Origin of the sequence: Erythrobacter sp., from assembly GCF_011765465.1 — a bacterium.
GTDB lineage: Bacteria > Pseudomonadota > Alphaproteobacteria > Sphingomonadales > Sphingomonadaceae > Erythrobacter.
Genome location: NZ_CP050265.1, coordinates 1,690,994 through 1,744,369 on the forward strand (window position 1 = coordinate 1,690,994; position 53,376 = coordinate 1,744,369).

The 53,376-nt window shown below is 68.1% G+C and carries 63 protein-coding genes and 1 pseudogene (2 of these 64 only partly in view); 32 read left to right on the plus strand and 32 right to left on the minus strand.

Annotation, left to right across the window (positions count from 1 at the left end; all coding sequences use genetic code 11):
* Nucleotides 1–541, minus strand: the 5' portion of a protein-coding gene (locus G9473_RS08045) for an SOS response-associated peptidase (protein ID WP_291132208.1). It extends 89 nt beyond the left edge of the window; only the first 541 of its 630 coding nucleotides appear in the window; it begins with the start codon at nt 539–541; its stop codon lies beyond the left edge, outside the window.
* A gap of 12 nt (nt 542–553) precedes the next feature.
* Entirely contained in the window at nt 554–1,468 is a 915-nt protein-coding gene (gene ubiA, locus G9473_RS08050) for a 4-hydroxybenzoate octaprenyltransferase (protein ID WP_291132211.1), read from the minus strand.
* Between the two features lie 262 nt (nt 1,469–1,730).
* On the opposite strand from ubiA, the gene G9473_RS08055 reads away from it, so the two are divergent.
* The 3 genes from G9473_RS08055 (at nt 1,731) to G9473_RS08065 (ending at nt 4,273) form a co-directional block, all read left to right on the plus strand.
* On the plus strand, nt 1,731–2,516 hold the full coding sequence (locus G9473_RS08055) for a 16S rRNA (uracil(1498)-N(3))-methyltransferase (RefSeq protein WP_291132213.1): 786 nt from the start codon (nt 1,731–1,733) through the stop codon (nt 2,514–2,516).
* Nucleotides 2,517–2,580: 64 nt separating this feature from the next.
* The gene (locus G9473_RS08060; protein ID WP_291132215.1) at nt 2,581–3,954 is read left to right on the plus strand and encodes a glutamate--cysteine ligase; all 1,374 of its coding nucleotides are present in this window, start codon (nt 2,581–2,583) and stop codon (nt 3,952–3,954) included.
* A 16-nt stretch (nt 3,955–3,970) separates the two neighbouring features.
* On the plus strand, nt 3,971–4,273 hold the full coding sequence (locus G9473_RS08065; RefSeq protein WP_291132218.1) for a putative quinol monooxygenase: 303 nt from the start codon (nt 3,971–3,973) through the stop codon (nt 4,271–4,273).
* A gap of 1 nt (nt 4,274) precedes the next feature.
* Here the strand turns inward: G9473_RS08065 and G9473_RS08070 are convergent, their stop codons facing one another.
* From G9473_RS08070 to G9473_RS08090, 5 genes are all read right to left on the minus strand, one after another.
* A complete protein-coding gene (locus G9473_RS08070) occupies nt 4,275–5,675 on the minus strand; it encodes a DUF1295 domain-containing protein (protein WP_291132220.1) in 1,401 nt (466 codons plus the stop codon).
* Between the two features lie 68 nt (nt 5,676–5,743).
* Complete coding sequence (locus G9473_RS08075) at nt 5,744–7,090, minus strand: PQQ-binding-like beta-propeller repeat protein (protein WP_291132223.1); 1,347 nt, start codon at nt 7,088–7,090, stop codon at nt 5,744–5,746.
* Nucleotides 7,091–7,191: 101 nt separating this feature from the next.
* On the minus strand, nt 7,192–8,004 hold the full coding sequence (locus G9473_RS08080; protein ID WP_291132226.1) for a tetratricopeptide repeat protein: 813 nt from the start codon (nt 8,002–8,004) through the stop codon (nt 7,192–7,194).
* Nucleotides 8,005–8,150: 146 nt separating this feature from the next.
* Entirely contained in the window at nt 8,151–9,302 is a 1,152-nt protein-coding gene (locus G9473_RS08085; protein WP_291132229.1) for a glycosyltransferase, read from the minus strand.
* The gene (locus tag G9473_RS08090) at nt 9,299–10,177 is read right to left on the minus strand and encodes an alpha/beta hydrolase (protein WP_291132232.1); all 879 of its coding nucleotides are present in this window, start codon (nt 10,175–10,177) and stop codon (nt 9,299–9,301) included. Before G9473_RS08090 ends, G9473_RS08085 begins: the two co-directional genes overlap by 4 nt.
* Nucleotides 10,178–10,287: 110 nt before the next feature.
* Between G9473_RS08090 and G9473_RS08095 the strand changes: the two genes are divergently transcribed.
* Nucleotides 10,288–11,724 (plus strand): protein adenylyltransferase SelO family protein, encoded by a 1,437-nt coding sequence (locus tag G9473_RS08095; RefSeq protein WP_291132234.1) that lies wholly within the window; start codon nt 10,288–10,290, stop codon nt 11,722–11,724.
* A gap of 97 nt (nt 11,725–11,821) precedes the next feature.
* Nucleotides 11,822–13,252, plus strand: a complete 1,431-nt coding sequence (gene astD, locus G9473_RS08100; protein WP_291132237.1) for a succinylglutamate-semialdehyde dehydrogenase — start codon at nt 11,822–11,824, stop codon at nt 13,250–13,252.
* A gap of 15 nt (nt 13,253–13,267) precedes the next feature.
* Here astD and G9473_RS08105 read toward each other — a convergent pair whose 3' ends face one another.
* Entirely contained in the window at nt 13,268–13,999 is a 732-nt protein-coding gene (locus G9473_RS08105; protein WP_291132240.1) for a hypothetical protein, read from the minus strand.
* 327 nt (nt 14,000–14,326) lie between these two features.
* Here G9473_RS08105 and rarD point away from each other — a divergent pair, with 327 nt between their 5' ends.
* The gene (rarD, locus tag G9473_RS08110; RefSeq protein ID WP_291132242.1) at nt 14,327–15,256 is read left to right on the plus strand and encodes an EamA family transporter RarD; all 930 of its coding nucleotides are present in this window, start codon (nt 14,327–14,329) and stop codon (nt 15,254–15,256) included.
* Here the strand turns inward: rarD and pyrC are convergent.
* On the minus strand, nt 15,253–16,290 hold the full coding sequence (gene pyrC / locus G9473_RS08115) for a dihydroorotase (RefSeq protein ID WP_291132245.1): 1,038 nt from the start codon (nt 16,288–16,290) through the stop codon (nt 15,253–15,255). The two genes, rarD and pyrC, sit on opposite strands and share 4 nt — an antisense overlap.
* Nucleotides 16,291–16,357: 67 nt before the next feature.
* Between pyrC and G9473_RS08120 the strand changes: the two genes are divergently transcribed.
* The gene (locus tag G9473_RS08120) at nt 16,358–17,263 is read left to right on the plus strand and encodes a hypothetical protein (RefSeq protein ID WP_291132247.1); all 906 of its coding nucleotides are present in this window, start codon (nt 16,358–16,360) and stop codon (nt 17,261–17,263) included.
* Nucleotides 17,260–18,003 (plus strand): folate-binding protein, encoded by a 744-nt coding sequence (locus tag G9473_RS08125; RefSeq protein ID WP_291132250.1) that lies wholly within the window; start codon nt 17,260–17,262, stop codon nt 18,001–18,003. Before G9473_RS08120 ends, G9473_RS08125 begins: the two co-directional genes overlap by 4 nt.
* Nucleotides 18,004–18,010: 7 nt before the next feature.
* Here the strand turns inward: G9473_RS08125 and G9473_RS08130 are convergent, their stop codons facing one another.
* The gene (locus G9473_RS08130) at nt 18,011–18,610 is read right to left on the minus strand and encodes a TetR/AcrR family transcriptional regulator (RefSeq protein ID WP_291132253.1); all 600 of its coding nucleotides are present in this window, start codon (nt 18,608–18,610) and stop codon (nt 18,011–18,013) included.
* A 54-nt stretch (nt 18,611–18,664) separates the two neighbouring features.
* Here G9473_RS08130 and G9473_RS08135 point away from each other — a divergent pair, with 54 nt between their 5' ends.
* Nucleotides 18,665–19,549: a metal-dependent hydrolase gene (locus tag G9473_RS08135; RefSeq protein WP_291132255.1), complete on the plus strand. Its 885-nt coding sequence runs from the start codon at nt 18,665–18,667 to the stop codon at nt 19,547–19,549.
* Nucleotides 19,550–19,553: 4 nt separating this feature from the next.
* Here G9473_RS08135 and G9473_RS08140 read toward each other — a convergent pair whose 3' ends face one another.
* The 3 genes and pseudogenes from G9473_RS08140 to rplU form a co-directional block, all read right to left on the minus strand.
* The gene (locus G9473_RS08140; RefSeq protein WP_291132258.1) at nt 19,554–20,111 is read right to left on the minus strand and encodes a GNAT family N-acetyltransferase; all 558 of its coding nucleotides are present in this window, start codon (nt 20,109–20,111) and stop codon (nt 19,554–19,556) included.
* A 219-nt stretch (nt 20,112–20,330) separates the two neighbouring features.
* Nucleotides 20,331–20,600 carry a 50S ribosomal protein L27 gene (rpmA, locus tag G9473_RS08145; RefSeq protein WP_291132261.1) on the minus strand — a complete coding sequence of 90 codons (270 nt, stop codon included), beginning with the start codon at nt 20,598–20,600 and terminating at the stop codon, nt 20,331–20,333.
* 285 nt (nt 20,601–20,885) lie between these two features.
* A pseudogene (gene rplU, locus G9473_RS08150) lies at nt 20,886–21,278 on the minus strand (50S ribosomal protein L21); the annotation flags it as partial.
* 234 nt (nt 21,279–21,512) lie between these two features.
* Between rplU and G9473_RS08155 the strand changes: the two are divergent.
* Nucleotides 21,513–22,037, plus strand: a complete 525-nt coding sequence (locus G9473_RS08155; protein ID WP_291132263.1) for a hypothetical protein — start codon at nt 21,513–21,515, stop codon at nt 22,035–22,037.
* The gene (locus G9473_RS08160; protein WP_291132266.1) at nt 22,034–22,723 is read left to right on the plus strand and encodes a Crp/Fnr family transcriptional regulator; all 690 of its coding nucleotides are present in this window, start codon (nt 22,034–22,036) and stop codon (nt 22,721–22,723) included. Before G9473_RS08155 ends, G9473_RS08160 begins: the two co-directional genes overlap by 4 nt.
* A gap of 53 nt (nt 22,724–22,776) precedes the next feature.
* On the opposite strand, the gene G9473_RS08165 is transcribed toward G9473_RS08160, so the two are convergent.
* The 16 genes from G9473_RS08165 to coxB all read right to left on the minus strand — a co-directional run bounded on the left by G9473_RS08165 (nt 22,777) and on the right by coxB (nt 34,595).
* Nucleotides 22,777–23,202, minus strand: coding sequence for a hypothetical protein (locus G9473_RS08165; RefSeq protein WP_291132268.1), 426 nt, complete (start codon nt 23,200–23,202; stop codon nt 22,777–22,779).
* An 80-nt stretch (nt 23,203–23,282) separates the two neighbouring features.
* Nucleotides 23,283–23,723 carry a molybdenum cofactor biosynthesis protein MoaE gene (locus G9473_RS08170; RefSeq protein ID WP_291132271.1) on the minus strand — a complete coding sequence of 147 codons (441 nt, stop codon included), beginning with the start codon at nt 23,721–23,723 and terminating at the stop codon, nt 23,283–23,285.
* Between the two features lie 3 nt (nt 23,724–23,726).
* Complete coding sequence (locus G9473_RS08175; protein WP_291132274.1) at nt 23,727–24,011, minus strand: MoaD/ThiS family protein; 285 nt, start codon at nt 24,009–24,011, stop codon at nt 23,727–23,729.
* A gap of 1 nt (nt 24,012) precedes the next feature.
* On the minus strand, nt 24,013–25,083 hold the full coding sequence (gene moaA, locus G9473_RS08180) for a GTP 3',8-cyclase MoaA (RefSeq protein WP_291132276.1): 1,071 nt from the start codon (nt 25,081–25,083) through the stop codon (nt 24,013–24,015).
* Nucleotides 25,080–25,394: a Rossmann fold domain-containing protein gene (locus G9473_RS08185; protein ID WP_291132279.1), complete on the minus strand. Its 315-nt coding sequence runs from the start codon at nt 25,392–25,394 to the stop codon at nt 25,080–25,082. Before G9473_RS08185 ends, moaA begins: the two co-directional genes overlap by 4 nt.
* A 5-nt stretch (nt 25,395–25,399) precedes the next feature.
* Nucleotides 25,400–25,783, minus strand: coding sequence for a dihydroneopterin aldolase (locus tag G9473_RS08190; RefSeq protein ID WP_291132282.1), 384 nt, complete (start codon nt 25,781–25,783; stop codon nt 25,400–25,402).
* 17 nt (nt 25,784–25,800) lie between these two features.
* A complete protein-coding gene (locus G9473_RS08195) occupies nt 25,801–26,715 on the minus strand; it encodes a class I SAM-dependent methyltransferase (protein WP_291132285.1) in 915 nt (304 codons plus the stop codon).
* The gene (thrC, locus tag G9473_RS08200; protein WP_291132289.1) at nt 26,715–28,139 is read right to left on the minus strand and encodes a threonine synthase; all 1,425 of its coding nucleotides are present in this window, start codon (nt 28,137–28,139) and stop codon (nt 26,715–26,717) included. Before thrC ends, G9473_RS08195 begins: the two co-directional genes overlap by 1 nt.
* 49 nt (nt 28,140–28,188) lie before the next feature.
* Complete coding sequence (locus tag G9473_RS08205) at nt 28,189–28,767, minus strand: SURF1 family cytochrome oxidase biogenesis protein (protein ID WP_291132292.1); 579 nt, start codon at nt 28,765–28,767, stop codon at nt 28,189–28,191.
* Nucleotides 28,764–29,138 (minus strand): DUF983 domain-containing protein, encoded by a 375-nt coding sequence (locus G9473_RS08210; protein ID WP_291132295.1) that lies wholly within the window; start codon nt 29,136–29,138, stop codon nt 28,764–28,766. Before G9473_RS08210 ends, G9473_RS08205 begins: the two co-directional genes overlap by 4 nt.
* Complete coding sequence (locus G9473_RS08215) at nt 29,138–29,968, minus strand: cytochrome c oxidase subunit 3 (protein WP_291132298.1); 831 nt, start codon at nt 29,966–29,968, stop codon at nt 29,138–29,140. The genes G9473_RS08210 and G9473_RS08215 overlap by 1 nt, the downstream gene beginning before the upstream one ends.
* A 40-nt stretch (nt 29,969–30,008) precedes the next feature.
* A complete protein-coding gene (locus G9473_RS08220; protein WP_291132299.1) occupies nt 30,009–30,599 on the minus strand; it encodes a cytochrome c oxidase assembly protein in 591 nt (196 codons plus the stop codon).
* Nucleotide 30,600: 1 nt separating this feature from the next.
* Nucleotides 30,601–30,726 carry a hypothetical protein gene (locus G9473_RS08225; protein ID WP_255361268.1) on the minus strand — a complete coding sequence of 42 codons (126 nt, stop codon included), beginning with the start codon at nt 30,724–30,726 and terminating at the stop codon, nt 30,601–30,603.
* Nucleotides 30,723–31,667, minus strand: a complete 945-nt coding sequence (locus tag G9473_RS08230) for a heme o synthase (protein WP_291132306.1) — start codon at nt 31,665–31,667, stop codon at nt 30,723–30,725. The genes G9473_RS08225 and G9473_RS08230 overlap by 4 nt, the downstream gene beginning before the upstream one ends.
* A 93-nt stretch (nt 31,668–31,760) precedes the next feature.
* On the minus strand, nt 31,761–33,479 hold the full coding sequence (ctaD, locus tag G9473_RS08235; protein WP_291132309.1) for a cytochrome c oxidase subunit I: 1,719 nt from the start codon (nt 33,477–33,479) through the stop codon (nt 31,761–31,763).
* Nucleotides 33,480–33,530: 51 nt separating this feature from the next.
* The gene (gene coxB / locus G9473_RS08240; RefSeq protein WP_291132312.1) at nt 33,531–34,595 is read right to left on the minus strand and encodes a cytochrome c oxidase subunit II; all 1,065 of its coding nucleotides are present in this window, start codon (nt 34,593–34,595) and stop codon (nt 33,531–33,533) included.
* Nucleotides 34,596–34,877: 282 nt separating this feature from the next.
* Here coxB and pyrE point away from each other — a divergent pair, with 282 nt between their 5' ends.
* The 9 genes from pyrE to G9473_RS08285 all read left to right on the plus strand — a co-directional run bounded on the left by pyrE (nt 34,878) and on the right by G9473_RS08285 (nt 40,678).
* Nucleotides 34,878–35,456: an orotate phosphoribosyltransferase gene (pyrE, locus tag G9473_RS08245; protein ID WP_291138337.1), complete on the plus strand. Its 579-nt coding sequence runs from the start codon at nt 34,878–34,880 to the stop codon at nt 35,454–35,456.
* Nucleotides 35,457–35,481: 25 nt separating this feature from the next.
* Entirely contained in the window at nt 35,482–36,237 is a 756-nt protein-coding gene (locus G9473_RS08250; RefSeq protein ID WP_291132314.1) for a pyridoxine 5'-phosphate synthase, read from the plus strand.
* Nucleotides 36,237–36,524, plus strand: a complete 288-nt coding sequence (locus G9473_RS08255) for a pyridoxal phosphate biosynthetic protein (protein ID WP_291132317.1) — start codon at nt 36,237–36,239, stop codon at nt 36,522–36,524. Before G9473_RS08250 ends, G9473_RS08255 begins: the two co-directional genes overlap by 1 nt.
* Before the next feature lie 70 nt (nt 36,525–36,594).
* Nucleotides 36,595–37,011 (plus strand): holo-ACP synthase, encoded by a 417-nt coding sequence (gene acpS / locus G9473_RS08260; RefSeq protein WP_291132319.1) that lies wholly within the window; start codon nt 36,595–36,597, stop codon nt 37,009–37,011.
* A 22-nt stretch (nt 37,012–37,033) separates the two neighbouring features.
* Nucleotides 37,034–38,047: a signal peptidase I gene (gene lepB, locus G9473_RS08265; RefSeq protein WP_291132322.1), complete on the plus strand. Its 1,014-nt coding sequence runs from the start codon at nt 37,034–37,036 to the stop codon at nt 38,045–38,047.
* A gap of 23 nt (nt 38,048–38,070) precedes the next feature.
* Nucleotides 38,071–39,273 carry a DUF3089 domain-containing protein gene (locus G9473_RS08270; protein ID WP_291132325.1) on the plus strand — a complete coding sequence of 401 codons (1,203 nt, stop codon included), beginning with the start codon at nt 38,071–38,073 and terminating at the stop codon, nt 39,271–39,273.
* Entirely contained in the window at nt 39,270–39,740 is a 471-nt protein-coding gene (ruvX, locus tag G9473_RS08275; RefSeq protein WP_291138340.1) for a Holliday junction resolvase RuvX, read from the plus strand. Before G9473_RS08270 ends, ruvX begins: the two co-directional genes overlap by 4 nt.
* Before the next feature lie 55 nt (nt 39,741–39,795).
* The gene (locus G9473_RS08280; protein WP_291132328.1) at nt 39,796–40,290 is read left to right on the plus strand and encodes a PaaI family thioesterase; all 495 of its coding nucleotides are present in this window, start codon (nt 39,796–39,798) and stop codon (nt 40,288–40,290) included.
* On the plus strand, nt 40,280–40,678 hold the full coding sequence (locus G9473_RS08285; RefSeq protein ID WP_367159092.1) for a PaaI family thioesterase: 399 nt from the start codon (nt 40,280–40,282) through the stop codon (nt 40,676–40,678). Before G9473_RS08280 ends, G9473_RS08285 begins: the two co-directional genes overlap by 11 nt.
* Before the next feature lie 50 nt (nt 40,679–40,728).
* On the opposite strand, the gene G9473_RS08290 is transcribed toward G9473_RS08285, so the two are convergent.
* Both G9473_RS08290 and cobS read right to left on the minus strand, forming a co-directional pair.
* Entirely contained in the window at nt 40,729–42,921 is a 2,193-nt protein-coding gene (locus tag G9473_RS08290; protein ID WP_291132330.1) for a transglycosylase domain-containing protein, read from the minus strand.
* A 58-nt stretch (nt 42,922–42,979) separates the two neighbouring features.
* Complete coding sequence (gene cobS, locus G9473_RS08295; RefSeq protein ID WP_291132333.1) at nt 42,980–43,984, minus strand: cobaltochelatase subunit CobS; 1,005 nt, start codon at nt 43,982–43,984, stop codon at nt 42,980–42,982.
* A gap of 126 nt (nt 43,985–44,110) precedes the next feature.
* Here cobS and G9473_RS08300 point away from each other — a divergent pair, with 126 nt between their 5' ends.
* From G9473_RS08300 to G9473_RS08310, 3 genes are read left to right on the plus strand one after another with little or no spacing between them, the layout of a single operon-like run.
* Entirely contained in the window at nt 44,111–44,944 is an 834-nt protein-coding gene (locus G9473_RS08300) for an oxygenase MpaB family protein (RefSeq protein WP_291132336.1), read from the plus strand.
* A 49-nt stretch (nt 44,945–44,993) separates the two neighbouring features.
* A complete protein-coding gene (locus tag G9473_RS08305) occupies nt 44,994–45,374 on the plus strand; it encodes a DUF1428 domain-containing protein (RefSeq protein WP_291132339.1) in 381 nt (126 codons plus the stop codon).
* 3 nt (nt 45,375–45,377) lie between these two features.
* Nucleotides 45,378–46,004, plus strand: coding sequence for a glutathione S-transferase family protein (locus G9473_RS08310; RefSeq protein WP_291132341.1), 627 nt, complete (start codon nt 45,378–45,380; stop codon nt 46,002–46,004).
* Here G9473_RS08310 and G9473_RS08315 read toward each other — a convergent pair.
* Nucleotides 46,001–46,594, minus strand: coding sequence for a J domain-containing protein (locus G9473_RS08315; protein WP_291132344.1), 594 nt, complete (start codon nt 46,592–46,594; stop codon nt 46,001–46,003). The two genes, G9473_RS08310 and G9473_RS08315, sit on opposite strands and share 4 nt — an antisense overlap.
* A gap of 66 nt (nt 46,595–46,660) precedes the next feature.
* On the opposite strand from G9473_RS08315, the gene G9473_RS08320 reads away from it, so the two are divergent.
* From G9473_RS08320 to thiL, 9 genes are all read left to right on the plus strand, one after another.
* Complete coding sequence (locus G9473_RS08320; RefSeq protein WP_291132347.1) at nt 46,661–46,933, plus strand: BolA family transcriptional regulator; 273 nt, start codon at nt 46,661–46,663, stop codon at nt 46,931–46,933.
* An 8-nt stretch (nt 46,934–46,941) separates the two neighbouring features.
* Entirely contained in the window at nt 46,942–47,403 is a 462-nt protein-coding gene (locus G9473_RS08325) for an NUDIX domain-containing protein (RefSeq protein ID WP_291132350.1), read from the plus strand.
* A complete protein-coding gene (locus tag G9473_RS08330) occupies nt 47,400–48,281 on the plus strand; it encodes a pirin family protein (protein ID WP_291132353.1) in 882 nt (293 codons plus the stop codon). The genes G9473_RS08325 and G9473_RS08330 overlap by 4 nt, the downstream gene beginning before the upstream one ends.
* 24 nt (nt 48,282–48,305) lie before the next feature.
* Nucleotides 48,306–49,118 carry an SDR family NAD(P)-dependent oxidoreductase gene (locus tag G9473_RS08335; RefSeq protein ID WP_291132356.1) on the plus strand — a complete coding sequence of 271 codons (813 nt, stop codon included), beginning with the start codon at nt 48,306–48,308 and terminating at the stop codon, nt 49,116–49,118.
* A gap of 1 nt (nt 49,119) precedes the next feature.
* Nucleotides 49,120–50,007: an alpha/beta hydrolase gene (locus G9473_RS08340; RefSeq protein ID WP_291132359.1), complete on the plus strand. Its 888-nt coding sequence runs from the start codon at nt 49,120–49,122 to the stop codon at nt 50,005–50,007.
* A gap of 74 nt (nt 50,008–50,081) precedes the next feature.
* On the plus strand, nt 50,082–50,762 hold the full coding sequence (gene hisG, locus G9473_RS08345; RefSeq protein WP_291138347.1) for an ATP phosphoribosyltransferase: 681 nt from the start codon (nt 50,082–50,084) through the stop codon (nt 50,760–50,762).
* Nucleotides 50,762–52,054, plus strand: coding sequence for a histidinol dehydrogenase (hisD, locus tag G9473_RS08350; protein WP_291132362.1), 1,293 nt, complete (start codon nt 50,762–50,764; stop codon nt 52,052–52,054). The genes hisG and hisD overlap by 1 nt, the downstream gene beginning before the upstream one ends.
* Entirely contained in the window at nt 52,051–52,521 is a 471-nt protein-coding gene (gene nusB / locus G9473_RS08355) for a transcription antitermination factor NusB (protein ID WP_291132365.1), read from the plus strand. Before hisD ends, nusB begins: the two co-directional genes overlap by 4 nt.
* Nucleotides 52,522–52,738: 217 nt before the next feature.
* Nucleotides 52,739–53,376, plus strand: the 5' portion of a protein-coding gene (thiL, locus tag G9473_RS08360; RefSeq protein ID WP_291132368.1) for a thiamine-phosphate kinase. It continues 223 nt past the right edge of the window; only the first 638 of its 861 coding nucleotides appear in the window; its start codon is at nt 52,739–52,741; its stop codon lies beyond the right edge, outside the window.

Here is a 53,376-nt window from a genome sequence, read left to right on the forward strand (position 1 = left end):
GCGCCTTCGCTTCTTCGGGAGACCCCTGCACCCATCCCGCGTAGTCCTCGGGCGCGAGGAGGACCGGCATCCGGGTGTGGACGTCCTCCGCCGCGCTCCCCGCGCTGTCCGTCATGACCATAGAATAGCACGCGCCCCATTCCTCGCTCTGCCGCCACACGCCGGCCGCGGCGAAGAGCGGCGCATCGGGCGGGGCCAGCCACGTGCGGGTCTTCGCCCCCTTAGGCCCCTCCGCCTCGGCCCAGCCGGTCAGCGGGATGAGGCAGCGGCGCTCCTCGAAGGAATGGCGCCAGAAGAAGCTATCGAGCTTGTCGGTGCGGCAATTGTTGACCGGCTTGGGCTTAAGCGGCTGGCCGCTCTTGCCCTTCATCACCAGCGGAAAGCCCCAGGTCATTGCCCGCACCTGACCTTCGGCGACGACGAGGCCGGGATAGCCGGGATAGACCTCCTCGCCATAGTTCGCCCCTCCGGCGGCATTGACCGCGTCGAACCACGCCGCGACCTCGTCGGGGTTCTTCGTCATGCGATAGAGGTTGCACATCAGGCCCGAACCTCAGGCAAAGCCCACCACGAAACACGCCGCCGCCATCAGCGCGCCCGCCAGCCGGTTCGAGCGGAAGCGGTCGAGCGGGTTCGCCGGGTCGTCGGCGTCGAGCGTCGCCACCTGCCACACAAGGTGCCCGGCCACCGGCAGCAGCGCGGCGAGCGCCAGCGGATCGGGCCGCAGCAGCCAGAACCCCAAGGCCCAGAGCGCAATGGTCGCCGCATAGAAGCCCGCGATCCCCGCATGGACCCGCGCGCCCATGGCGAGCGCCGATGAGCGGATGCCCACCAGCGCATCGTCCTCGCGGTCCTGCAGGGCGTAGATCGTGTCGTATCCGATCACCCAGCAGATGCACCCGGCATAGATCGCCGCCAGCGCGTCCCAGTTATCGAGCCGAAGCTGCGTCCAGCCGACCAGCAGGCCCCAGTTGAACACCATCCCGAGCCAAGCCTGCGGCCACCACGTGATCCGCTTCATGAAGGGATAGGCCGCGACCAGCGCCAGGCTGGCGAGCGCGACCGCCTGCGCCTGCCAGCGCAATTGCAGCAGCACGCCGAGCCCGACGAGGCACAGCGCGACGAGCCATATCCACGCCGTGCGCTTCGACACTCGCCCGCTCGCCACGGGCCGCGCGGCGGTGCGCGCGACGCTCGCATCGAGCTTCGCATCGACGATGTCGTTGTAGACGCAGCCCGCCCCGCGCATCGCGATGGCGCCGACGAGGTAGAGGCCGAGCAGAACCCCCAGCGCCTCCCACGGCACGCCGTATCCGGCGAGGAAGGTGCCGAAGGCGCAGGGCCAGAACAAAAGCCACCACCCGATAGGCCGGTCGAAGCGCGCAAGCTGCGCAAGGTCGCGCGGCAATTGCGGCAGGCGCTCGACCAGCCCGCGGTGCTGGGAATCGGGAACGACGGTCTCGCTCATGCCCCCTTCCTACACATTCGCCCCGCTCAGGCGAAGGCGCGAATGGGTCCGGCGGATGCGCCAAAGTTCGCGCCGGTCATACGGGGGAGACCAAAACGGTTTTTCGCGCGTTGGACCGGCCCGCGGCGACTCCAACTCCCTCGCCCCCGCCTGTTGGAGTCGCCCCCGCCCCCTTCACGCCCCCGTTCCACCGCCAACGTGTAGGAAAGCCCTTTCCCAGCGCGGGGATGACGCGGGGCCGCGCGCGGGCTAAGGGCGCGCCATGCCCGCGCCCCCCGCCCCCCGTGTTCCCGCCCCCCGCACCCCGGCATGGCCCCCGAAAAGCGCCCCGCGCCTGTTCGTCGAACCCGCGCTTGCCGCGGGCGAGCGCCGGGTGATCGAGGGAAACCCCGCGCATTACCTCGCCCGCGTCATGCGCGTCGCGCCCGGCGATGCGGTCATCCTGTGCGACGATGAAACCGGCGAATGGGCCGCGCGGGTCGCCGACGTGGACAAGCGCAGCGTGACGCTCGAAATCGCGGAGCGCCTGCGGGAGCGCGAGGACGTGCCCGACCTGTGGCTCTGCCCGGCGCTGCTCAAGAAGGACCGCTTCGACCTCGTGCTCGAAAAAGCGACCGAACTGGGCGCCGCGTGCATCCGGCCGGTCCTCACCCGCCGCTGCGTCGCGGACAAGCTGAACCCCGAACGCGCCCGCACGATCATCACCGAGGCGGCCGAGCAATGCGCGCGCACCGCCCTGCCCGAGCTTGCCGAGCCGGTGAAGCTCGACGCGCTGCTGGCGGACTGGACCGAGGACCGCGCGCTGTTCTTCGCCGACGAGGAAGGCGGCGAGAGCGCCGCCGACGCCTTCTGCTACCACGACGGGCCAGCCGCGATCCTGATCGGCCCCGAGGGCGGCTTCGACGAGGCCGAGCGCGCCGCCATCCGCGCCCACCCCGCCGCGCGCCCCATATCGCTAGGCCCCCGCATATTGCGCGGCGAAACCGCCGCCATCGCCGCGCTCGCGGTGTGGATGGCGGAAGCGGGCGACTGGCTGGACGAAGACTGACCCTGCACAAATAGGGCTTTCCACGAGCAATTCCGTTTTCTAGGGCAACGCATCGGGAGAGCCCATGAGCACACGCGAAACGTCCAGCGCCGACGAACCTGTCATCGAGGGGATGGACGATCTCGTCGCGCCCATGCTGCGCGGGGAAAAGCCCGCCGCCGACTGGCGCATCGGGACCGAGCACGAAAAGCTCGTCTACAAGCGCGACGATTTCCGCGCGCCGTCCTATGACGAGCCCTGCGGCATCCGCGACCTGCTCATGAACCTCACCGAATTCGGCTGGGAGCCGGTCGAGGAAGGCGGAAACGTCATCGCGATGAAGGGCGAAGACGGGACGGTGAGCCTCGAACCTGCCGGACAGCTCGAACTCTCGGGCGCGCCGCTTGAAAACCTCCACCAGACCTGCGCGGAAACCGGGCGACATCTCGAGCAGGTCAAGAAAGTGGGCGAGCGCTGCGGGGTGGGCTATCTCGGGCTCGGGATGTGGCCCGACAAGACGCGCGAGGAACTGCCCGTCATGCCCAAGGGGCGCTATGGCATCATGATGCGGCATATGCCGCGGGTCGGCAATCTCGGCCTCGACATGATGCTGCGAACCTGCACGATCCAGGTCAATCTCGACTACTCGAGCGAGGCGGACATGGTGAAAAAGTTCCGCGTCGGCCTCGCGCTGCAACCGCTGGCGACCGCGCTCTTCGCCAATTCGCCTTTCACCGAAGGCAAGCCCAACGGCTACCTATCCTATCGCAGCCACATCTGGTCCGACACCGACCCGCACCGCACCGGGATGCTGCCCTTCGTGTTCGAGGACGGCTTCGGCTACGAACGCTGGGCGGAATATATGCTCGACGTGCCGATGTATTTCGTCTTCCGCGACGGGAAATATATCGATGCGGCGGGCCTGTCCTTCCGCGATTTCCTCGAAGGCAAGCTGTCGGTCCTGCCCGGCGAGCGCCCGACGGCGAGCGACTGGTGGGACCACCTTTCGACCGCTTTTCCCGAAGTGCGGCTGAAAAGCTTTCTCGAAATGCGCGGCGCGGACGGGGGCCCGTGGAGCCGGATCTGTGCCCTGCCCGCGCTGTGGGTCGGCCTGCTCTACGACCAAGGCGCGCTCGATGCGGCGTGGGATCTGGTCAAGGACTGGTCGATGGAGGAGCGCGAGCGGTTGCGCAGCGAAGTGCCGCGCCTTGCGCTCGACACGAAGCTGCCCGGCGGCACGGGCACGATGCAGGACCTGGGCCGCGAGGTGCTGAAAATCGCGCATGGCGGCCTTGCGGCGCGCGCGCGGCTCAATTCTTCCGGGGACAACGAGACGGGCTATCTCGAGACACTGGACGAGATCGTGGCGACCGGGAAAGTGCCCGCGCAGCGCCTGCTCGACGCTTTTCACGGCGAATGGAACGGGGACGTTTCGCGGGTCTACAAATATTCGTTCTGAAGGAGGGGGAGAGGCCATGCTGATCGTGCTGGCGAAAGCCAAGGTGGGCGAAGGCGCGCTGGAGGCCGCGCGCGCGGCGATCGCGGCGATGGTCGAGGCATCGCGGGCGGAGGAAGGCTGCATCGAATACAGCTTCACCACCGACGTGCTCGATCCGGCTTCGATGCACATCGTCGAGAAGTGGAAGGACGCAGACGCGCTCGCCGCGCATTTCGCAACGCCCCACATGGCCGCTTTCGGCAAGGCTATCGCCGGGCTCGATGTCGAGATCGTGGAAGCGATCCGCTACGAAACGGACGACGGCGCGCCGGTGATGTGACTTATTCGGCGGGTTCTGCCACAGCGCCCCGCCCGCCGCTTCCTCCCCGCCCGAAGGCGCGCGCCAGCCTTGCGAGCGGCGCGGTGACGAGGCCGCGCTGCTCCATCCACGCGTGATAGTCGCGGTATTTCGCGTCCTCGGCCAGCAGGTGCGCTTCCTCGGTCTTCGCGCGCCAGTAATAGATCGCGTTCACCACCAGCAGGAACACCGTGTTGCGGATCGCATCGGCGGCGGAATTGCTGGTGACGAGGAAGGGCATGACGGTGAACCACCAGAACAGGTTCTTCGACAGGTAGGCCGGGTGACGGGTGAAGCGATACGGCCCGTTCGTCAGCACGCCGCGATAGGTGAGATTGGAAAAGCGGATGCCGAAAGCGACCGTCGCCCAGGCATAGACCAGCGTGAGCGCGACGATGATCCCCGCCCACAGCCACAACAGCGCGGGCTGGCCTTCGAGCCAGTAGCCCCAGCCCGCGACATTGCGTTCATAGGAGAGGATCTGGTTGGAATTGCCGATGATCCCCCACACGAAGGGCGGGTAGCACAAAAGCGCGGCGATCCACCCGCCGAGGAAGGGATTGCCCGAACGGATATGCGCATCGAGCGGGCGCAGGGTGAACAGATAGCCCACGGTCCCGATCTGCACGTCGACGACGAACAGCAGCGCGACGAGGAACATCGCCAGATCGACCGGATTGCCGAGCATTGCGCCCGGCTGCGCCTCGACCACCTGCGCGAAGCCTCCGGGCAGGATCGAGATCATGAAGGCGCCGAAAAAGCCCTTGATGATCCACGCGCGCCAGTGCTTGGCGAGCTGCGCGCGCTCCCACCCGGCGCGCCCGGCGATCATCGCGCCGAAATGCCAGGTCGAATCCCTCGGCTCCACCATGAAACGGTCGAGCCACAGGACATAGGGGACCGAAAGGACCATCAGCGGGACGAGCGCGGCGGCGAGGACTTCCATCGCGAAGAGGTAGGAGCCCTCCCAGTACCAGCGGCACAGCGCATAAAGCGCGGCGAGCCCTGCGAAGGTCGCCCACAGCCCCACGAGCTTGACGACACTCACCGGCCATGTCTCGGCGAGCGGGCGCTTCAGCGACCAGTCGATGCCGGTCGAGGGGCGCAGGTGAACCTTGTCGACCAGCACGGACCACGCCGCCATCGGCCCTGCGGTGAAAAGCATCGCGGCGAGCGCGGCATAGGGACCGGACAGGACCCCGCGCGCGCCCGACAATTCGCCCGACAGGCCGAGCGTGTCGGCGATCAACGGATAGGAACGGCAGAAGAGAATCCAGCACGCAAGGCCGATAAGGCCGGCAAGGCCCACGCCGGGCGACACGTCGCTTTGCGGCAGGCGCGCCGGTGCTTCACCGGGCGCGGTGGGGGAGGATTCGCTGCTCATCGCAGCGCAGAGCCTTAGCGCGAAGTGGTTAACGACCCGCTCAGACCCTCACGCTGCCGGTGCGCGCCTCATTTCCAGGCGTGAATCGTCCCGCTGTCGTCGAGCACGTAGAGGAACCCGTCGGCGACGATCGGCGGCAGGCTCACCGGCTCGTCGATGTCGGCGAACATCTGCGCCGAGCCTTCGCCCACCGAAATCCGCCAGATCTCCCCGCGGCTGCTCGCCACCCACAGGTTGTTCCCGGCAAGCACCGGGCCGGTCCAGAAGATCGGGTCCTTCTTCTTCTCCTCGTTGCGATAGGCGGCAAGCTGGGTGATCCAGCGCACCCGCCCTGAAGAGCGCGCGATGGCGAGCAGGCGCGCATCGTCGGTGAGAGTGAAGATCCACTCGCCCGCGATCGCCGGGGTGGAGATCCCCGCGAGCGTCAGTTCCCAGATGCGCTGGCCGGTGACCAGTTCATAGGCCGCCATGCGCCCGCCCTGCCCGAGTGCATAGACCCGGCCCGAATCGATGATCGGGTCGGCGTCGATGTCGGTCAGCGAGGAGACCTGCGTCGAGATATTGGTCCGCGCGAGCGCATCGGCCCACAGCGGCCGCCCGTTCTCGTAGCGATAGGCCGACAGTTCGCCGGAGGAATAGCCCGCGATCACCGTGCCCTGCCCGGCCGCCGGCGCCGCAACGCCGAACACGCCCGACTGCGTCGCCGAACCCGATTCGTCCCACAGCAGTTCGCCATTGCGGGCATCGAGAGCGAGGATCTGGTTGTCCTGCGTCATCACGTAGACCTGCCCGAAAGCGATGGTCGGAGAGCCGCGCAGCGGCCCCGCGGGCTTGACCTTCCAGATGCGCTCGCCGGTCGCCGCGTCCTTGGCCTTGACCTCGCCCACGCCATTGGTCGCGTAGAGCACGCCGTTGTCGTAGCTCACCCCGCCGCCGAAGGCCGAATTGCGCAGGTTCTCGGCCAGTTCGTCCTCTTCCTTCGTCCACACGGTGCTGCCCGTCTCGTGATCGAAGGCGTGGATCACGCCCTCGGTGTCCTCGACGAACAGCAGCCCGCCGCCCACCACCGGAGCGGCGGCGAGGCGGCGGCGTTCGTTCGCGCCGGCGATCTGCGCGGTCCAGCGCTTGGTCGGGTTGTCGGCGAGCGCGAGGTGGCCGTAGCTCTTGCTGGCCGAGCCGCCGACCTGCGGCCAGTCCTCATTGGCGCGCGCGGGCGGCAGCACGACGCTGATCCCGGCGAGGTCGGGGTCGACCTTGGTCCCGCGCTCGATCCGCGACAGGATCGGCGTGCGTTCGCCGATGGTGGGCGTGGTCTTCTTGTCGCCGCCGCCGAACAGGCCGCCGCTGCAGCCCGTCAGAACCGCCGCCAGCGCGCCGACCAGCAGCGCGCCCCTGATTGCCGTTTTTCTCATCATCCGTCCGTTCATTCCTTGCGCGGGCAGGCTTTCGCCTTCGCCGTCCTTGCCGTGGGGCCGCGCGGCCAATCCCCCGCCGCGCGTGCCACGACCGTGTAACCCTATTCAGCCGCCTCGCCATCCTCGGCGGGCAGCGCGCCCTGTTCGCGCAGCAGCGCCTCGACATCCTCGATCGCATCGACGCCGAGAATCCCGGCAAGCTGCTGGGCGCGGCGAGTGAGCGTTTCGGGCAGGTCCTCGTCCCTGGCGATGGTGGCGAAGATCTCGCCCGCCTTCTCCCGCTCGCCCATTTCGAGATAGGCGATCGCGGTCAGTTCGGACGCGCTGCCGTAAAAGGTGCTGCCCGGCTGGGCGAGCGGTTCGAGCGCGGCGATGGCCTCGGCCGGGTCGCGCTCGTCGAAATTGCTCGCCACCGCGCGCAGGGTGGCAAGGTCGCGGAAAGGCTGCGGGACCGCCTCGTCGGCGGCGATCGAGGTGAACAGGTCGACCGCGCGCGCGGTGTCGCCCTGTTCGAGCGCGGAGCCCGCCTGCACGAACAGCGCCGCGGTGCGCGCACCGGGCGACCCGTCGGCGATCAGCGGCGCGACCTGCTCTTCGGCGGCGGCGAAATCGCCCGCCTCGACCGCGTCCAGCGCGGTGATGATCGTCTCGGACTGCGCCTCGAGCTCGCTCTCCTGCAGGTTCTGCCAGTAGAGCCACCCGCCGAAGGCCGCGAGCAACAGCACGATCACCCCCGCGAGCGTGGGGCCGTATTTCTTCATGAAGACGGCGGCATCGTCCTGCCGCACGGCCTCGTCGATCTCGCGGATCAGAACCTCGTCCTCGGCCGAAGGGGTCGGCGCGCCGGGGTCTTCCGGTTTCGTCTTGTCCGTCCTGGAGGGAGTAAGCGCCACTTCGTCGTTGTTCCTCGTCACCGCGTGCCGGGCCGTCCCGGCTGGGCGGCGGCCACGACCTGTGTTTCGCAATCCTGCGGGTCTTTAGGGGCGCGCGCCGCCTTCCGCAATCCCGCCTGCCGGAGCCTCGCGCCCTTTCGCTCACGGCGCTTGAACCGGCGATGAAGCTAGATTTCGCGGCCCATCGCCTCGCCGTAGAGGCTGCGGTAACGCGCGATCATGTCCGCCTCGTCGTAATGTTCGCGCGCGCGCGCCCGATTGGCGGCGCCGATTTCGGCGGCAAGCTCGGGCTCGGCGGCGAGGTCGGCGAGCATCTGGCCCAGCGCCTGCCAGTCGTTCGGGACCGCGATGAAGGGCCGGTTGGGCTTGGCCACCATCGCGCGGATGTCGCCGACATCGGGCGCGGCAACGGGAAGCCCGGCGGCCATCGCCTCGACCAGCGAGAGCGGGAACTGCTCCGACCGGCTCGACAGGGCGAAGATGTCGATAAGGCCGATCACCTGCGCGGGGTCGGGGTGGCTGCCGGGCAGGTGGACGCGGTGGCTGATGTCGCATTCCTCGGCGACGGCGCGGATATGGTCGCGCTCCGGCCCCTCGCCGATCACGACGAGATGCCATTCCTCGCCCAGCGTGGTCATCGCGCGCACGAGATGATCCAGCTGCTTGACCGGGCGCAGCCCCGCGAGCGTGCCGACCCAGCGCTCGCCCTCGCGCTTGACGACGCGGAACGGACCCGGCTCGGGCGGGCGGGCGAAGCGGGCGGTGTCGATGCCGTTGGGAATGCGCGACAGGCGTTCGCCCGGCACTTTCCACGTGGCCTGCGCGATGCGTTCGAGCCGCTCGCTCGGCACGACGATCCGCCCGGTGCGGGTGAAGGCGATCCGGCGATACCAGTTGCGCCGGGTTTTCAGCGCCTCGACCTCGTCCTCGTTGAAGCCGTCCTCGTGGTGGATGAGCGGCGGCAGGTCCAGCGCGCGGGCGAAGACGGTATGCGCCATGACCGCGTCCATCGCGCCCCAGTTGTAGGTGAGGACGAGATCGTAGCCTTTCATCGCCTCGGCAATCGCGACCAGCCGCCCGGGCGAGGGGAAGCCGGTGAGCGCGGGGAAATCGGTCGGGAAAGCGACTTTCACGCCGCGCTCGAGATGCGCCTTGGCCCCCGTCTCGCCCGGCTCGGCGGAAACGATGGCGTGTTCGAGCGCGCCTGCAAAGGCGTTCATCAGCTTCACGCTGCGCAGTTCCTTGCCCCCGGCCGCGAAGGTCGAGTGGCAGTGGAGGACGCGCGGGCGGCCCGCGCCGTTGCCGGCGGCGCGGCTCACGTGACGCGGGCGAGCAGCGCGTCGATGGCGGCGCGCGCCTCGGGCTCGTCGAGGGTCGGGGCATGGCCGACGCGCGGGACGGTGACGGTCTCGAGCTGCGGATTGAGCTCCTTCATCCGCGCCGCGGTGGCGGGCGAAATGAGGTCCGAGAGCTCCCCCATCACAAGCAGCATGGGCACGCCCGCCAACGCCTCGAACGCGCTCCACAGGTCGGCAGGCGCAGCACCGCCGGGCTTCGCAAAGGGTTCGGCGATCGCCATGTCGTAATCATAGCTGATCCGCCCGTTCTGGCTCACCACCATGATCCGCTTGGCCATTTCGAGCCATTGTTCGAGGTCGTAGTCGGGGAACGCCTCGCCGTGCACCTCGCACAGCGAGCGCGCGGCGTGGATCCACGTGGGGTAGGAGCGCCCCTGCCCGACATAGCCCGAAATCCGCTCCAGCCCTGCAGGCTCGATCTGCGGGCCGATGTCGTTCAGCACCGCGCCCGCGATGCGGCTCCGGCCCTCGTCCGCGTCCTTGTGGGCGAGCAGCATGGTCATCAGCCCGCCCATCGACGTGCCGATCGACACGAACCGATCGACCCCCTGTTCGGTGAGCAGCTTGTCCACGTCCGCGACATAGGTGAGCGGGTTGTAGGTGTCCGAATCGGGTGCGTAATCGCTCATCCCCCGCCCGCGCATATCGGGCACGATAACCCGGCGGGTTTCGGCGATATGCTCGGCAAGCTCGGCGAAATCGCGCGCGTTGCGGGTGAGCCCGTGGAGGCACAGGACCGGGGTTGCCTTCCCGCCTTCGGGGCCGGGGTAGTCGCGGTAATGGAGGGTAAGCCCGTCGGGGCTGGTCCAGCTGCCATCTTCGTAAGGTGCGGCCATGGGGGCGATTTCGTCCTTCGTGTCTCGTGCGCCTTCGCGTCGCGTTTCCCCGCGCATAGGCCCGCCAGCCGTGCTTGCAAGGGGCGAGACGCATCGCCACTATCGCGCGGATGGACGAGAACAGGCAAGCAGCGCGCTATCGCCCGGACCCGGCGATCGGGGAAATCGCGGACTTCATCGCCGACCCGGTGGCGGCGGCGGACTTTCCCAAGGCCGAGGTGCGCTTCCGCAACGACCGCGCGGCGGGAGAGGTTGGCCTCGCGGGGCTGTCGGACGAGGAATGGGCGGCGCATTTCGGGCGGTTCGAGCCGCTCGACCGCAACCTGCCGCAGCCGCTCGCGCTCAAATATCACGGCCACCAGTTCCGGGTGTACAATCCCGAACTGGGCGACGGGCGGGGGTTTCTCTTCGCCCAGATGAGAGGAGAGGACGAGCGCCTGCTCGACCTCGGCACCAAGGGATCCGGGACCACGCCTTACAGCCGCGCGGGCGACGGTCGGCTGACGTTGAAAGGCGCGGTGCGCGAAATCCTTGCGACCGAAATGCTCGAGGCGCTGGGCGTGAACACCTCGCGCACCTTTTCGGTTGTAGAGACGGGCGAGCAGCTCTGGCGCAACGACGAGCCCTCGCCCACCCGCTCGGCGGTGATGGTGCGGCTGTCCCATTCGCATATCCGCATCGGTAGCTTCCAGCGCCTGCTCGCGCATGAACAGGCGGACGAGATGGAGCGGCTGGTCGAATACTGCCTCACGCACTTCCCCGGCCCGCCCCCGCCCGAGGATGCCCCCGCGCGCGGCGAGCCCGCGATCCGGCTGATGCACATGGTCGTCGAGCGCATGGCCGACCTTGCGGCAAGCTACATGGTCGCCGGATTCGTCCACGGCGTGCTCAACACCGACAACATGAACGTCACCGGCGAAAGCTTCGACTACGGCCCGTGGCGCTGGCTGCCGCGCTGGGATCCCGAATTCACCGCGGCCTATTTCGACCATGCCGGGCTCTACGCCTTCGGCCGCCAGCCCGAGGCGATCCACTGGAACTGCGGCCAGTTCGCGGTCGCGCTGCGCCTGCTCGCCGACAGCGACCCGCTGGTCGCCGCGCTGAACCGGTATCCCGACCTCTACATGGCGGCGGTCGCGCGGCGCTGGTGCTGGCGGCTGGGTGTCGCACAACGCGGCGCCGAGGCCGACGGCGCGCTCGTCGCGGCGTGCGAAAAGGCGATGCGCGAAAGCGGCGAAGGGCCGGATGCCTTCTTCTTCCGGGTGCGCACCGCGCTCGCGCAGGGAGAGCCGCCCGCGGACCTCGCCGACGCGCTCGAAGGTTACGCCGCGACCCCGAGCGACCACCCCTACTGGTCCGACCCCGCGCCCCAGTCGATGCTGATCGAGGAAGTCGAGGACATCTGGTCCGCGATCGACGAGCGCGACGACTGGCAGCCGCTGATGGACAAGGTCGCGGCCTTGCGGCGCATGGGCGAGGCGCACGGCCCCGCACCTGTCCCGGCCGGGCACACCCCTCCATCCGGCGAGGCCCCCGACCCCGCCTGAGCCCTAGCTTTTCGCGCGGCCACGGGCTAATTGCGCCGCGCAGGACATTGGGGGCAAGACCACTCGCGATGAGGGCGGCCCGAAGGCAGCGAGGGGCATGAGCGAAACGGCGATCCTGGTCTCCACCGCACCGGCGACGGGCGAGGAAGTGTGGCGCGGCGAACACTCCGACGTCGATGCCGCGGTCGGCCGCGCGCGGCGCGCATGGTCCGAATGGGCCGCGCGCCCGCTCGCCGACCGGATCGACGCGCTGCGCCGCTTCGCCAACGCGGTGCGCGACCGCGCGGATGAATTCGCAGAACTGATCGCGCGCGAGGCGGGCAAGCCGCTGTGGGAAGCGCGCACCGAAATCGACGCCGTGATGGGCAAGGTCGACATCTCGGTCCAGGCCTATGCCGAACGCACCGGCAAGAAGAAATTCGACAGCGGCATCCAGGGCACGGCGGCGGTTCGGCACAAGCCGCATGGCGTGCTCGCCGTGCTCGGCCCCTATAATTTCCCGGCCCACCTGCCCAACGGCCACATCGTGCCTGCGCTGATCGCGGGCAATGCCGTGCTGTTCAAGCCGTCCGAAAAGACCCCGGCCTGCGGGGAAATGCTGGTCAAATGCTTTCACGAGGCGGGCGTGCCCGAAACCGTCGTCCAGCTCGTCATCGGCGGGCCGGAGGAAGGCAAGGCGCTGGTCGCTCATCCGGGGATCGACGGGGTGCTGTTCACCGGCTCGGCGCAGGCGGGCATCGCGATCAACCGCAAGCTTGCCGCGAACCCCGCGAAGATCGTCGCGCTGGAGATGGGCGGCAACAACCCGCTGGTCGTGATCGACACGCCCAAGCTCGCCGATGCCGCCGCCCTGATCGTGCAGAGCGCCTTCACCAGCGCCGGCCAGCGCTGCACCGCCGCGCGGCGGCTGGTGGTCAAGGACAGCGTCTACGACAGCCTCATGGCCGAACTCCTGCCGCTCACGAAGAGGCTGGTGGTAGGCGACCCGCTGGGCGATCCGCAGCCCTTCATGGGGCCGGTCATCGACAACGAAACCGCCGAAAGGCTCACCGAAAGCTTCGTCGCGCTGATGACGGCGGGGGGCAAGGTGCTCGCCCATATGCGCCGCACCATTCCCGACCGGCCTTTCCTCACCCCCGGCATCATCGACGTGACCGACATTCCCGACCGGCCCGACATCGAACTGTTCGGGCCGCTGTTGCAGGTCATCCGCGTGCCCGATCTCGATGCCGGGATCGCCGAGGCGAACAACACCCGTTTCGGCCTGTCGGCATCGCTGATCGGCGGGGGGCCCGAGGATTACGGGCGGTTCTGGGCGAACGTGCGGGCCGGGATCATCAACTGGAACCGCCCGACCAACGGGGCATCCTCGAAAGCGCCCTTCGGCGGGATCGGCCTGTCGGGCAACCACCGCCCGGCCGCCTATTACGCTGCCGATTACTGCGCCTATCCGGTCGCGAGCACCGAGATGGACCAGCCGCGCGCCAATATCGGGGTGGGCCTGAAAGCCGACGACCTGAAGCCCTAGAAGCTCACTCCCCCTTCACCGGCGCCACCAGACCAGATCGACCGCGCTCATCCCGCCCGGTCCGGGGCGCACGGCGACGATCAGGTTGCCCTCGACTCCATCTTCGCCCTCCCCGTCCGCCGCGGCGAGCGAGCGTTCGGGCTCCTCGAAGAGCTTGGGCGACAGGCCCGCGCGGGCGGCGCGGGTGACATGGTATTGCAGCGCGTCCTCGGCGGCTGCGGGGGTGAGATAGCGGATGACGCGCGCCTCGCATCCCGCCCCGCCGCCCGCGGCCTGCTGCACCATGCCGTGCGGCATGATCCGCGCCGCATCCGGCAGGTCGGCGGCGAAGGCGAATCCTTCGTCGAGCCGCTCGGCGCAAGCGGCGGGCGCGCCCGCAGCCTCCAGCATGGCGGGGGCGGTGCGCGCGTCGGCAAGGCCCGAGGGGCCGGGATGGGCCGCCGGGCTCGGCAGGTCGGGCACGGAGCCCTCCTCGAGCAGTTCGAGCCGCGCCGCCTCGCGCGCGGCGAGCGCGGCCTCGTCGCTCCGCGTGAGGGGCGGGAGCGCGTGGCTTGCGGGGATGGTGACAGCGGCATTGGCCTCGTTTCGCCACGACAGGTCGGGATCGACCATCAACGGATCGTTGAGCGCCGCGGCGAGCAGCGGGTCGGCGGTGAGCGGGTCGCGCGCCGGTGCCTCGTCCTGCGAACCGCAGGCGGCGAGCGCGAACAGGGGCGCAAGGGCAAGCGGGGCGAAGCGCCGGATCATGCGAGGCGCTTGGCACGAGTCCGGTTAACATCCCGCCAACCACGGGGGGCTCGTTGAAGGGGGCGCGCGCGCGAAAACGCCCCCGCCTCCCCGAAGGAAGACGAGGGCGCCTTCTCACGGCCGGTGGAAGCCGCGCCCGGACCATTGGTGGGATGGCCCAAGGACCTGGCAGGATGCCCGTTCGCGGGTGCCTGCAATCTCGTCCTGTTCAGGTTTAGAAGGTCTTGGCTGAACGAAGCTGCATCGCCTGCGACAGGCGCGGTTCATTTTGCGCTCCAAGCAATCCGCTTGCGCGAGGGCGCGGCGCGGCCTACCTGCCGCGGCTCCATGAATGCGTCTTCTCCCGATACCGCCAGCAGCACACCGTCCGGCCTTCCCGCCGCGCTCGGCGCCTATACGATCTGGGGCTTCCTGCCGCTCTACCTGCTGCTGGTGCGCCACATCCCGCCGTTCGAATTCGTCGGCTGGCGGATCATCTGGACGCTGCCGCTGTGCCTGCTGATCGTCGCGCTGCGCCGCCAGTTTCCCGCGCTGCGCGAGGCGGTGAGCAATCCGCGCACCATGCTCGCCCTGCTGGCGAGCGCGACGCTGATCGGGGTCAACTGGTTCGTCTATATCTGGGCGATCACCCGCAACGAGGTCTATGCCGCGAGCCTCGGCTATTATCTCAACCCGCTGTTGAACGTCCTGCTCGGCACGCTGGTGCTGGGCGAGCGATTGAGCCGCCTGCAATGGCTGGCGGTCGCGGTGGCGGCGGTGGCGGTCGCGATCCTTGCGGCGGGCGCGATCACGACGCTGTGGATCAGCCTTGCGCTCGCCATGAGCTTCTGCCTCTACGGGCTCGTGCGCAAGCAGGTCGCGGTCGCCTCGCTGCCGGGCCTCACGATCGAAAGCGCGCTGCTGCTGCTGCCCGCCGCCGGCATCGCCGCGTGGTATGCGCAGACGCCCGCGGGCTCCGCCTTCGGCACGGATCTCGGCCAGAGCCTGCTGATCGTCTTTTCGGGCGTGGTGACGGCGGTGCCGCTGCTGCTCTTCGCGATCGCGGCGCGGCGGATGGAGTATTCGACGCTCGGCTTCATCCAGTATCTGGCGCCGACCATCGTCTTCCTTCTGGGCCTCACCGTGTTCGGGCAGGAACTGCGCCCGGTGCAGCTGTTCAGCTTCCTCCTTATCTGGAGCGCGGTGGCGATCTTCACCGCCGACCTGCTGGCGAAAAGCCGCCGGGCGAAAGCCGCGCGCAGCGTGGCCGCGCGCTAGGAGGCGACCCGCCAGCCGAGCGTCTGCCCGCCGTGGAAGGGCACGATTTCGGCCCCGGCCAGCGCCAGTTCCTCCGCCACGCGCGTTTCGGCGCGTTCGAGCGTCACCGTCTCCTCGTTCACCGGCAGCTTGTAGAAGGCAGGGCCGTGGAGCGAGGCGAAGCCCTCGAACCTGCCCAGCGCATCCTCCTCGTCGAACACCGCGAGATAGCTTTCGAGCGCGTGCGGCGCGCCGAAGATACCCGCGCAGCCGCAAGCGCTTTCCTTGTCGTGGCGGAAATGCGGGGCGCTGTCGGTGCCGAGGAAGAATTTCGGGCTGCCCGAAGTCGCCGCCGCGCGCAGGGCGATGCGGTGCGTCTCGCGCTTGGCCACGGGCAGGCAGTAATTGTGCGGCTGGATGCCGCCCACCAGCATGGCGTTCCGGTTGATGTGAAGATGCTGCGGGGTGATGGTCGCGGCGACATTCGGCCCGCAGCCGGTGACGAAAGCGACCGCGTCGGCGGTGGTGATGTGCTCGAACACGACGCGAAGCTTCGGAAAATTCGCGACGATGTCCTTGAGATGCCGCTCGATGAATTCGGCCTCGCGGTCGAACACGTCGATGTCGTGATCGGTCACCTCGCCGTGGATGCACAGCACGATGTCCTCCGCCTCCATCCTCTCGAGCACGGGGTAGATGCGCCGCACGTCGGTCACCCCGGAGGCGGAGTTCGTGGTGGCATTGGCCGGATAGAGCTTGGCCGCGGTGAACACGCCCTCGCCCGCGCCGCGCGCAAGGTCGTCGGCATCGGTCGTGTCGGTGAGATAGCAGGTCATCAGCGGCTCGAACGCGATCCCTTCCGGCACGGCGGCGCGGATGCGGTCGCGATAGGCGGCGGCCATCTCGGTGGTCGTGATCGGCGGAGTGAGGTTCGGCATCACGATCGCGCGGGCGAACTGTCGCGCGGTGTAGGGAACGACGGCGCGCATCACCTCGCCGTCGCGGAAATGGAGGTGCCAGTCGTCCGGGCGGCGGATGGTCAGCGTGTCGGTCATGGGCGACGCCTTACGCCCGCGCGCGGGGTCTTTCCAGTGGCTTGAAGCGCGCCTAGAGCGGCGTTCGATGACCACGATCGGCTTCCTCGCCTGCGAAACCACCCTCCCCGGCTCCGGCGCGCGCCGCCGCGCCGATGCGTTCGAGCACGACCTCATGGTTGCCGCGCTCGAGCCCGCGCTCGCCGCCCGCGGGCTCGCGATGCGGGTGATCGACTGGGAAGCGCCGCTCGAAGCCTTTGCCGGGCTGGACGCGGTGCTGCTGGGGACCGCGTGGAACTACCAGGACAGGGCCGCGGTTTTTGTCGCCAAGCTCGAGGCGCTGGAAGCGCGCGGCATCGCGGTCCACAACCCGCCCGGCCTTGTGCGCTGGAACATGACCAAGACCTACCTGCGCGAACTGGAAGAGGCAGGCGCGGCGACCATCCCGACCCTGTGGCTGGACGAGGTGACGGGCGAGGACATCCGCGCCGCCTTCGCGCAGTTCGGCTGCGAGAAACTGGTGGTCAAACGCCAGGTCGGCGCGGGCGCGGAAGGGCAGGTGCTGCTCACCGCCGACGAACCGCCCGGCCCCGACTGGCGCTTTGGCCGCCCGGCCATGGTCCAGCCCTTCCTCCCCGCCATAGAAACGCAGGGCGAGGTCAGCTTCGTCTTCGTCGCGGGCGAATTCTCGCACGCCCTAACCAAGCGCGCGGCCAGCGGAGACTACCGCATCCAGTCGATCTACGGCGGGACCGAAAGCCGCCATTACCCGGCCGAAGACGAAGTCGAGGCCGCCCGCTCGGTCCTCGCGGCGATCCCCTTTGCCGCGCCGCTCTATGCCCGGATCGACATGGTGCGCACAGAGGACGGCCTCCTCCTCATGGAAGCCGAACTGATCGAGCCCTATCTCTACCCCGAACAGGGCGAGCGGCTGGGCGAACATATCGCCCGCGCGCTCGCCCGCATGACAGAGCCGGAAGGGAGCCGAGCATGACCGCAACCCGCCTTGAAAGCCGCGCCGTCGTCCGCGTGTCGCCGCGCGACGAGAGCGAAGACGTCCCCGCCTTCCTGCAGGGCCTCCTCACCAACGACGTGAGCGCGGAAAGGCTCGCGCAAGGCCCGGTCTATGCCGCGCTGCTGACCGCGCAGGGCAAGGCGATGTTCGATTTCCTCGTCTGGGCGGATGGGCGGGAGGTGCTGATCGACTGCGAGGAAGCGGTCGCGGACGAACTGGCGAAGCGCCTCGGCCTCTACCGCCTGCGCCGCGCGATCGACATTGCCCGCGACGACACGCTCGCCGTGCACTGGAGCGCGGAGCCGCGCGAAGGCGCCGCCGCCGACCCGCGCCTCGCTGACCTTGGCTGGCGCTGGCTCGCTCCCGCCAATGCGGGCGAGGACAGCGCCGACGAGGCGTGGCTCGCCCACCGCCTGTCGCTCGGCGTGCCCGAGGGTCGCGAGGAAATAGGCGACATCCTGTGGCTCGAAACCAATGCGGTCGAGCTTCACGGGGTGAGCTTCGACAAGGGCTGCTATGTCGGGCAGGAGAACACCGCGCGGATGAACTGGCGGCAGAAGGTCAATCGGCGGCTGGTCGTGGTGGACCTTGCCGCTTCGCAGGAAAAGCGGCGCAAGGCGGCCTATCCCGCGCTCGGCAAGGCGGTCGATCACCTGCGGGTGGACGATCTCGACCCGGCGGCGCTGCCCGACTGGCAGGCGGCAGGAGTGGCCGCCTAGCCGCGCCTCACTCGGTCCGGGCGTAGCGGGCGAGCGAGGCTTCGAGCTGCTCCGCCGCCCGCACCCGCGCCGCATCGCGCGGCAGGCCCAGCGACTTCGCCAGCGCCGCCCCGATCAGCGCATCGCCCATGGCGAGCAGGACAAGGCTAAGCGTCTCGCGGTGGACCTGCATCGCATCGCCCGTATCGCCCGCCTCGTCCGGCGCGATTTCGTCGACGAGATCGTGGATCGTGCTGATGATCGGGTCCAATGCGTCCTCGTTCCCGGTCAGCAGCATCCAGCTTGCGAGCGCCCCCGCCCCTTCGCGGTCGAAGGCATCGAAGGCAAGGTCGACCACTTCGCGCGCATGGCCGAGCCCGGCCCGGCTGGCATGGACCGCTTCGATGATCGTCTCGCACACGGTCCGCGCGAGATGTTCGGCGAGCGCCTTCTGCAGCCCCGCCGCCGAGCCGAAATGATGCAGCAGGTTGGCATGGGTCCGCCCGATCCGCGCGGCGACCGCTTTCAGCGTCACCGCCTGCGGCCCCGCTTCGATCAGCAGCGCGCGCGCCGCCTCGAGCGCGGAACCGCGCGACTCTTCCGGAGTTAACCGTTTGCGGGCGCTCATGCTTTCGGGTTATGCTGCGTCATGGCCTCCTGGGGATTAACGGGGTTTGCGGACATGAACAAGCATACGACCATCGCGCCGGAGAGCGCCGCGGAAACGGGCGTGACGCCCGACGACCACGAACTCACGATCCGCAACGAACGTTTCGACCGCACCGCGCTGGTCCCGCGCCACTGGCATTCGGGCGATCCGGTCGCGACCGCGTGGTACAATTCCGTTTCCGCCAGCCTGCCGCGCGGAGAGGCTTTCTTCATCGACACCCTGCGCGAGTTCCGGGATCAGGTCCCGCCGAAACTCGCGGGCGAGATCAAGGCGTTCTGCGCGCAGGAGATCAACCACACCCGCGAACACGTCGCTTTCAACCGGCTCGTGTCGGACCACGGCTATAACGTCGAATCGATCGACCAGGGCATCCAGGTCATGCTCGCGCTGACCGAGGGCCGCCCGATCGAGTTCAACCTCGCGATCACCATCGCGCTCGAACATTTCGCCGCGATCATCTCGCGCCACCTGCTCGCCTATCCCGAATATCTCGAAGGGGCGGACCCGGTCGCCGCGGAAATCTGGCGCTGGCACGCGACCGAGGAGGTCGAGCACAAGGGGCTGACCTACGACGTCTGGCTCCACGCGACGAAGGACTGGTCGGACTGGAAACGCTGGCGGGTGAAGACGCTGCTCGCGATCCTCATCACGCGCAAATATTTCAAGAACCGCGTGCGCGATGCGCTCGGCCTGTTGGAGCAGGACGGCATCCCGCGCTGGAAGGGGCGGCTGAAGCTCGCGTGGTTCCTGTGGGGGAAGCCCGGCATGATGCGGCGGATGTTTGTCGAATGGGCCGCGATCCTCAAACCCGGCTTTCACCCGTGGCAGCACGACGACCGCGCGCTCATCGCCAAGTGGCAGAGCCCCTATGCCGACGCGGTGATGCCCGCCGAATAGGCGCTCAGGCCGCGCGCTGGGTCTCGCCGCCCGCCGCCCCGTTCAGCAGCAGGCGATATTCCGCCGCCTCGACCTCGTGCCCACGCGCGCAGGAATGGCGCTTGACGACCTGCCCGGTCGGCTCGAAGCCGAGCTTGCGCAGGACCGCGCCCGAGGCCGGGTTGTCGAGGAAGTGCGAGCCGTGGATTTCGCGGACGCCCAGCACGCGCGCGATGGCGAGCACCGCGCGGCCCGCTTCGGTGGCGAAGCCCTGCCCCCAGAACGGGCGCGCGATCCAGTAGCCGAGTTCGACCGGCCCCGTGCGGGAGGTGTCCGACCCTTCGAGCGGACCGAAGCCCGTGCAACCGATCACCGCGCCGTCCGCCGCGCGGGTGACGAGGAAAGTGGGCTCACAGGGATCGAACGGTCGGCTGGCGAATTCGCGCGCCTCCGCCTCGCCATAGGGCCACGGCGCGCGCGCGAGGTTTCGCACCACGCCTTCGTCCGCGATGCCGCCCAACACGCCCTGCCAGTCCTCGGGCCAGATCGGCCGCAGGAGCAGTCTTTCGCTGCGATGAAACACGAGTTCTCCCTTCCTCGCCCCGCGCCGCTGCCGATAGGCCGGGCGCGTGACATTTTGATGGCCGTGAAATCCTGCGATTCCAACGGCTTTGCGGCAGAGGGAGAAATTGCTGCGTGAAAACGAAAAGGGGGAGACGGGTCGGCCCCATCTCCCTCCTGATCGCCGGATATTACCGGCTGGGACCGTCCCGCTGGACGATCCCCTTATTGAATCGCCCGATTATTCGGCCGCTTCGGCCATCGCGTCGACCGACACGTATTTGCGGCCGAGCTTGCCCTTGTGGAATCGCACCACGCCTGCTTCGAGCGCGAAGAGGGTGTGATCCTTACCCATGCCGACGTTCGAGCCGGGATAGAACTTGGTGCCGCGCTGGCGCACGATGATGTTGCCGCCGATCACGTCCTGACCGCCGAACTTCTTGACGCCAAGGCGCCGGCCTTCCGAATCGCGCCCGTTGCGCGACGAGCCGCCTGCTTTCTTGTGTGCCATGAGCCTGTAACCCTTACCTTACTTGTCCTTGCCCGACGCGGCTTCGGCCTGGTCGACCTTGGCGCGCGGCGGCTTGCCGTCGAGGAGTTCCTGCGCCTGAACGGCCCATTCGTCCTTGATCGGGCGATTGCCGAGCTTGAGCTCGTCGTTCCACTTGTTCGCGGTCGCTTCGTCCCAGCCGGCGATGTCTTCCCAGCTGTTGATGCCCGCCGCGCGCAGCTTCTTCTCGATGGTCGGGCCGATGCCCGAAATCAGCGAGAGGTTGCCGGTGTCGAGATCGGACTTGGCCGCAGCCTTGGTTTCCGCCTTGGGAGCGGCGTCCTTCTTGGCCTCGGCCTTGGGCGCGGTGTCCTTCTTCGCAGCGGCCTTCTTGGCCCCGCCGGTGCCGACATCGGTGATCCGCAGCAGGGTCATCTGCTGGCGGTGACCGTTCTTGCGGCGGTAGTTGTGGCGGCGACGCTTCTTGAAGACGACCACCTTTTCGCTCTTCGCCTGGGCGATGATTTCGGCCGAGACGGTCACCTTGGAAGCGTCGGCGAGCGAATCGCCTTCACCGGCCAGCAGGACGTCGCCCAGCGTGATCGTGTCGCCGGCTTCGCCCGCGAGCTTTTCAACGGCAATCTTGTCTCCGGCGGCAACCCGATATTGCTTGCCGCCCGTGCGCACTATCGCGAACATGGCTTTATACTCTCAATCTCGTGCTGTGCCCGATATCGGCGGAAATCCCGGTGGGAAAGCCCCGCGCCAATCAAGCGGCAGTGGGCGCTGCGACGATGCAGCGCCGGAAAGAAGCGTGCCGTTAGGCGAAAGGGCGTGCCAAGTCAACGCCGCTGCCTGCATAAAATGCGCGTGTAGTTGCACGCCTTGCGGCTTTGCGCGCGCGAGGTGTCATGATAACGAGACACGCAGAATATGACACTTTCCCCCCGCCTCCTCGCCGCGCCTTTCGCGGCGCTCATGCTGTCCGCCTGCGCCGGGGGGAGCGGGGACTATCCCTCCCTCGCGATCCGCGATGTCGAACGGCAATACGGGCGCTTCCTGATTACCGAAGGGACGGCCCCGGCTCCGGCCCCCGCGCCAGCCCCGGTCGCACCGGTGGCGGGGCAAGCGGCGATCGCCGCGCTGGTCAGCGACGCGCGCGCCTCTTTCGAGCGGTTCGAGGCCCGCGAGGACGCGGTCGCGCGGCTGGTCGGCGCGGGCCGCGGGCGCTCCATCGACAGCGATGCGCGCGCCGCCGCGCTCACCGCGCTGTCGGACCTTTCCGCCATCCGCAGCGCGACCGCCGTGCCGCTGGGAGATCTCGACTTGCTTGCGGCCGAGGCCGCCACCACCTTCGCACCGACCGACGATATCGACGCCGCACGCGCCCTCGTGCTCGCGCTCGTCGAACGCCAGGACGCGGTGCTGGCCGAACTCTGGGCGGAGATGGACCGATGAACCTGCAATGCGCGACCTGTCCGGTGAAGGAAACCGCGGCCTGCGCCGTGCTCACCCCGGAAGAGCGCGACGCCATGGCCGCCGCCGGGCGGACCCGCACGCTGAAGCGCGGCGAAATGCTGTTCGCCGCGGGGGACGAGGACGCGGCCTGCGCAACGCTGGTGTCGGGCGCGCTCAAGGTCTCGGCGATCGATGCCGAGGGTAACGAGCAGATCCTCGCGCTGGTCCACCCCTCGGGCTTCATCGGGGAATTGTTCGCCCCCTTTGCCCATCACGACGTGGTGGCGCTCACCGAAAGCAAGCTGTGCACCTTCGCGCGCGGCGATTTCGAGCGCGCGATCGACGATCACCCCGCGCTCGCCCGCGCGCTGCTGCGCCGCAGCCAGGAAGACCTGCTGGCGACCCGCGCCCTGCTCGAGCTCACCGGTCATGCCAGCGCCGAGGCGCGGCTCGCCGCGCTGCTGCACGATTTCGCCGCCGCCGCGAGCCAGTCCTCGTGCCACCTCGCCGCCGAATTCGACCTGCCGCTGACGCGCGGGGAAATCGCCAATATGCTCGGCCTGACGATCGAGACGGTCAGCCGCAAGCTCGGCGAACTGGAGGACACGGGCGCGATCCGGCGCAAGGGCAAGCGCGGGATCGAGGTGCTCGATCCCGCGCTGCTGCACGAAATTTCGGGGCGCTGAGGGGGAGAGGTCTAGCGCCCCCCGGCGGGCAGCTCTCACTGCCTGCCGAAACCTTATGAGACGATCGCGGCGATGGTCGCGGCGGTCAGCCCCCAGAACAGCACCAGCACCGGCAGCAGCAGCACCTGCACCGCCGCATCGCGCGGGGCGAGCTTGCCGGTATGCGTCACGATGCCGAAGCTCTCGAACTGGCCGAGCGTGAGCGGCTTGCTGTCATTGCCCTTGAGCCGGGTGAAGATCGCCGGAACGCCGAAGCCCGCGACGATGAACAGCGCGAAGATCGTCATCGGGATCGCAAGGCCCGGATTGCCGAAAGCAAGGGCCGTGACGCCGATGAAGCCGAGATAGCACGCAACCGTACCGCCATAGAGCGCCGTGGGCAGGCCGAAGCTGCGGTCGCGCGCCGGGGCCTTGGCGGCGGGCGCATCGACGATCCGCGCCTCGCCGCGTGCAATGATGTCCTGGACCTGTTTGCTCATCATGTCTCTCCTTCGATGAAGAGAGAATTACGCGTGTAGGGCCAAGCTTCGTTGATCGGGATCAAACAGGGAAATTTTTCCTACCAGCGCGCAAGATCGGCATGGTCCTCAGGCCGCGGTTCGATCCATTGCCATTCGCCGGCGCGCTTCTCGCGCTTCCAGAACCACGCCGCACTCTTGAGGTGGTCCATGCAGAAATCGACCGCTTGAATGGCATCGCGGCGATGGCGCGCGGCCGCCGCGACGCAGACGATAGGCTCGCCCGGATGCATCACGCCGACACGGTGGACCATGGCGAGGCCCATCAGGTCGAAGCGGTCGAAGGCGCGCTCGGCGAGCGCTTCCATGCCCGGCAGGGTGAGCGGTTCGTAATGCGTCAGTTCGAGCGCCTCGACACCGCCCCCGGCGCGGACCTTTCCGATGAAGCTCGCGATCCCGCCCGCATCGGGGCAGGCGGTAGCCAGGGCGTCCACCGCCGCGCCGGGGTCGAACGGCGCGGCATCGAGACGGACCTCGCGCACGCTTCAGCCGCCCGAAACCGGCGGGAGCAGCGCGACCTCGTCCCCGGCGCGGGCCGCAAGCGCGGTCTTGTCCGACAGCACGCGGCCCGCGCAGGCGACATGGACGCGCTCGCCCGCGACCTGCTGCGCAAGGCCGGGTTCGAGCGCGGACAGCAGGCCCGACCAGTCGAGCGGAGCGGAAACGAGGCGCCGCCCCGTCCCAGCCAGTTCCGCCAGCGGGCCGAGAAAGACGAGCGTGACGCTGCCCTCCCCGCTATCGACCGTCCCGTCATCCGCCTGCCGCGTCATCTCATCCGCCCGTCATCGACATATGGCGCGGCAGGTGCGGCTTCGCGCCGCGCTCGTCCATGCGGAAATGGTGCTTTTCGGGCTTGATCGCCATCGCGCGTTCGAGCGCTGCGGCAAGCTCCTCCTCGGGCCTTTCGGAGCGCAGCGCGGCGCGCAGGTCGACCCGCTCCGCCCCGCCGAGGCAGGGGTAGAGCTGGCCCGTCGCGGTGACGCGCAGCCGGTTGCACCCGGCGCAGAAATTGCCCGTGTGCGGCGTGATGAGGCCCAGTCGCCCTCCGGTTTCGGCGATATCGACATAGCGCGCGGGGCCGCCGGTGGCGTGATCGCTGTCCGTCAGCGTCCAGCGCTCCTCCAGCCGCGCGCGCACGTCCGACAGGGGGAGATACTGGTCGAGCCGCTCCTCCTCGACATCGCCCAGCGGCATGACCTCGATCAGCGTGACGTCATGGCCCTGTCCATGCGCCCATTCGATGAGGTCGGGCAGTTCGTCCTCGTTGACGCCCTTGAGCGCCACAGCGTTGAGCTTGACCTTGAGCCCCGCTTCGCGCGCCGCCGCGATCCCCTCGAGCACCTGCGGCAGGGCATCGCGCCGGGTCAGCGCCTCGAACCGCGTGCGGTCGAGCGTGTCGAGCGAAACGTTCACCCGCCGCACCCCGGCCTTCGCCAGCGCCTCGGCATGGGGAGCGAGCTGGGTGCCGTTGGTCGTGAGCGTCAGCTCCTCGAGCCCGTGGCCGAGCCGCCGTCCGAGCATTTCGAACAGGTGCATGATGTCGCGCCGCACCAGCGGTTCGCCCCCGGTGATGCGGATTTTCGTCACCCCGCGCTCGATGAAGCCGCAGGCGAGTTCGTAAAGCTCCTCCAGCCCCAGCACCTCGCGCTTGGGCAGGAAGGTCATGCGCTCGGGCATACAATAGGTGCAGCGAAGGTCGCAGCGGTCGGTGACCGACAGGCGCAGGTAGGTGATCGCGCGGCGGAAGGCGTCGACCAGCGGGCGCGGCTCGTCGTTGACCGCGATCACGTCGCGCCGCCGGGTGAGGCTGTCGATGGTGGTGGCGGGTGCTTCCTCGCTCATGCAAGCGGGATATACTGTCCCGTGATGCCCGGCGCATCTGCCAAATATGCGAGCGTTTCCTTGCGCGCCGCCGCGTCCCCGCCGCCGACCACGTTGACCCGCTCAGGCGCATGGCCGCGGGCAAGGTCGCGCGCGAGCGCCAGCCGCCAGTCGTCGTGGTCGGTCCCCGCGCGCGGCAGGACGATGGCGAGCGCGGTGACGCCCTCGCCCGCCAGCATCGTCTCGGCCTCTTCGAGATGCCGCTCGAAAACAGCCGCGCTCGCGGCGAGCGGCGCCTCGGGCAGGGCCTCGACCGTGAGGACGACCTGCACCGGGCCTAGACCTCGCCCAGCGGACGTTCGCGGTGGAGCGTGATGCCGATGCTCTCCCCGGCCTCGGCAATGGCGAGCTTGACGATCTTGACCGTCACCGCCTCGACGCGCGCATCCTGCACGAACAGCGTCTCGCAGATATGGTCCGCAACCGCCTCGATCAGCTTGAAATGGACGCCTTTTGGCAGGCCATCGGAAGCGGCGAACTTCAGGTCCATGTAGTTCTTGCTGGCATCCAATGGCGTGTCGGGATCGTAGCGGTCGGCGACCTCGTAGCGCGCCTGCACCGTGATGCGCAGCGGCTGCGGCTTGCCGGTTTCTTCCGAATAGATGCCGGTCAGGACATCGACTTCGAGATCGGCGACTTCGAGAGTGAGCGAATCGGTCATTGCGTGCATGAGCGCCCTTAGCCCGGATTGCTCCACCGCGCGAAGATCGCGGTCGGCAGGCGGCGCCGGGGTGCGTCTCCCGCCGGTTCCTCCAGCACCGCAAGGTCGCCGTGCTCGATGGTTCCGGGCAGGTGCGCGAGCGCTTCTTCCATCAGCCCGGCCAATGCGAGGCTGCTCATGCGCACGGCATAGACGGTGAGGAAGAGAAAGCGGCTGTCCGCATCGAGCAGCTTGGCGCAGTCGTGGACGAGGCCCGGCAGCCCTTCCTCAAGCCGCCACGTCTCGTTCTTCGGCCCGCGCCCGAATTTCGGCGGGTCGAGGATGATGCCGTCATAGCGCCGCTGCCGCCGCACCTCGCGCGCGGTGAATTTCGCCGCGTCGTCGACCAGCCAGCGGATGGGGCGGTCCTCCATGCCCGACAGGGCGGCGTTGTCGCGCGCCTGCGCGACCGATTTCTTCGAGGCGTCCACGTGCGTGACGCGCCCGTGGCGCGACAGGGCGAGCGTGCCGAGGCCGGTATAGCCGAACAGGTTGAGCGTTTCGGCCTCGTCCATCCCTGCAAGGCATCCGCGCATCCAGTCCCACACCACCGCCATGTCGGGGAAGAATTGCAGGTGACGGAACGGCGTCGGGCGAGCGGTGAAGCGGACCTCGTTCCATGCGAGTTCCCAGCCCTTTTCCGGCACGCCCTGCGCGAAATCCCAGCGCCCGCCGCCGTCCTCGTCCGAGCCGGGCACGAATTCGCCCGCCGCCTGCCAGTCGGCCCCGGTTTCACCGACAAGGCGCGGTTGCCACAGCGCCTGCGGCTCGGGGCGAATGAAGGCGTGGGGGCCGAAGGCTTCGAGCTTGCGCCCCGCCCCGCTGTCGATCAGGCGGTAGGCATCCCAGCCATGGCATTCCATCACGAGAGGGTCGGGCGCGAGACGCGCCATTACGCCTTCGCTTCGCGCGCCAGCGCGTGTTCGAGCACGAAGTCGCGGGCTGCCTCGTAATCGCCCGAAAGCTCGGTGACGCTTTCTTCGCGCCCGAACAGGTCGCCCACGCGCGGGGGCAGGTTCGGGCGCACGCCGATCGCGCGCTCGACCGCCTCGCGGAACTTGGCCGGGTGCGCGGTGGCGAGCGTCACCATCGGCACGGCAGGGTCGACTTCGCCCGCAGCGGTCGCCTCGCGCGCCGCGCTGAGGCCGACCGCCGTATGCGGATCGATGATCTGCCCTGCCGCCTGGTGCGCCCACTGGATCGCGCGCGCGGTCGCGTCCTGGTCGGCGCTGAGACCGAGGAACAGCCGCGCCGCGCCTTCGGCCTGGGCATTGGTGAGCTGCATCGCACGGGTCTTGGCAAAGCCCGCCATCTGCTGAGCCATCGCCGCCCCGTCGCGCCCGCCGCAGTCGAACAGCAGCCGTTCGAAATTGGAGGAGACCTGGATGTCCATCGAGGGGGTGATGGTGGGCGTCACGCCGCTCGCCGAATAGTCGCCGCGGGTGAGCGCGCGCACGAGGATGTCGTTGACGTTGGTCGCGACCACCAGCCGCTCGACCGGAAGGCCCATGCGCTGCGCGACATAGCCCGCGAAGACGTCGCCGAAATTGCCGGTCGGCACGCTGTAGGCGACGCTGCGGTCGGGTGCGCCCAGCTGGACGGCGGAATAGAAGTAATAGACCACCTGCGCCATCAGCCGCGCCCAGTTGATCGAATTGACCGCGCCGAGCCGCAGCGGTTCGTTCACCGCGGGATCGCCGAACATCCGCTTCACGTGCGCCTGCGCGTCGTCGAAGCTGCCTTCGATGGCGAGGTTATGGACGTTTGGCGCGCGCACGGTCGTCATCTGGCGGCGCTGGACCTCGCTCACCCGGCCCTTGGGGTGGAGCATGAAGATCTCGACCCGCTCCAGCCCCGCGACCGCGCGGATCGCGGCGGAGCCCGTGTCCCCGCTGGTCGCGCCGACGATGGTGAGCCGCTCGCCGCGCCGCTCGAGGAATGTCTCGAACAGCCGCCCGAGCAATTGCAGCGCGACATCCTTGAAGGCGAGCGTGGGACCGTGGAAGAGTTCGAGCAGCCAGTGGCGGTCGTCGAGCTGGACCAGCGGCGTGACGGCAGCGTGGGCGAAGGGCTCGCCGTAGACTTCGCGGCAGATGGCGGTCAGCTCGCTTTCCGAAAGACTGTCGCCGACGAAGGGCTGCATCACCCGCACCGCGACCTGCCAATAGGCGAGCCCGCGCAGATCGCGGATCTCGGCCTCGGTGAACCGCGGCCATTCGCGCGGCAGGTAGAGGCCCCCGTCGCTCGCGAGCCCCGCCAGCGTCACCCCTTCGAAATCGAGCGCGGGCGCGCTCCCCCGTGTGGATACGTATTCCATGGGGTAGTGCGGTTAGCGCCCCGCGTGCCGCGCGGCAATGGCGGGCGGGTTACGCCGTCTCATTTCGCCCCTTCAGCCGGGTGCGAAGCGCGAGCGCGTAAATGACGAGCGCGGTCAGCGCGAAGAAGAACCACTGCCCGGCATAGGCGAGGTGATTGTTGGGAAGGTCCGCAGGATCGGGCGCGGCGAGAGGCGCAAGATCGGCGATTGGCGGGTCGGCAACAAGACGCGGTCCCGGCGCTATCACGCCGCTGACCATCCCTCCCTGCCACTCGGGAGCGGCAAGGTCGCGCGCGAACCCAAGATCGACGGTCACCGCTGCATCGCTGCCCGCCATTTCGCAGGTGACGCGCATGGCCCAGCCCTTGGCCCCGTTGGCAGCGGTTCCGGCGACCGGCTCGCTATCGATCACCTGCTGGCAGTCGATCACGGAGCGGCGGAACCAGACGGCCTCGCCCTTGCCGGCCACTGGGAACGGCACCATTTCCTGGGACTCGCTCGCCGCTTCATAGCGCGCCAGAAGCGCCTCCTTCTCGTCCTTGCGGCCAAGCTGCCAGATGCCGAGGCCGATCATCGTGGCGACGGCGGCGAGGACGAGGATGGTGGGAAGGACGGGCAGGCGTTTCATCGGGCAAGGTGCTCCTCGTATTGGCGATAGAGCAGCGCGGTGCGGTAAAAGCGCAGCGCGAAGATCACGCCGCCCACCGTAATCGGCGCCCAGACCAGCGCCGAGAGCCACAGGGGCGGCCTCAGCAGCGCGTCGATCCCGAGCGCCGCGCCGATCAGAAGCGCCGCCAGCACCATTGTAAACAGACCCGCCAGACGCCCGCCGCGCTCCAGCGCGCCGAGGTCGAGCCCGCACGCCTCGCAGGCGAGCGCGATCCGCGCCGGCGCCTCGAACAGGGTGCGCGCGCCGCAGCGGGGGCACAAACCGAAAAGGGCAGCCCGGCCAAGGCCCGGCTGCCCCTTTTCAGCATCAGGGCCGGAGCCCCGGTCCATCAGTGGTATTCGGCGCCCCAGCCGCCCCAGACATAGACGGCGATGAACAGGAACAGCCACACCACGTCGACGAAGTGCCAGTACCACGCCGCCGCTTCGAAGCCGAAGTGCTGGCGCGGGGTGAAGTGGCCGAGATAGGCGCGATAGAGGCACACGGCGAGGAAGATCGTGCCGACGATCACGTGGAAGCCGTGGAAGCCGGTCGCCATGTAGAACGCGCTCGAATAGGTGTTGCCGCCGAAAGCGAACGGCGCGACCGCGTATTCATAGGCCTGGATAAAGCTGAACAGCACGCCCAGCGCGATGGTCGCCCACAGGCCCTGCTTCAGACCCTTGCGGTCGCCGTGGATAAGCGAGTGGTGCGCCCAGGTCACGGTCGTGCCCGAGCACAGCAGGATCAGCGTGTTGAGCAGCGGCAGCGCGAAGGGATCGAGCACTTCCTCGATCGCCTTGGGCGGCCACACGCCGCCGATCACGTCGGTCAGGGTCGAGGGGAACAGCGAGAAATCGAACCACGCCCAGAACCAGCCGACGAAGAACATGACTTCCGACGCGATGAACAGGATCATGCCGTAGCGCATATGCAGCTGCACCACCGGCGTGTGGTCGCCGCGCTGGGCTTCGACGACGATGTTCTTGAACCACATGAAGAACGTGGCGATGAGGCCCGCAAGCCCGGCCCACATGACAATCGCGGCCATGTTGCCGAACAGGTCGGGATACCAGCTCAGCACCATCCCCGAGGTGAAGGTCAGCGCCGAGAGGGATCCGACCAGCGGCCAGATGTCCGGCTCGAGGATGTGATAGTCGTGGTTTACATTGCCTGCCATTTTTCTCGTTCCCGTCCCTTAGGAATCAGCGGTTGATCGGTTACCGCGCGCGGCCGTTCGTTACGGGCTCTTTCGCGCGATGGAAAGTGTAGCTCAGGGTGATCTGCTCGACGTCCTTCATGAACTCGTCCTGTTCGATCGCCGGGTCGACGTAGAACAGCACGGGCATATGGACTTCCTCGCCCGGCTGCAGCGTCTGTTCGGTGAAGCAAAAGCACTGCACCTTGTTGAAATAGAGCCCGGCCTGCGCGGGTTCGACGTTGAAGGTCGCCGTGCCGGTGATGGGTGTGTCGGAATTGTTGATCGCGGTGTAGGTCGCGATGTCGCGCTCGCCGATGCGGACGGTCTCGGTCACCTGGTCGGGGGCGAAGGTCCACGGCATCCCGCTCGCGGTCGACCCGTCGAAACGGATCGAGATGGTCCGCCCCGAGCCCGCGGCGGCGGCGCGCGCGGCGTCTTCCTCGCTGGCGACCTGCGTCGTGCCGGCAAAGCCCGTCACCCGGCAGAACAGGTCGTAAAGCGGGACCGCGGCATAGCCGAGGCCGAGCATGAACAGTGCGAAAAGCCCGGCATAGATCCCGGTGCGCAGGTTGCGGCGCGATGTGTCGCGGTCGAGGGTCGCCGTGCTCATGTCAGTCTCCCATCCTCACGAGGGTGATGGCGTAGAACAGCACCACGAAGAACAATAGCGTCCCGCCAACCACGAGGTTGCGGCTTTTGCGGCGACGCTTGAATTCCTCTTCCTCCTCCGGGGTCATGCCAGCATTCCGGGACCGATGAGGCCCTGCGCGAACAGCACGCGGTCAGCCACCAGCGCGGCGAACAGGGCGAAGAGGTAGTAGATCGAGAACTTGAAGAGCACCTTCTCCTCGCGCATCGCATCCTCCTCGCGCCGCTCGCGCAGGCCGACGGGAATGGCGAGCAGGGTGAAGAGCACCGAAAGCACGACCGCGACCGAGCCGTAGACCCAGCTCGTCCCGCCGATCGCCCAGGGCGCAATCGCGATGGGGGCGAGCAGGAGCGTGTAGAAGAGGATGTGCTGGCGCGTCGTCTTCTCGCCCGCGACCACGGGCAGCATGGGAATGCCGACCTTGGCGTAGTCCGACTTCACGAACAGCGCGAGCGCCCAGAAATGTGGCGGGGTCCAGAAGAAGATGATCGCGAACAGCAGCACCGGCATGGCGGTGATCTCGCCCGTCACCGCGACCCAGCCGATCAGCGGCGGAAACGCGCCCGCTCCGCCGCCGATGACGATGTTCTGCGGCGTGCGGGGTTTGAGCCACATGGTGTAGACGACCGCGTAATAGACGATCGCCACGGCCAGCGTGGCGGCGGCGAGCCAGCCGATCGCAACGCCCATCAGCACGACCGAGACCGCCGACAGGAACACGCCGAAATCGCGCGCGTCCTCGCGCCGCATCCGGCCTGCGGGCAGCGGGCGCTTGGCGGTGCGCTTCATGCCCTTGTCGATATCGGCTTCCCACCAGTGGTTGAGCGCCGCGGACCCGCCCGCGCCCATCGAGATCGCGAGGATCGCGGTGAAGCCGAGCACCGGGTGGATGCTCCCGGGCGCCGCCAGCAGGCCGCAGATCCCGGTGAAGATCACCAGCGTCATCACGCGCGGCTTGGTCAGCGTGAAGAAGTCACGCCATTCCGCCGGCATCGTCGCGGTGGTGATCGGGTTTGCTGCGTTCTGCATCGTCGTGTTCTCTATTCGAAGGAAGGCGCACCCACCGGCGCGCCCTCCCCCTTGTTTCGCTTTCGAAACGGCCTCGCTGTGAGGCCGCCCCCGTCAGGCGCCGGCCGGCTTTTCGCCCAGCGGACGGTGATCGTGGTAGTTGTGGTGGTCCTCGATCACCGGCAGCGTCTCGAACTGGTGGAACGGCGGCGGGCTCGGCAGCGTCCATTCGAGCGTGGTCGCGCCTTCGCCCCACGGATTGCCCTCGGCACGGCGGCCTGCGGCGAGCGAGTAGACGATGTTCACGAAGAAGAAGATCATCGAGAAGGCCATGATGTAATAGCCGTAGGTGCTCACTTGGTGCCACAGCGTGAAGGCTTCGGTGTAGTCGGGATAGCGCCGCGGCATCCCCTGCATCCCCAGGAAGTGCTGCGGGAAGAAGATCACGTTCACGCCGATGAAGAAGAACCAGAAGTGCAGGTGCGACAGCAGTTCCGAATGCATCCGCCCGCTCATCTTCGGGAACCAGTAGTAGAAGCCCGCGAACATCGAGAACACCGCGCCCATCGACAGCACGTAGTGGAAGTGCGCGACGACGTAGTAGGTGTCGTGCAGGTTGTCGTCGATCCCGCCGTTCGCCAGCACGACGCCGGTGACGCCGCCCACGGTGAACAGGAAGATGAAGCCGAGCGCCCAGACGAGCGGCGACTTGAATTCGAGGCTGCCGCCCCACATCGTCGCCACCCAGCTGAAGATCTTCACGCCCGTCGGGACCGCGATGACCATGGTCGCGGCGGTGAAATACATCTTCGTGTTCACGTCGAGGCCGACGGTGTACATATGGTGCGCCCACACGATGAAGCCGACGACGCCGATCGCGACCATGGCGTAGGCCATGCCGAGATAGCCGAACACGGGCTTGCGGCTGAAGGTCGCGACGATCTGCGAGATCATGCCGAAGCCCGGCAGGATCATGATGTAGACCTCGGGGTGGCCGAAGAACCAGAACAGGTGCTGGTAGAGCACCGGGTCGCCGCCGCCCGCCGGGTCGAAGAAGGTCGTCCCGAAATTGCGGTCGGTCAGCAGCATGGTGATGGCAGCGGCCAGCACCGGCAGCGCGAGCAGCAGCAGGAAGGCCGTGACCAGCACCGACCACACGAACAGCGGCATCTTGTGCAGCGTCATGCCCGGCGCGCGCATATTGAAGATGGTGGTGATGAAGTTGGTCGCACCAAGGATCGAGCCCGCGCCCGCAAGGTGGAGCGAGAAGATCGCGAAATCCACCGCCGGACCGGGGGCGCCGGTGGTCGAAAGCGGCGCATAGACCGTCCAGCCCACGCCCGCGCCGTTGCCCGCGCCGCCCGGCACGAACATCGAGAACAGCAGCGAGAAGAAGCCCGCCACGGTCAGCCAGAACGACACGTTGTTCATGCGCGGGAAGGCCATATCCGGCGCGCCGATCATGAGCGGCACGAACCAGTTGCCGAAGCCGCCGATCATCGCCGGCATCACCATGAAGAACACCATGATGAGGCCGTGCGCGGTGATGAAGACGTTCCACATATGAAGCGCGGTGTTGAGATCCGCGCTGCCACCCATGAACCCGGCCCACCAGGTCAGATACTGAATCCCCGGCTCGGCCAGTTCGAGCCGCATGATGCCCGAAATCGCGCCGCCCACGATGCCCGCGATGATCGCGAAGATCAGGTAGAGCGTGCCGATATCCTTGTGGTTGGTCGACATGAACCAGCGGGCGAAGAAGCCCGGCTTGTGATCGGCGTGATCCGCGTGATCCTCGGTATGGATGTCGAAGCCTTCAGCAGTGGTGGCCATCGTGTCAGTCTCTCGGTCGGTTCGTATTCGGTCTGTTCGGATCGGGCGGGCTTACTCGGCAAGCGCGATTTCGGTCGCTTCCTCGGCCGGAGCCGCGTCCTCGGCGGGCGCTTCCTCGGCGGTCTCTTCGCCGGGCATCGTGCCGCCCTGCGAGGCCACCCATGCCGCGAATTCTTCGGGCGGGAGCGCCTCGATCGCGATCGGCATATAAGCGTGGCGGGTGCCGCACAGCTCGCTGCACTGGCCGTAATAGACGCCCGGCTCCTCGATCGTGAGCAGCTTTTCATTGAGGCGGCCGGGGATCGCGTCCTGCTTGAACCACAGCGACGGGACCGCGAAGGAGTGGATCACGTCCGCGCCGATCGTCTGGATGCGCAGCGGCACGCCCGCGGGCACGACCATGCGGTTGTCGACCGCGAGCTGCGGCGGCTCACCGTTCTTGATGGCGTCCGCATCGCTCAGCATATTCGAGATCACCTCGATCCCGCCGTGGTCGGGATAGGAATAGCCCCAATACCACTGGTAGCCCGTCGCCTTGATCGTGACCGCTTCTTCCGGCGGGGTTTCGTACTGGCGCGCAAGCAGCGTTAGCGAAGGCACCGCGATCACGACGAGGATAGCAGCCGGAACGATCGTCCACACGACCTCGATCATGGTGTTGTGCGTAGTGCGCGAAGGCTCGGGATTGGCGCGGCGGCTGAAGCGCACCACGACATAGAGCAGCAGGCCCAGCACGAAGAGCGAGATCGCGGTGATGACCGGCAGCAGGAACCAGTCGTGCATCCACAGCGCGTATTGGCCGTCCTTGGAATACTGGTCCTGGAAGGTGAGCGACTTGGCCATCGCGCCCGGCTCGCCGCTGTTGGGGTCGGTCGGCATCCCCTTGTCCTTGGTCGGAGCCATCGGGACATAGGCGCCCTCGGCCTCGGGCGGCGTCGTCTCGCTCGCGACGACCTCGCCCTCGGCGGCGCTGGCGGGCGGTTCGCCGAAGACTTCGCCGCTGCCGGGCGCGGCGGTCATTTCGGCAGCGTCCTGCGCGAGGGAAGCGTGCGGCATGAAGACGACGGAAATCGCCGCCAGCAGCGACAGGGTAGCGAGTTTGATAGGGGCGTTCATATGACCCATCGTGATGTGCCTAAATCGTTGTCCAGATCTGATCCCATGTCGCCCCGCCTTTCGGCCCCGTCCAGAGGACCAGTGGGACAACGCGTGCCGACAGCTTTGCCAGCGTTGGCGCACCCCTTAGCCGCGCTTGCCCGGACCCTCAAGCGCTACTAGGGAGATTTTTATGCAAGCTTCCGTGCCGCGCGCGCAAGCCCGCGCAATTCCGCGGGTTTTGCGGCGGCCCACCCCATTTTCGACAGGCCTTTCGAGATGACACAGACCCCCTTTCGCCCCATGACCGAGGACGAGGTGCTCGCCGAATTCCGCGCCTCGGGCGCGCTGCTCGAAGGGCATTTCAAGCTCTCGTCCGGCAGGCACTCCGGCCATTACCTGCAATGCGCGCGCGTGCTGATGAACCCCGCGCGCGCCGCTCGGCTGGCCGAGGCGGTCGTGGCGGGCATCCCGTCGGACGTGATCGAAGCGGTCGACACCGTCGTCTCGCCCGCGATGGGCGGCATCATCATCGGCCACGAGGTCGGCCGGGCGCTGGCGAAGGACGCGCTCTTCCTCGAACGGCCAGAAGGCGCCTTCCACCTGCGGCGCGGCTTCGCGTTGGAGCCGGGCGCAAAAGTGCTGATGGTCGAAGATGTCGTGACGACCGGCCTCTCCAGCCGCGAGGCGATCGAGGCTGTCGCGCGCGAGGGCGGCGAGGTGATCGCCGAATGCGCTCTCATCGACCGCTCGGGCGGCGCGGTCGATCTCGGCGTGCCCTTCTATCCGCTCGCCGCGTTCGATTTCCCCACTTATGCGCCCGAGGACATCCCGCCCGCACTCGGCGCCGTAGCTGTGACCAAGCCGGGTAGCCGCAAGTAACCCGGTCCGATAAGGCAGGCGAGAAATGGCGAGGACACTCCACCCCAACCCCTTGCGGCTCGGCGTGAATATCGATCACGTCGCGACCATCCGCAATGCGCGCGGCGGGGACCACCCGGACCCGGTGCGCGCGGCCGAGATCGTCGCGCGGGTCGGCGGCGACGGCATCACCGCGCACCTGCGCGAAGACCGGCGCCATATCCGCGACGAAGATCTGCGCCGCATCCAGGATGCGACCGACCTGCCGCTGAACCTCGAAATGGCAGCGACCCGCGAAATGCTCGACATCGCGCTGCGTCACAAACCGCACGCGGCCTGCATCGTCCCCGAAAAGCGCGAGGAACGCACCACCGAGGGCGGACTGGACGCGGCGGGACTCCACAACACGCTCGCCCCGATCATCGACGAGCTGAAAGGCGCAGGCATCCGCGTCTCGCTGTTCATCGAACCGGCCGAGCGGCAGCTCGACGCCGCGCTGCGCCTCGGCGCGCCGGTCGTCGAATTCCACACCGGCGAATACGCCCACGCCATTCTCGACGGGGATTCGGCCCGCACCGCGGCGGAATTGAAGCGCATTGCCGACATGGCCGCGCTCGCCGCGAAGAACGGGATCGAGCCGCACGCGGGCCACGGCCTCACCTTCGACAACGTCACGCCCATCGCCGCCATTCCCCAGATCGCCGAGCTCAATATCGGGCATTACCTCATCGGCGAGGCGGTGTTCATCGGCCTCGAAGGCGCCATCCGCCGGATGCGCGAGCTGATGGATGAGGCTCGCTAGTGGCGGGCCGCTCCCCGCACGAGCTTACAGCCGAACAGTCGCGCTGGGCCTTTTTCGGCGCGACGCTGTTCCTCACCGCGGTCGGATTCCTCGGCTATGCCGTGGCCAAAGGCGTGATCCTGCCCTTCGCGATCGGCTGGGTCGTCCTGCAGGTGTTCGGCTATGCCGGATCGCTCTCGCGCGCGAAGGGCGATTTCGCCCACCCCCTGTTCAAGAGCCAGGTGATGATCCATGTCGTCGTCCTGGGCCTGCTCGTCGCGCTGATCCTCAGAGGGCCGCCGGCTTAGTTCGCGTCGATCAGACAGGTCGAAAATCCGCGAATTTTCGCCCGTAGGGTTCACGAAAGGCATTTCCAACATGATCATCGGCCTCGGATCGGACCTGTGCAATATCGAGCGCATCGCGAATTCGCTCGACCGCTTCGGTGAGCGCTTCGAGAACCGCGTCTTTACCGAGACCGAGCGCACCAAGGCCCGCCGCCGGCCCTTCACCGTTGCCGGAACCTACGCCAAACGCTTCGCCGCCAAGGAGGCTTTCTCCAAGGCCGTGGGCACGGGATTCAAGCGCGGCGTCTTCATGAAGGACATCGGCGTCGTCAACGCGCCCTCGGGCGCACCGACCCTCGCGCTGGCGGGCGGGGCGGCGAAGCGACTTGAAGAATTGACGCCGCCGGGCCATGAGGCGCGCATTCATCTTACCCTCACCGACGATCATCCATGGGCCTATGCGCTGGTGCTGATCGAGGCCCTACCGATTTCGACCGGCCAGCCCTGACCTCCCCATCCGAGACGCTCCCGTGACCGACCCAGCGACCGACGACACTTCCAAGCCCGCAGCGCCCGATACGCCCGGCGGCCCAGCGCCCCTGTCCGGCGGCGGCGGCGACGGCGAGCGCGAAGCGCGAGCCGCCTCCTCCTCTTCTGGGGAGGACGCGAACGAGAAGGAAGATGAAAAGGTCAACTGGTTCGCCGAGATACGCGGCCTCGCGCTGATGCTGCTCGCGGTGCTCGCCTTCCACAGCCTGGTCGCAAAGCCGTTCTACATTCCCTCGGCCTCGATGATGCCGACGCTGTGGGTGGGCGACCGGCTGATCGTCTCGAAATATCCCTATGGCTGGTCGTGGGCCTCGGCGAGTTTCCACCTGCTCCCGCGCGGCGAATGGCGCGTGCTTCCCGACACGCCCGAATACGGAGACATCGTCATCCCCGTGCACCCGATCCGCAACGAGGATTACATCAAGCGCGTCGTGGCGCTTCCCGGCGACACGATCGCGGTCGAGGACGGGCGCATCATCCTCAATGGCACGCCGATCCCGCGCGAACAGGTCGCCTCGGTCAAGCTGCCGTTCGAGCCCAATCTCTACTGCGACCGGATGGACGGGCTCGCCACGCCCTGCCTCGATGCCTTCGAGGATTATCGCAGCCCCGACGGCCAGTATTTCGAGCCGCCGACCTTCCGCGAGACGCTGCCGAACGGGGCGACTTACCTCGTGATCGATCATATGCGCGTGCGCTTCGACAACATGGACCCGGTCACCGTGCCCGAGGACAGCGTCTTCGTCATGGGCGACAACCGCGACCATTCCGCCGACAGCCGCGCCAGCATCGCGGACAGCGGGCTGGGCGGCCCGGTGCCGATGGCGAATATCGGCGGACGCGCGGAATTCATCACCTTCAGCCTCGACGGGTCGACGACGTGGAACCCGGCGACATGGTTCTCCAGCCTGCGCGGCGACCGCGCGTGGTCGACCCTGCGCCCGGCCATCGCCGAAGGCACGGCGGTCGGCGAAGCGGCGGAAACGGCGCAGTGAGGCACGGGGGGCGCTGACAGTTCATGGCGAAGAAATTCCTCTACCTCGTCGCGGCGGTGATCGTCCTGTTCCTTGCAGGCGCGATTGCGCTCAACCTGTTCTCGGCCGAGATCACGCGCTTCGTCATGGTTCCGGGCGGCGATTTCGTCGAACAGGAACCGCTCGAGCAGAACGCCTATGAAGACCCCTCGCTGTGGTATTCGCGCCCCGGCATCGGCACCTCGGACCCGGCCCGCTGGCAGCCCGCCTATGCGCCCGAAGGTGAAGTTCCGTCGGGCGTGAGCGAGGAAGCCAAGGCACGCGTGTTGTCGACCGACCAGCCGCCCTTCGCGGTCTTCTTCGTCCACCCGACGAGCTATCGCAGCACCGAGATGTGGAACGCCCCGCTCGAGCCGGGCGAAGACCCCGACGCGCTGGAAGCGGACAGGTTCGCCCGCATCTTCCTGCGCGGCATGGCGAGCCCGTTCAACGCGGCCTCCGAAATCTGGGCGCCGCGCTATCGGCAAGCCACCATGGGCGCTTTCCTCGCCGAGGGGCCGGAGGGCCAGCAGGCGCTCGATGCCGCCTATGCCGACGTGCGCGAGGCGTTCCGCTATTTCCTCGATTCGGTCGATGCGGACACGCCCCTCGTCCTTGCGGGACACTCGCAGGGCGCGCTTCACCTGATGCGCCTGCTGGCCGAGGAGGTGAAAGGCGCGCCCGCCGCCGAGCGGCTGGTCGCGGCCTATGTCATCGGCTGGCCGATCTCGATCGAACACGATCTTCCTGCAATGGGCGTTCCCGCCTGCGCGACCGCGAACCAGACCGGCTGCGTGCTGTCTTGGTCGAGCTTCGCCGAGCCGGCGGACCCTTCGGCGGTGCTCGAAACCTATGCCGCCTCGACGGGTCTCGACGGCGAGGTGCTGGGGTCGAGCGAGATCCTGTGCACCAATCCGCTCACCGGACGCATCGGCGGCTCGGCCCCGGCAACCCGCAATCTCGGCACGCTGAAGCCCGATGAAAGCCTCGCCGACGGAGAGCTTGTTCCCGCCGCCGTGCCCGCGACCTGCGAGGACCGCGGCCTGCTGATGATCGGCCCGCCGCCGGAAATGGGCGCGCTGGTGCTGCCGGGCAACAATTACCACGTCTACGACGTGCCCCTGTTCTGGGCGAACACCAAGGTCGACGTCGCGCGCCGGGTGCAGGCTTTTGCGGGCGCGGGTTCGGGCGGGGACGCGGCGAACTGATTACCGAACACGCCCCCGATTTCTCAGAGGCGCTGCCCGATGGCGGGGCGCTCATCGGCCTTGACTTGGGCACGAAGACCGTGGGAACGGCGACCTGCGATGCTGGCTGGCGCTTCGCCACCAGCGGCAAGACCATCGCGCGCGGCAAGTGGGGGCGCGACCGCGAAACGCTGGCCGCGCTCATCGACGAGCGGCAGGCGAAGGGCATCGTCATCGGCCTGCCGCGCAACATGGACGGCTCCGAAGGCCCGCGCGCACAGGCCGCCCGCGCCTATGCGAGGAACTGCGCCGAAGCCTTCGCGCTGCCGGTCCTGCTGTGGGACGAACGCTGGTCCACCAAAAGCGCCGAGGCCGCGATGATCGGGCAGGACATGAGCCGGCGAAAGCGCGCCGAGCGGATCGATTCCCACGCCGCTGCGGTCATCCTGCAGGGCGCGATCGACCGGCTTGCGGGCGGGGCGTTCTAGCCCTGCGTCAAAAGGGGGATTGGAACCGCGCCCGCCCCGCCCTAGGGAAGCGGCGATGAGCGACCAGCCGACATTCGATGCCGCCGAGGCGGGCAAGTTCTTCTTTCGCGGCGGGCACACGGGCTGGCTCGGGCTCGAATACGCGCGCCACGGCGAGAACTGGGTGGAACTGAAGCTCCCCTGGCGCGAGGATCTCATCGGCGAGCCCGACCGCCACGTGCTCGCCTCCGGTCCGATCGTGAGCCTGATGGACATGGCGAGCGGGATGTCGATCTGGCAGACCACGGGCGTGTTCACGCCCGTCGCGACGCTCGACCTGCGCGTCGATTATCAGCGCCCCGCGCGAGAGAAGAGCGCGGTGTGGGGCCGGGTCGAATGTTATCGCACGACCCGCTCTGCCGCCTTCGTGCGCGGCATCGCCCATGACGGGGAGGAGGCCGACCCGGTCGCGCACATCGCGGGCGTCTTCATGCAGGTGAGCTACAACCCGAAGGCGCGGCTCGAAGCGCAGGCCGAAGCCGCCAAGACGGAAGGCCGCGATGATGACTGATGCGCAGCGCCACCTCACCGCCTATGCCCGCTCGCTCGGAATCGAGGTCCACGGCGAGGAGGACGGCCTGCCGGTGCTGACGGTCGATTTCGGGCGGAATGTCGAGGGGCGGCCCGGCCATTTCCACGGCGGGGCGACCGCGGGCCTGCTCGAGACCGCGGGCTATGCCGCGCTGCGCACGCGGCTCGCCGCCGAGGGGCGCGCGCCACAATTGAAGCCGATCAACATCACCGTGCAATATCTTTCCGCCGGGCGGTCGAAGCGGACCTACGCCCTCGCCCGGATCGCGCGGCTGGGGCGGCGCAATGCGAACCTCACGGTCGAGGCGTGGCAGGACGACCGCTCGCGCCCGATCGCGAGCGCGGTGATGAACATCCTGATGGCCTGACGCCCGCCGCAGGAGCGAGGGGGCCGAGAGAGCGCCGCTGGCGCGGCGGATCATTCCGGCGGGCCCGTCCCGGCAGGGGCGACCTCGAAGCCGTCTTCGCGCAGGCGGAATTCGACCGGCGACCCGTCGATCTCGGTCGTGACCGTCACCGCGCCCCCCTCGATGCGCAGGGTCGAGCCGTTTTCGTCCAGCGGGATTTCGCCCACCTCCGGCACGTCGAAGGGCTGGACCGGGCCTTCGGGATCGGGCGAGGCGGTGGGCGCGGGCGCCGCCGCCGGACCGCCGCCGAGCCGCAGCGCGCCGCGCATGAAGTCCTTCCAGATGCGCGCGGGCAAGCTCCCCCCGGTGATCCCGTTCAGGGGGGAGTTGTCGTCATTGCCGACCCACACGCCGACCACCAGCCGTTTTTCGCCCTCGCCCGCATAGCCGACGAACAGCGCGTCGCGGTAATCCTGCGTCGTCCCGGTCTTGCCGTAATTCGCCACCGGCAGCATCGCCGCACGCCCCGTCCCGCGATTGACCGCCGCGCGCAGCATCCGCTCGATCGCCTCGTGGTGGCGGCGCGAAAGGCTGTCCTCGCGCGTCGTCAGCCAGTCGAGCCAGCCTGGCTCCTCGCGCTCGAAAGCGCGCGGCGTAACCGGAAAGGCATTGCCCGCGACCCCGGCATAGGCGGCGGTGAGTTCGAGCAGCGTCATGGTCGAGGTGCCCAGCGCGAGGCTCGGGTCGCCCTCGGGCAGGTCCGATGTCACGCCGAGCGCGCGCGCCACGTCGATCACGCGCTCCGAGCCGACTGCGTTCATCAGCCGTACCGCGGCGACGTTGCTCGACGTGGCGAGCGCCTGTTCGAGCGTGATTTCCTCGGAATAATTCCCGGCGGCGTTCTCGGGCCGGTACGAACCCTCTGCGAACGCCGTGTTGGGAATCGTGTCCTCAGGCGCCCACCCGGCCTCCAGCGCGGCGAGGTAGACGAACAGCTTGAAGGTCGAGCCCGGCTGGCGGCGCGCCTGTGTCGCGCGGTTGAAGGGCGATTTGGCGTAATCGCGCCCGCCGACCATCGCGACCACTTCGCCCGTGGGGCGCATCGCCACCAGCGCGACCTGCGCCTCTCCCAGCGGCGCGCGCGCGACCACCCGCCCGGCGAGCGATTGCAGGCGCGAATCGAGCGTGGTGGTGAGCACCTGTTTCGAATAGCTCGCCTCCATCTCTCGCCGCGCGATGGGCAGCGCCCAGTCGGCGAAATAGGTGCCGGTGGGAAGGTCGTTCCTCGTCCGCACGTCGAGCCGCGGCGCGGGCAGCGCGGCCGCCTCGGCGGGGGTGAGATAGCCCTCCTCCACCATCGCGCCCACGACGAGGTCCATGCGCCGCTTCGCCCTGTCGTAATGCTTCGTCGGCGCATAGGCGGACGGCGCCTGCAGCAGCCCTGCCAGCATCGCGGCCTGTTCGGGCTTCAGGTTTTCGGGCTGGCGGTAGAAATAGTGCAAGCTGGCGGCGCGCAGGCCGTACTGGTTGTCGCCGAAATAGGCGTTCGAGAGGTAGCGTTCGAGGATCTCGTCCTTGGTCAGCCACGCCTCCAGCCACAGCGCGATCAGCGCCTCGCGCGCCTTGCGGGTAAGGGTCTGTTCGGGGGTGAGGAAGGTGAACTTGGCGAGCTGCTGGGTGATGGTCGAACCGCCGCCGTTCCCGGTCCAGATCGCGCGCGCGATGCCGCGCGGGTCGATCCCCCAGTGCGAATAGAACCGCCGATCCTCGATCGCCATGAAAGCCTGCGGGACGTGCGGCGGGAGGTTCGCGATTTCGACCGGCGCATCGACCACCGCGCCCTGCCGCGCGATCGGCGTGCCGTCGCTGGCGAGCAGCGTGACCTGCGGCGCGGCGATCGGCTCGAGGCTTTTCGACAGCGGCGCGGTGACGGCAAGCCAGCCGACCAGCGCGAGGAAGGCGAGCAGCGCGGCGGCGAGGCCGCGCAGCGCCCACCACAGCTTTCCGCGGCTGCGCCAGTAGTCGCGCTGCCACCAGCGCAGGCGGCGGCGCTCCTCGGCCTCGACCGCACTGTCGAGCCGGGAAAGCGTGTTGTCCCAGCGCGTGTAGTCGGGTGCCGATACGCGCCCGCGCGGCGGCGCATCGTCCCCCTCGTCGAGCGGGCGCTGCGATTCGTAGAGCGGGAAATATCCGGGCGCAGAGCCGCTGTCGTCCCCATACGGGTCCGTGCGTGCGCCTTTGCGGAATCGCTCGAACAGGCCCATGCGGACTGTATTAGCAGGCTAATACGCCAGCCCGCAAGCGGGGATCAGCGCCCGCCCCTCAGCGGCCGACAGTGACCGTCCCCATCGCCGCCCCTTCGGGCAGGTCCTCGCCGAAGACGCGCTGGTAGTATTCGGACACCAGAGTGCGCTCGGCCTCGTCGCACTTGTTGAGGAAGGACAGGCGGAAGGCGAAGCCGGTCGATTTGAAGATCGCCGCGTTCTGCGCCCAGGTAATGACGGTGCGCGGGCTCATCACGGTCGAGATGTCGCCGTTCATGAAGCCCTGCCGGGTGAGCTCGGCGACCTTGACCATGTCGGCGATCAGCTTGTCGTCAGTATCCGGCGTCTTGGACTTGACGATTTCCTGCTCGGTCTCGGCGGGCAGGTAATTGAGCGCCACGACGATGTTCCAGCGGTCCATCTGCGCCTGGTTGATCGCCTGCGTGCCGTGGTAGAGGCCGCTGGTGTCGCCGAGGCCGACCGTGTTGGTCGTCGCGAACAGGCGGAACCACTTGTTCGGCGTGATGACGCGGTTCTGGTCGAGCAGCGTCAGGCGGCCGTCGAATTCGAGCACGCGCTGGATCACGAACATCACGTCGGGCCGCCCTGCGTCGTATTCGTCGAAGGTCAGCGCGACCGGGTGCTGCAGCGCCCACGGCAGGATGCCTTCCTTGAACTCGGTCACCTGCAACCCGTCCTTCAGGACGATCGCATCGCGCCCGACGAGGTCGATCCGGCTGATATGCGCGTCGAGGTTGACCCGCACGCTCGGCCAGTTCAGCCTTGCTGCGACCTGTTCGATATGGGTCGACTTGCCGGTGCCGTGATAGCCCTGCACCATCACCCGGCGATTGTGCGCGAAGCCTGCAAGGATCGCGAGCGTCGTGTCGGGATCGAAGACATAGTCCTTGTCGATCTCGGGCACGTGTTCGTCATTGGCGGAGAAGGCGGGCACCTGCCAGTCGACATCGATGCCGAACGTGTCCTTCACGTCGATCGTGGTGTCGGGCTCGGATGGCATGGCGTCCTTGCCGGCGAATTCTTCTGAGGAATGGCTGTTCATCGCGCGGGAGGGTTAAAGCGACGAGGCCGAGCCTGCAAGCCGCTCGGTCCTGCTAAATTTGCAAGTGCGCCGCGCGCGGGCGGATGAGGCTCGCAAATCGCGAGGCAGCGCATTATCTTGGGAAGTATGGCGGACCCGGTCGAAACCCTGCGATTGAAGCTGGTCGGGCAGGTCCGCGACCTCTTCAACGAAACCGGGCAGCAGCCCGTGCCGCCTTCGGACGAAGCGCTGTTCGCCAAGGACACGCCGATCCGGCGCGTCCATGCCGATATCGTCGGCATGATGACGGGCGGGATCCGCGGGCTCTTGTTGCAGATGCTCCATCCGGCAGCGCTCCAGGGCGTGCTCGACCATTCCAATTTTCGCGCCGATATGCATGGGCGACTGCGGCGCACGGCGCGCTTCATCGCGGTCACGACCTTCGGCCACCGCGACGAGGCATTGCGCGCGATCGAGCGGGTCAACCGCATCCATTCCAAGGTCGGCGGGACGCTTCCCGGCGGCGAGCCCTACACCGCCACCGACCCGCGCACGCTCGCCTGGGTCCACGTGGTCGAGGCGCAGAGCTTCCTTGCCGGATACCTGCGCCATGTCCGGCCCGATATGCCTTTCGCCGAGCAGGACGAGTATTACCGGCAATTCGCGGTCATCGCGCGCGCGTTGGGGGCCGATCCCGTGCCCGAGACGCGGCGCGAGGCCGAAGCGATCTTTCGCGAGCTGCGCGGCGATCTGAAAACTTCGCCCGAGGCCCGCGAGGTCGCGCAGCTCGTCCTCACCTCGAAACCCGAAGGCACGCCGCAGGCGCTGCAGGCGGTGGTCGCGGCCGAGGCGGTCGCGATGGTCCCCGATTGGGCGCGCGCCATGCTGCGCATCCAGCGCCCGGTGCTCACCGCGATCCCGGCGCGCGCGGCGACATGGGGCGTCGGACGCACGCTGCGCTGGGCCTTTCGCCAGACCTGACCGGGCGCGCCTTTCGTGCTATGCCAACCGACGTGAGCGGGAGTACAGCATGGCCTATATCGATGGATACGCCTTTGCCGTCGACAGCGCGCGCAGGGCCGAATTCACCGCCTTTTGCGAAAGCGTCGACACGTGGTTCCTCGAAAACGGGGCGCTGCGCGTGGTCGAGACATGGGGCGAGGACGTACCTCGCGGCAAGGCTACCGACTTCCATCGCGCGGTCGCCGCGCGCGAGGACGAGACTGTGTGCTTCAGCTGGATCGAATGGCCCGACAGGGCGACGCGCGATGCCGCGATGGAGCGGATGGGCGAAGCGGCGGGCAGCGACCCTCGGCTCGACCCGCAAGCGAACCCGCCGCCCTTCGACGGTGCGCGCATGATCTTCGGAAGCTTCACGCCGGTTTTCGACCAGACCGCGACAGGAACCTGAACAATGGCCGAATTCACCTTCTACACCGTGGCGATGAGCCGGGGGCAGATTTCGCGCTGGGCGCTGCACGAGGCGGGCGCGGACTATGACCATGTCGTGTTCGACTGGGACACGAAGCCTGCGAATTTCAGCGACATCAACCCGATGGGGAAAGTCCCGGCCCTCGTCCACCATCATGGCGGCCACGACCACACCGTGACCGAATGCGCCGCGATCAACCACTACCTCGCCGAAACGCACCCGCAAGCGGACCTGCTTCCCGACACGCACGAACGCGCCGCCTATTTCCGCTGGCTGTTTTTCGCCGCCGGCCCGCTCGAACAGGCGATCATGGCGAAGATGATGGGCTGGCAGCTGCCCGAGGGGAAGGACACGACCGCCGGTTTCGGCACTCTGGAGCGCACATTGGACGCGCTGGACGGCTGGCTGTCGGCGCATGATTTCGCCGCCGGGAGCCGCTTCACCATGGCCGATACCTATGTCGGCAGCCAGTTCGTCTGGGGGCTGCGCTTCGGATCGATCCCCGAGCGGCCCGCTTTTCGCGCCTATGTCGATCGCGTCACCCAGCGCCCGGCCTACGCCGAGGCCAACGCGATCGATGCCAAGCTGATCGCGCAGGCTTCCGCCTAGCCGATCGCGGAGCTTTTCCTGAGCACCTGGTAGGCTTCGACCACGCGCCCCAGGCGCTTTTCATAGCTGCGATCCCCCCCGTTGCGGTCGGGGTGGTAGCGCCGCACCAGTTCGGAATAGCGCCGCCGCAGCCGCCGCTTGTCGGTGTCGGAGCCGAGGCCCATGGTCTCGAGCGCCTCGGCCTCTTCCTTCGAGAAGCGCCCGCTCGCCGCCATTTCCGCCTCGCGCCGCGCGCGGCTCTTGATGCCGCCCGCTCGGGCCGAGATCGCGTCCAGCGGATCGTCGAAATCGGCCCAGCGCGGCATTCCGTCGACGCCTGCGCGCGGGCCGAAAGTGGGGCTTTCGGTGCGCCAGCCGCTCGCGGGGCTTTGCGCGGCGTAGATCTCCTCCGCGCTCATCCCTTCGAACCAGTCGTATCCGGCATTGAATTCGCGCACGTGTTCGAGGCAGAACCAGCGCCATTCTCCGGGTCCGTCGAAGCCGCTCGGGCGGTGGCCTGGGGCGCGGAATTCGCCCGCCTCCTCGCAGCCGGGCGCTTCGCAGGTGCGCGTGGAGCCTTCGTGGCGGCCGTGGAATCGAGTGCTGCGCATAAGGCTTGAGAATGGCGCGGGAGATGCCAGATTCCAACCCGTCCGAAGTTGCAAAGAGGTGAAGAGATGGCTGGATCGGTTGCGCAGGAGATGGAAGCCAAGCTGCGGGACGCGTTCGCGCCCACCCGGCTCGAGATCGTCAACGACAGCGCCAAGCATAGGGGCCATTCGGGCGACGACGGCTCGGGCGAATCGCATTTCACTATTCGGATCGAAGCCCCCGCCTTCGCCGAAATGACCCGCCTCGCCCGCCAGCGCGCGGTGATCGCGGCGCTGGGCGACATGGTCGGCGAGCGGGTCCACGCCGTCGCGATCCAGGCCAGCGCGCCCACCGCATGAACACGAGCGTGAGCAGCACGACGCAAAAGCGCCTGCGCCGCTCGGCGCGGCTGATCGTTCTCGCGCCCGGAGATGATGGCGCGCCGAAGGTGCTGATGTTCCGCTACGACATTCCGGGCCGCGCGCCCTTCTGGGTGACGGCGGGCGGCGAGTGCGAGGAAGGCGAGAGCTTCGAGGACGCGGCGCGGCGCGAATTGTTCGAGGAAACGGGCATCACCGCCGATCCGGGCGAGCAGATCGCGCGCACCACGCCCGAATTCGTCACTCCGGAAGGCGAGCCCGTCCGCGCCGACGAGCGCTATTTCATCGTGCGCGTCGCCGAGGCCCGGATCGACACCTCGCGCCACACCGAGCTCGAACAGGCGTGGATGAACGAGCATCGCTGGTTCGCCCTCCACGAATTGGACGACTGGCACGAGGCGCTCTACCCCGAGACCCTGCGCGGCCTGATCGAGGAGCACGCCGAATGATCGCCCAGACCATCACCCCCGTGACCCACGATCTCGGCCAGTTCGAGGTCCGCCGCGCGCTCCCGGCGCGGGAACGCACGATGGTCGGCCCCTTCATCTTCGTCGACGAATTCGGCCCCGCCGACCTGACCGGAGGCGAAGGCATGGCGGTGCGCCCGCATCCGCATATCAACTTGGCGACCGTCACCTGGCTGTTCGAGGGCGCGATCGACCACCGCGACAGCCTCGGCACCTTCGCCACGATCCGCTCCGGACAGGTCAACCTGATGACCGCCGGGCGCGGGATCGTCCATTCGGAGCGCAGCCCGAAGGCGGAGCTTGCGACGAACCCGAAGATGTTCGGGATGCAGACCTGGCTCGCCCTGCCCGACGGGCGCGAGGAGATCGACCCCGCTTTCGAGGCGCAGACCGACCTGCCGTGGATCGAGGACGGCGCGGCGCGCGCCTGCGTCATCATGGGCGAATTGTGGGGCGCGCGGGCTCCGACGACGACCCATGCCGCGACGATCTACGCCGAGATCGTGCTGGGCACAGGCGGCGCGCTCCCCATCGAGGCCGAGGCCGACGAACGCGCGGTGATGCTGGTAGAGGGCGCGGCGAGCATCGACGACATCCCCCTCACCCCTTACGAACTCGCCGTCCTCGCGCCGGGCAAGGCGATGAAGCTGGCGAGCGAAAGCGGCGCGCGGGTCATGCTGCTCGGCGGCGAGGCTTTCTCGACCAAGCGCCATGTCTTCTGGAATTTCGTCTCTTCCAGCCGCGATCGGATCGAGCAGGCGAAAGAGGACTGGCGCGAAGGCCGCTTCCCCACCGTGCCGGGGGACGAGGCGGAATTTATCCCCTTGCCTGACAGGCCCAAGACCGTCAGCTATCCGTAAAACGAGAATTTCGGGGAGGATTTCATGGATTATACGGGCAAGACCGCCTGGATCACGGGCGCGTCTTCGGGGATCGGCGCGGCTCTGGCGCGCGACTGCGCGGGGCGCGGCGCGAACGTGGTGCTGTCGGGCCGGGACGAGGAACGGCTGGCGGCAGTCGCGGCGGATTGCGGTGAAGCTCTCGTCCTGCCCTTCGACGTGCGCGACGAGGCGGCGCTGGCCGATGCCACCGCCAAGGCCATCGCGTGGAAGGGCGGCGTCGATCTCGCCTTCGCCAATGCGGGCGTGTCGCAGCGAAGCCGTGCGCTCAAGACCTCGATGCAGGTCTACCGCGACATCATCGACATCGACCTCACCGCGCAGATCGCCTTTTCGCAAGGGCTGATCGGCCACATGACGGAACGCGGCAGCGGCGCGCTCGCTTTCGTCTCCTCCATCGCGGGCAAGGTCGGCGTGCCGATGCGGACCGCGTATTGCGCGGTCAAGTTCGGGCTGGCGGGCTATGCCGACGCGCTGCGCGCAGAACTCTCGCAGACCGGCGTGAGCGTCCACGTCATCTACCCAGGCTCGGTCGCGACCGATGTCGCGCGCAATGCGCTGGTCGCCGACGGGTCGAAGCGCGGCCGCAGCGACCGCGTGATCGACGAGGGCATTCCCGCGCCCGATGCGGCGAAGACCATGCTCGACGAAATCGCCGCCGGCACGCGCGAGATCATCGTCGCGCAGGGCATGGAAGCGGGCATGGGCGAAATGCGCCGCACGCCCGATGAACTCTTCGATCAGGTCGCGGCGATGGTGGCGAACGGTTACATGGAAAAACTCGAGGCGGAGGGCTGAGATGGAACAGAAACGGGTAGAGCTGGCGAACGGCATCCACCTCGACATCGTCGACGAAGGGCCGGTCGATGCGCCGGTGCTGATCTTCCTCCACGGCTTTCCCGAAAGCCACCGCACATGGCGCCACCAGATCCGGCATTTCTCGGACAGGTTCCGGTGCATCGCCCCCGACCAGCGCGGCTATCGCGGCTCGTCCAAGCCGCAGGAGGTGGATGCCTACACCCCCGACAAGCTGATCGGGGACGTGTTCCTGCTGGCCGATGCGCTTTCGATCCCGAAATTCACCATCGTCGGCCACGACTGGGGCGGCGCGATCGCGTGGGGCGTGGCACTCGGCGGGCAGCATATGCGGGTGACACGCGCCGTGATCGCCAACGCGCCGCATCCGCAGATCTTCCAGAAGCTCCTCTACACCAATCCGCAGCAGCGCGAGGCGAGCCAGTATATCCGCGGCTTTCGCGACCCCGCCAATGACGCGCTGGTGAAGGAGCACGGCCTGACCGGGCTGCTGCTCAAGGAGGTCAAGTGGGATCGCCCCGACGCGATGGAGGCGGAGGAACGCGACGCGCTGCTGCGCGACTGGCAGAACCGCGACGCGGCCTTCGGAATGCTCAACTACTACCGCGCCTCGCCCATCGACGTGCCGGAAATGGACGCGCCTTACGAAGTGCCTGCGGGCTATACCCCCCCCGACCTGCCCAAGCTGACCATCCCCACGCTGGTCATCTGGGCGCTGGACGACCTTGCCCTGCCGCCCGAGAACCTTTCGGGTCTAGAGGAGATCGTCGACCCGCTCACCATCGTGCGCGTGCCCGATTGCGGGCATTTCGTGCCGTGGGAAGCGCCGGATGCGGTGAACCGGGCGATGAAGGAATTCCTCGGCGGCTGAGCCTGCGCCCAGGGTGTTCAGCGGCTGCGCATCTTGTTGCCCTTTCGCACCCGAGTGCCTAGATGCGCGGCTCCATGACCAGCCAGCTGACATTCGCCGTGCCCAAGGGGCGCATCCTCGACGAGGCGCTGCCCGTGATGGCGCGCGCCGGGATCGTGCCGGAAGAGGCGTTTCACGATCACGCGAACCGCTCGCTGTCGTTTGCGACGACGCGCGCGGACGTGGGCCTCATCCGCGTGCGCGCCTTCGACGTCGCGACCTTCGTCGCCCACGGCGCGGCGCAGGCGGGGATCGTCGGCTCGGACGTCGTCGAGGAATTCGACTACGACGACCTTTACGCGCCGGTCGATCTCGACATCGGCCATTGCCGCCTGTCGGTCGCGCGGCTGGCGAGCGACGCGGGCGCGGACAGCGGGGCGAGCCACCTGCGCGTCGCCACCAAGTATCCCAACCTCACCCGCCGCCATTTCGAAGCCGCGGGTGTGCAGGCCGAATGCGTCAAATTGAATGGTGCGATGGAACTCGCACCCTCGCTCGGCCTTGCGCGGCGGATCGTCGATCTCGTCTCCACGGGGCGCACGCTCAAGGAAAACGGTCTCGTCGAGACGAGCCGCATCCTCGACATTTCCGCGCGCCTGATCGTCAACCGCGCCGCGCTCAAGACCGACCCGCGCGTGGCCGAGATCGTCGCCGCCTTCCGCGAAGAGGTCGAGGCGCGGCGGGCCGGCGCGGGCACGGACAGGGTTCCGGCGTAATGCAGACGCTCTCCACCAGCGATGCCGATTTCGAGGCGCGCTTCGCCCGGATCGTCGATGATCGCCGCGAATCCGCAAGCGACGTCGCCGCCGACGTGACCGCGATCCTTTCGGCGGTGAAGGCGCGCGGGGACGAGGCGCTGGTCGAATACACCGCGCGCTTCGACCATTACGACCTCGGCACGGATGCCGACTGGGTGATCGCGCCCGAGGCGTGCGAGGCGGCCTACAAGGCGCTCGATGGCGAGCTGCGCGACGCGCTCGACCTCGCCGCCGCGCGCATCCGGGCCTATCACGCAGCGCAGCTGCCCGAGGACCGCGACTATCGCGACGAGGCGGGCGTGCGCCTCGGCGCGATCTGGCGGCCGGTCGATGCGGCGGGGCTCTATGTCCCCGGCGGGCGCGCGGCCTATCCCTCCTCGCTGCTGATGAACGCGATCCCCGCCAAGGTCGCGGGCGTCTCGCGGCTCGCCATCGCCACCCCGACCCCGCGCGGCGAGACGAACGACCTCGTCCTCGCCGCCGCACACGTGGCGGGAGTGGACGAGATCTGGCGCGTCGGCGGTGCGCAGGCGGTCGGCGCGCTCGCCTATGGCACGGGGCGTATCGGCGCGGTCGATGTCATCACCGGGCCGGGCAATGCCTGGGTCGCGGAGGCCAAGCGCCAGCTTTACGGCGTGGTGGGCATCGACATGGTGGCCGGCCCTTCCGAGATCCTCGTCATCGCCGACAGCGACAACGACCCCGACTGGATCGCCGCCGACCTCCTTTCGCAGGCCGAGCACGACCCGACCTCGCAATCCATCCTCATCACCGACGACGCCGCCTTCGCCGCGCTGGTCGAGGATTCGGTCACGCTCCACACCGCGCAGCTTTCGACCGAGGCGGTCGCGCGCGAAAGCTGGGAGGCGAACGGGGTCGTCATCGTGGTCGAGGACCTGATGCGCGAAGCCCCTGCGCTGGCCGACCGGCTCGCCGCCGAGCACGTCGAACTCGCCATTGCCGAGCCCGAAGCGATGCTGCGCGCCATCCGCCACGCGGGCAGTGTCTTCCTCGGCCGCATGACGCCCGAGGCGATCGGCGATTATGTCGGCGGGCCGAACCACGTCCTTCCCACCGGCCGCCGCGCGCGCTTTTCGAGCGGGCTGTCGGTGCTCGACTTCATGAAGCGCACCAGCTTCCTCGAGGTGAACGAGGCCGCCTTCGCGCAGATCGGCCCGACGGCCGCGACCCTCGCCCATGCCGAGGGCCTGCCCGCGCACGCCCTGTCGGTCGAATTGAGACGCAAATGAACACCCAGAACCCCCGCTCGCAGGCGCGTTCGAGCGCCCGCCTCGCCGCCGTGCAGGCGCTCTACCAGCAGCAGATGGAGAAGACCCCGCTCGCCCGCCTGCTCGACGAATTCCACCAGCACCGCCTGGGGCGCACGGTCGACGACGACGAGCACGGCGATGCGGTCTATGCCGAGGCCGAGGTCGCCTTTTTCGACGACATCGTGCGCGGCGTCGACGCGCGGCGCGAGGAGATCGACGAAGCCCTCACTGCGCGCCTCGCGGGCGGATGGACGCTGGCGCGGCTCGACAAGACCATGCTGCAGGTGCTGCGCGCGGGCGCTTATGAACTCCTCGCCCGGCCCGACGTGCCGGCCGGCGCGGCGATCAACGAATATGTCGATGTGGCGAAAGCCTTTTTCGACGACCGCGAGGCGAAATTCGTCAACGGGATCCTCGACGCACTCGCCCGCGATGTGCGCGATTAGGGACACCGCACTCGCCCGCGATGTGCGCGATTAGGAACACTGCACTCGCCCGCGATGTGCGCGATTAGGGACACCGCACTCGCCCGCGACGTGCGCGGCTGATTACCCTTTCTTGCGCGTCCCGCCCCGCCCCCCTGCGCTTCCCCGCTTTTCCTGTCCCCCGATCCGGGTTATGTTGTCTCTTGGGAGAGGATTGCATTGGGATGGGGTCGCAATCATGAACGAGCTGGATTTTGTCACCGCTCTGCGGAGCCTGCCGCTGCATCCGGGCGCGCAGGGGCTGCGGGATGATTGCGCGCTGATCGAGATCGGCGACGAAGTGCTGGTCATCAACATGGATTCGATGGCCGAGGACACGCATTTCAAGCCTTCGGCCGACCTCGCCGATGTCGCTTGGAAGCTCGTCGCGCTCAACCTGTCCGACATCGCCAGCAAGGGTGCGGAGCCGATCGGCGTGCTGCTGGGCTATGCGCTGGGCGGGGACGAGGACAACCGCTTTCTTGCAGGGCTCGCCGACGCGCTGACCGAATACGACGTGCCGCTCCTGGGCGGCGACACCATCGCAACGACGGGCGCGAGCACGTTTTCGATCACCGCGATCGGGCGCGCGACGCACCGCCCGATCCCCTCGCGCACCCGCGCGACGGCGGGCGAGGCGCTGTTCGTCACCGGCACGCTGGGCCGCGCCATGCTCGGCTTCGAGGGGGCGAAGGAACATCTCGAGGCGTTCAACCGCCCGCGCCCGCGCCTCGCCGAAGGCATCGCGCTCGCCCCGCACGTGGGCGCGATGATGGACATATCGGACGGCCTCCTGCTCGATGCCTACCGCATGGCCGAGGCGAGCGACGTCACCGT

Coding starts and splice junctions, on each gene's coding strand:
- ubiA (WP_291132211.1), bottom strand. CDS start 1,468: ATGAGCGAGACCGTCGTTCCCGATTCCCAGCACCGCGGGCTGGTCGAG.
- G9473_RS08055 (WP_291132213.1), top strand. CDS start 1,731: ATGCCCGCGCCCCCCGCCCCCCGTGTTCCCGCCCCCCGCACCCCGGCA.
- G9473_RS08060 (WP_291132215.1), top strand. CDS start 2,581: ATGAGCACACGCGAAACGTCCAGCGCCGACGAACCTGTCATCGAGGGG.
- G9473_RS08065 (WP_291132218.1), top strand. CDS start 3,971: ATGCTGATCGTGCTGGCGAAAGCCAAGGTGGGCGAAGGCGCGCTGGAG.
- G9473_RS08070 (WP_291132220.1), bottom strand. CDS start 5,675: ATGAGCAGCGAATCCTCCCCCACCGCGCCCGGTGAAGCACCGGCGCGC.
- G9473_RS08075 (WP_291132223.1), bottom strand. CDS start 7,090: ATGATGAGAAAAACGGCAATCAGGGGCGCGCTGCTGGTCGGCGCGCTG.
- G9473_RS08090 (WP_291132232.1), bottom strand. CDS start 10,177: ATGGCCGCACCTTACGAAGATGGCAGCTGGACCAGCCCCGACGGGCTT.
- G9473_RS08095 (WP_291132234.1), top strand. CDS start 10,288: ATGGACGAGAACAGGCAAGCAGCGCGCTATCGCCCGGACCCGGCGATC.
- astD (WP_291132237.1), top strand. CDS start 11,822: ATGAGCGAAACGGCGATCCTGGTCTCCACCGCACCGGCGACGGGCGAG.
- G9473_RS08105 (WP_291132240.1), bottom strand. CDS start 13,999: ATGATCCGGCGCTTCGCCCCGCTTGCCCTTGCGCCCCTGTTCGCGCTC.
- rarD (WP_291132242.1), top strand. CDS start 14,327: ATGAATGCGTCTTCTCCCGATACCGCCAGCAGCACACCGTCCGGCCTT.
- pyrC (WP_291132245.1), bottom strand. CDS start 16,290: ATGACCGACACGCTGACCATCCGCCGCCCGGACGACTGGCACCTCCAT.
- G9473_RS08120 (WP_291132247.1), top strand. CDS start 16,358: ATGACCACGATCGGCTTCCTCGCCTGCGAAACCACCCTCCCCGGCTCC.
- G9473_RS08125 (WP_291132250.1), top strand. CDS start 17,260: ATGACCGCAACCCGCCTTGAAAGCCGCGCCGTCGTCCGCGTGTCGCCG.
- G9473_RS08130 (WP_291132253.1), bottom strand. CDS start 18,610: ATGAGCGCCCGCAAACGGTTAACTCCGGAAGAGTCGCGCGGTTCCGCG.
- G9473_RS08135 (WP_291132255.1), top strand. CDS start 18,665: ATGAACAAGCATACGACCATCGCGCCGGAGAGCGCCGCGGAAACGGGC.
- rpmA (WP_291132261.1), bottom strand. CDS start 20,600: ATGGCACACAAGAAAGCAGGCGGCTCGTCGCGCAACGGGCGCGATTCG.
- G9473_RS08155 (WP_291132263.1), top strand. CDS start 21,513: ATGACACTTTCCCCCCGCCTCCTCGCCGCGCCTTTCGCGGCGCTCATG.
- G9473_RS08160 (WP_291132266.1), top strand. CDS start 22,034: ATGAACCTGCAATGCGCGACCTGTCCGGTGAAGGAAACCGCGGCCTGC.
- G9473_RS08165 (WP_291132268.1), bottom strand. CDS start 23,202: ATGAGCAAACAGGTCCAGGACATCATTGCACGCGGCGAGGCGCGGATC.
- G9473_RS08175 (WP_291132274.1), bottom strand. CDS start 24,011: ATGACGCGGCAGGCGGATGACGGGACGGTCGATAGCGGGGAGGGCAGC.
- moaA (WP_291132276.1), bottom strand. CDS start 25,083: ATGAGCGAGGAAGCACCCGCCACCACCATCGACAGCCTCACCCGGCGG.
- G9473_RS08190 (WP_291132282.1), bottom strand. CDS start 25,783: ATGACCGATTCGCTCACTCTCGAAGTCGCCGATCTCGAAGTCGATGTC.
- G9473_RS08195 (WP_291132285.1), bottom strand. CDS start 26,715: ATGGCGCGTCTCGCGCCCGACCCTCTCGTGATGGAATGCCATGGCTGG.
- thrC (WP_291132289.1), bottom strand. CDS start 28,139: ATGGAATACGTATCCACACGGGGGAGCGCGCCCGCGCTCGATTTCGAA.
- G9473_RS08205 (WP_291132292.1), bottom strand. CDS start 28,767: ATGAAACGCCTGCCCGTCCTTCCCACCATCCTCGTCCTCGCCGCCGTC.
- G9473_RS08210 (WP_291132295.1), bottom strand. CDS start 29,138: ATGGACCGGGGCTCCGGCCCTGATGCTGAAAAGGGGCAGCCGGGCCTT.
- G9473_RS08215 (WP_291132298.1), bottom strand. CDS start 29,968: ATGGCAGGCAATGTAAACCACGACTATCACATCCTCGAGCCGGACATC.
- G9473_RS08220 (WP_291132299.1), bottom strand. CDS start 30,599: ATGAGCACGGCGACCCTCGACCGCGACACATCGCGCCGCAACCTGCGC.
- G9473_RS08225 (WP_255361268.1), bottom strand. CDS start 30,726: ATGACCCCGGAGGAGGAAGAGGAATTCAAGCGTCGCCGCAAAAGCCGC.
- G9473_RS08230 (WP_291132306.1), bottom strand. CDS start 31,667: ATGCAGAACGCAGCAAACCCGATCACCACCGCGACGATGCCGGCGGAA.
- ctaD (WP_291132309.1), bottom strand. CDS start 33,479: ATGGCCACCACTGCTGAAGGCTTCGACATCCATACCGAGGATCACGCG.
- coxB (WP_291132312.1), bottom strand. CDS start 34,595: ATGAACGCCCCTATCAAACTCGCTACCCTGTCGCTGCTGGCGGCGATT.
- pyrE (WP_291138337.1), top strand. CDS start 34,878: ATGACCGAGGACGAGGTGCTCGCCGAATTCCGCGCCTCGGGCGCGCTG.
- G9473_RS08250 (WP_291132314.1), top strand. CDS start 35,482: ATGGCGAGGACACTCCACCCCAACCCCTTGCGGCTCGGCGTGAATATC.
- acpS (WP_291132319.1), top strand. CDS start 36,595: ATGATCATCGGCCTCGGATCGGACCTGTGCAATATCGAGCGCATCGCG.
- G9473_RS08270 (WP_291132325.1), top strand. CDS start 38,071: ATGGCGAAGAAATTCCTCTACCTCGTCGCGGCGGTGATCGTCCTGTTC.
- G9473_RS08280 (WP_291132328.1), top strand. CDS start 39,796: ATGAGCGACCAGCCGACATTCGATGCCGCCGAGGCGGGCAAGTTCTTC.
- G9473_RS08285 (WP_367159092.1), top strand. CDS start 40,280: ATGATGACTGATGCGCAGCGCCACCTCACCGCCTATGCCCGCTCGCTC.
- G9473_RS08290 (WP_291132330.1), bottom strand. CDS start 42,921: ATGGGCCTGTTCGAGCGATTCCGCAAAGGCGCACGCACGGACCCGTAT.
- cobS (WP_291132333.1), bottom strand. CDS start 43,984: ATGAACAGCCATTCCTCAGAAGAATTCGCCGGCAAGGACGCCATGCCA.
- G9473_RS08300 (WP_291132336.1), top strand. CDS start 44,111: ATGGCGGACCCGGTCGAAACCCTGCGATTGAAGCTGGTCGGGCAGGTC.
- G9473_RS08305 (WP_291132339.1), top strand. CDS start 44,994: ATGGCCTATATCGATGGATACGCCTTTGCCGTCGACAGCGCGCGCAGG.
- G9473_RS08310 (WP_291132341.1), top strand. CDS start 45,378: ATGGCCGAATTCACCTTCTACACCGTGGCGATGAGCCGGGGGCAGATT.
- G9473_RS08315 (WP_291132344.1), bottom strand. CDS start 46,594: ATGCGCAGCACTCGATTCCACGGCCGCCACGAAGGCTCCACGCGCACC.
- G9473_RS08320 (WP_291132347.1), top strand. CDS start 46,661: ATGGCTGGATCGGTTGCGCAGGAGATGGAAGCCAAGCTGCGGGACGCG.
- G9473_RS08330 (WP_291132353.1), top strand. CDS start 47,400: ATGATCGCCCAGACCATCACCCCCGTGACCCACGATCTCGGCCAGTTC.
- G9473_RS08335 (WP_291132356.1), top strand. CDS start 48,306: ATGGATTATACGGGCAAGACCGCCTGGATCACGGGCGCGTCTTCGGGG.
- G9473_RS08340 (WP_291132359.1), top strand. CDS start 49,120: ATGGAACAGAAACGGGTAGAGCTGGCGAACGGCATCCACCTCGACATC.
- hisG (WP_291138347.1), top strand. CDS start 50,082: ATGACCAGCCAGCTGACATTCGCCGTGCCCAAGGGGCGCATCCTCGAC.
- hisD (WP_291132362.1), top strand. CDS start 50,762: ATGCAGACGCTCTCCACCAGCGATGCCGATTTCGAGGCGCGCTTCGCC.
- nusB (WP_291132365.1), top strand. CDS start 52,051: ATGAACACCCAGAACCCCCGCTCGCAGGCGCGTTCGAGCGCCCGCCTC.